At 44.2% G+C, this 57,671-nt stretch carries 38 protein-coding genes (1 of these 38 running past the window's edge); 9 read left to right on the top strand and 29 right to left on the bottom strand.

Features of this window, described 5'->3' with window-relative positions; translation table 11 throughout:
• From KTR06_RS07940 to KTR06_RS07970, 7 genes are all read right to left on the bottom strand, one after another.
• A partial coding sequence (locus tag KTR06_RS07940; RefSeq protein WP_217290175.1) for a DUF6443 domain-containing protein occupies positions 1–3,229 on the bottom strand: 3,229 nt, incomplete at its 3' end.
• Positions 3,226–6,231, bottom strand: a complete 3,006-nt coding sequence (locus KTR06_RS07945; RefSeq protein WP_120068332.1) for a hypothetical protein — start codon at positions 6,229–6,231, stop codon at positions 3,226–3,228. The genes KTR06_RS07945 and KTR06_RS07940, both read right to left, overlap by 4 nt.
• A 98-nt stretch (positions 6,232–6,329) precedes the next feature.
• Complete coding sequence (locus tag KTR06_RS07950; protein WP_005681936.1) at positions 6,330–6,425, bottom strand: smalltalk protein; 96 nt, start codon at positions 6,423–6,425, stop codon at positions 6,330–6,332.
• Between the two features lie 5 nt (positions 6,426–6,430).
• Positions 6,431–6,964 (bottom strand): N-acetylmuramoyl-L-alanine amidase, encoded by a 534-nt coding sequence (locus KTR06_RS07955; RefSeq protein ID WP_120068335.1) that lies wholly within the window; start codon positions 6,962–6,964, stop codon positions 6,431–6,433.
• Between the two features lie 101 nt (positions 6,965–7,065).
• Positions 7,066–7,584, bottom strand: coding sequence for an HU family DNA-binding protein (locus KTR06_RS07960; protein WP_004312452.1), 519 nt, complete (start codon positions 7,582–7,584; stop codon positions 7,066–7,068).
• 204 nt (positions 7,585–7,788) lie between these two features.
• Complete coding sequence (locus tag KTR06_RS07965; protein ID WP_049701490.1) at positions 7,789–8,658, bottom strand: DUF4373 domain-containing protein; 870 nt, start codon at positions 8,656–8,658, stop codon at positions 7,789–7,791.
• Between the two features lie 21 nt (positions 8,659–8,679).
• Positions 8,680–9,081, bottom strand: coding sequence for a hypothetical protein (locus KTR06_RS07970; RefSeq protein WP_008023700.1), 402 nt, complete (start codon positions 9,079–9,081; stop codon positions 8,680–8,682).
• A gap of 481 nt (positions 9,082–9,562) precedes the next feature.
• Here KTR06_RS07970 and KTR06_RS07975 point away from each other — a divergent pair, with 481 nt between their 5' ends.
• Complete coding sequence (locus tag KTR06_RS07975; protein ID WP_008023698.1) at positions 9,563–10,276, top strand: S24 family peptidase; 714 nt, start codon at positions 9,563–9,565, stop codon at positions 10,274–10,276.
• A 174-nt stretch (positions 10,277–10,450) separates the two neighbouring features.
• Here KTR06_RS07975 and miaB read toward each other — a convergent pair whose 3' ends face one another.
• Positions 10,451–11,824 carry a tRNA (N6-isopentenyl adenosine(37)-C2)-methylthiotransferase MiaB gene (gene miaB, locus KTR06_RS07980; protein ID WP_074707025.1) on the bottom strand — a complete coding sequence of 458 codons (1,374 nt, stop codon included), beginning with the start codon at positions 11,822–11,824 and terminating at the stop codon, positions 10,451–10,453.
• A gap of 336 nt (positions 11,825–12,160) precedes the next feature.
• On the opposite strand from miaB, the gene KTR06_RS07985 reads away from it, so the two are divergent.
• Together KTR06_RS07985 and KTR06_RS07990 are read left to right on the top strand one after the other, a co-directional pair.
• Complete coding sequence (locus tag KTR06_RS07985) at positions 12,161–12,622, top strand: hypothetical protein (RefSeq protein WP_009040695.1); 462 nt, start codon at positions 12,161–12,163, stop codon at positions 12,620–12,622.
• A gap of 177 nt (positions 12,623–12,799) precedes the next feature.
• The gene (locus KTR06_RS07990) at positions 12,800–14,299 is read left to right on the top strand and encodes an acetyl-CoA hydrolase/transferase family protein (RefSeq protein ID WP_008775390.1); all 1,500 of its coding nucleotides are present in this window, start codon (positions 12,800–12,802) and stop codon (positions 14,297–14,299) included.
• Positions 14,300–14,614: 315 nt separating this feature from the next.
• Here the strand turns inward: KTR06_RS07990 and dacB are convergent, their stop codons facing one another.
• The 3 genes from dacB to KTR06_RS08005 form a co-directional block, all read right to left on the bottom strand.
• A complete protein-coding gene (gene dacB, locus KTR06_RS07995; RefSeq protein WP_217290176.1) occupies positions 14,615–16,021 on the bottom strand; it encodes a D-alanyl-D-alanine carboxypeptidase/D-alanyl-D-alanine-endopeptidase in 1,407 nt (468 codons plus the stop codon).
• 156 nt (positions 16,022–16,177) lie between these two features.
• Positions 16,178–17,521 (bottom strand): dihydrolipoyl dehydrogenase, encoded by a 1,344-nt coding sequence (lpdA, locus tag KTR06_RS08000; RefSeq protein ID WP_217290177.1) that lies wholly within the window; start codon positions 17,519–17,521, stop codon positions 16,178–16,180.
• 41 nt (positions 17,522–17,562) lie between these two features.
• On the bottom strand, positions 17,563–18,015 hold the full coding sequence (locus KTR06_RS08005; protein ID WP_087318029.1) for a PH domain-containing protein: 453 nt from the start codon (positions 18,013–18,015) through the stop codon (positions 17,563–17,565).
• Positions 18,016–18,121: 106 nt separating this feature from the next.
• Between KTR06_RS08005 and nadB the strand changes: the two genes are divergently transcribed.
• Both nadB and KTR06_RS08015 read left to right on the top strand, forming a co-directional pair.
• Positions 18,122–19,693, top strand: coding sequence for an L-aspartate oxidase (nadB, locus tag KTR06_RS08010; protein WP_004298834.1), 1,572 nt, complete (start codon positions 18,122–18,124; stop codon positions 19,691–19,693).
• Positions 19,694–19,695: 2 nt separating this feature from the next.
• Positions 19,696–19,971, top strand: a complete 276-nt coding sequence (locus KTR06_RS08015; RefSeq protein WP_118196237.1) for a DUF4884 domain-containing protein — start codon at positions 19,696–19,698, stop codon at positions 19,969–19,971.
• A gap of 157 nt (positions 19,972–20,128) precedes the next feature.
• Here KTR06_RS08015 and rbr read toward each other — a convergent pair whose 3' ends face one another.
• Positions 20,129–20,707: a rubrerythrin gene (gene rbr, locus KTR06_RS08020; RefSeq protein WP_004298806.1), complete on the bottom strand. Its 579-nt coding sequence runs from the start codon at positions 20,705–20,707 to the stop codon at positions 20,129–20,131.
• Between the two features lie 249 nt (positions 20,708–20,956).
• Between rbr and KTR06_RS08025 the strand changes: the two genes are divergently transcribed.
• On the top strand, positions 20,957–22,636 hold the full coding sequence (locus KTR06_RS08025; RefSeq protein WP_151923249.1) for a SulP family inorganic anion transporter: 1,680 nt from the start codon (positions 20,957–20,959) through the stop codon (positions 22,634–22,636).
• A gap of 204 nt (positions 22,637–22,840) precedes the next feature.
• Here the strand turns inward: KTR06_RS08025 and KTR06_RS08030 are convergent, their stop codons facing one another.
• The 7 genes from KTR06_RS08030 to KTR06_RS08060 form a co-directional block, all read right to left on the bottom strand.
• Entirely contained in the window at positions 22,841–25,165 is a 2,325-nt protein-coding gene (locus KTR06_RS08030) for a family 20 glycosylhydrolase (protein ID WP_217290178.1), read from the bottom strand.
• A 98-nt stretch (positions 25,166–25,263) separates the two neighbouring features.
• The gene (locus KTR06_RS08035) at positions 25,264–27,087 is read right to left on the bottom strand and encodes a DUF5006 domain-containing protein (RefSeq protein ID WP_008023682.1); all 1,824 of its coding nucleotides are present in this window, start codon (positions 27,085–27,087) and stop codon (positions 25,264–25,266) included.
• A 43-nt stretch (positions 27,088–27,130) separates the two neighbouring features.
• Positions 27,131–28,945 (bottom strand): RagB/SusD family nutrient uptake outer membrane protein, encoded by a 1,815-nt coding sequence (locus KTR06_RS08040; RefSeq protein ID WP_008023680.1) that lies wholly within the window; start codon positions 28,943–28,945, stop codon positions 27,131–27,133.
• Between the two features lie 13 nt (positions 28,946–28,958).
• The gene (locus tag KTR06_RS08045) at positions 28,959–32,315 is read right to left on the bottom strand and encodes a TonB-dependent receptor (RefSeq protein ID WP_004312870.1); all 3,357 of its coding nucleotides are present in this window, start codon (positions 32,313–32,315) and stop codon (positions 28,959–28,961) included.
• A 29-nt stretch (positions 32,316–32,344) separates the two neighbouring features.
• Positions 32,345–33,997: a glycosyl hydrolase family 18 protein gene (locus KTR06_RS08050; RefSeq protein ID WP_217290179.1), complete on the bottom strand. Its 1,653-nt coding sequence runs from the start codon at positions 33,995–33,997 to the stop codon at positions 32,345–32,347.
• A 950-nt stretch (positions 33,998–34,947) separates the two neighbouring features.
• Positions 34,948–36,705: an AAA family ATPase gene (locus KTR06_RS08055; protein ID WP_087318020.1), complete on the bottom strand. Its 1,758-nt coding sequence runs from the start codon at positions 36,703–36,705 to the stop codon at positions 34,948–34,950.
• Positions 36,706–36,841: 136 nt separating this feature from the next.
• Positions 36,842–37,090: a hypothetical protein gene (locus tag KTR06_RS08060; RefSeq protein ID WP_254306406.1), complete on the bottom strand. Its 249-nt coding sequence runs from the start codon at positions 37,088–37,090 to the stop codon at positions 36,842–36,844.
• Between the two features lie 142 nt (positions 37,091–37,232).
• On the opposite strand from KTR06_RS08060, the gene KTR06_RS08065 reads away from it, so the two are divergent.
• On the top strand, positions 37,233–39,680 hold the full coding sequence (locus KTR06_RS08065) for a glycoside hydrolase N-terminal domain-containing protein (RefSeq protein ID WP_217290180.1): 2,448 nt from the start codon (positions 37,233–37,235) through the stop codon (positions 39,678–39,680).
• Between the two features lie 36 nt (positions 39,681–39,716).
• Entirely contained in the window at positions 39,717–43,661 is a 3,945-nt protein-coding gene (locus tag KTR06_RS08070) for a hybrid sensor histidine kinase/response regulator transcription factor (protein ID WP_217290181.1), read from the top strand.
• 157 nt (positions 43,662–43,818) lie between these two features.
• Here KTR06_RS08070 and KTR06_RS08075 read toward each other — a convergent pair whose 3' ends face one another.
• The 3 genes from KTR06_RS08075 to KTR06_RS08085 are packed head-to-tail and all read right to left on the bottom strand — an operon-like array spanning position 43,819 to position 49,496.
• Positions 43,819–45,183, bottom strand: a complete 1,365-nt coding sequence (locus tag KTR06_RS08075) for an efflux transporter outer membrane subunit (RefSeq protein ID WP_004308479.1) — start codon at positions 45,181–45,183, stop codon at positions 43,819–43,821.
• Positions 45,184–45,195: 12 nt separating this feature from the next.
• Entirely contained in the window at positions 45,196–48,375 is a 3,180-nt protein-coding gene (locus KTR06_RS08080; protein ID WP_217290182.1) for an efflux RND transporter permease subunit, read from the bottom strand.
• A 14-nt stretch (positions 48,376–48,389) separates the two neighbouring features.
• The gene (locus KTR06_RS08085; protein ID WP_008023669.1) at positions 48,390–49,496 is read right to left on the bottom strand and encodes an efflux RND transporter periplasmic adaptor subunit; all 1,107 of its coding nucleotides are present in this window, start codon (positions 49,494–49,496) and stop codon (positions 48,390–48,392) included.
• 222 nt (positions 49,497–49,718) lie between these two features.
• Between KTR06_RS08085 and KTR06_RS08090 the strand changes: the two genes are divergently transcribed.
• On the top strand, positions 49,719–50,630 hold the full coding sequence (locus KTR06_RS08090) for an AraC family transcriptional regulator (RefSeq protein ID WP_004313768.1): 912 nt from the start codon (positions 49,719–49,721) through the stop codon (positions 50,628–50,630).
• A gap of 87 nt (positions 50,631–50,717) precedes the next feature.
• Here the strand turns inward: KTR06_RS08090 and KTR06_RS08095 are convergent, their stop codons facing one another.
• The 7 genes from KTR06_RS08095 to KTR06_RS08125 all read right to left on the bottom strand — a co-directional run.
• A complete protein-coding gene (locus tag KTR06_RS08095) occupies positions 50,718–51,728 on the bottom strand; it encodes a type II toxin-antitoxin system HipA family toxin (protein WP_004308472.1) in 1,011 nt (336 codons plus the stop codon).
• Positions 51,729–51,730: 2 nt separating this feature from the next.
• Positions 51,731–52,054, bottom strand: coding sequence for a HipA N-terminal domain-containing protein (locus tag KTR06_RS08100; protein WP_004308471.1), 324 nt, complete (start codon positions 52,052–52,054; stop codon positions 51,731–51,733).
• 11 nt (positions 52,055–52,065) lie between these two features.
• On the bottom strand, positions 52,066–52,260 hold the full coding sequence (locus KTR06_RS08105; protein ID WP_004316118.1) for a helix-turn-helix domain-containing protein: 195 nt from the start codon (positions 52,258–52,260) through the stop codon (positions 52,066–52,068).
• Positions 52,261–53,068: 808 nt separating this feature from the next.
• Complete coding sequence (locus tag KTR06_RS08110) at positions 53,069–55,108, bottom strand: fimbrillin family protein (RefSeq protein WP_217290183.1); 2,040 nt, start codon at positions 55,106–55,108, stop codon at positions 53,069–53,071.
• A gap of 30 nt (positions 55,109–55,138) precedes the next feature.
• The gene (locus KTR06_RS08115; RefSeq protein WP_061447914.1) at positions 55,139–55,612 is read right to left on the bottom strand and encodes a hypothetical protein; all 474 of its coding nucleotides are present in this window, start codon (positions 55,610–55,612) and stop codon (positions 55,139–55,141) included.
• A 15-nt stretch (positions 55,613–55,627) separates the two neighbouring features.
• Entirely contained in the window at positions 55,628–56,806 is a 1,179-nt protein-coding gene (locus KTR06_RS08120; protein WP_217290184.1) for a glycoside hydrolase family 88 protein, read from the bottom strand.
• 15 nt (positions 56,807–56,821) lie between these two features.
• Positions 56,822–57,671 carry the 3' end of a heparinase II/III family protein gene (locus tag KTR06_RS08125; protein WP_118219851.1) on the bottom strand. 1,082 nt of this gene lie beyond the right edge of the window, so 850 of the gene's 1,932 nt are visible here — the last part of the coding sequence; its start codon lies beyond the right edge, outside the window; the stop codon is at positions 56,822–56,824.

The raw sequence follows: 57,671 nt of genomic DNA on the forward strand, positions 1-57,671 counted from the left end.
GCACACCATTTTCATAGATCGCATCGTCAAAGTAATCAGTAGTTGTGGTCTTTCCGGCTATTACGTGCGTTGTTCGGAACTTTGTTCCTTTGGCATCATAAAGATAGGAAATAACACCTCCATCCTCAAACTCTATACGGCTGGGTAAATTTAAACAATTATACTGAATTTCAGAAATCTTTTTGTTTAAATCTTGTATTAAATTTCCGTTTGAGTCATAATAGTATTCGACCGGCAGATCTGCTCCATCTTTAAATTCAAAATTATCAGCATGGGCAGAACCTGTTACACTATCAGATACAGCCTTCAATTGATTTCCATTATAACTCATGACAAGGTTATCTATTAAGCCATCTTCATCCTCTGATCTCTTTCCGCATCTTTTAATACCAAGGATATTCCCATTTTTATCATACCCGGTTATCTCTTCATTAAAACGATCCTGATTGACATTCAAGCCTTCACCTTCACCATATACAGCACGAAGCAGGCGGCTTCTGCCATCATACATAAATTTATAACCTCTTTTCACGCCATCAGCCTCCCATGTCATACTACTAATATTTCCATTATAACAGGGATCACCCAATCCGTCCACATAATGCAATTGTTCTACAAACCCTGCATTACTATCAATACCGGTCAGCCAGCTACGTATATTATAGGCATTTTCTGTAATTACTGAATCTTTTCCATGAATACGTTCCAGTCTTTTTAGCCTTCCTAACTTGTCATAACCATACAACAGATCGACAGTATCCTTACCTACGACACAATGTCTTTCGTGAATCAGCCTTCCTGCACGATCATAACTATACAATTTATTTAAAACTCCTCCTTCGTATTCCGAGCAGACACTCACAGGCTGCTTGAGAATATTAAAAAGCGATTTATTTACTTTCTTATTTCCACCCGATGTCGTCTTACGTTCCTGAATCAAATTATGATAATAATCATAATAATAACTGGCATATTGGTATTCTTCCGTTCCCAATATTCGAACGATACTTCCTGTTAGCTGTTCTTTGCAATGAGGTGAACTCTGGCTATTCTCATAGCGTTCCCCGTAATTATTATCAAATACATACCATAGTGAAGACAAAGAATCCGGCAATAAGTTCTGATATTCATAAGTATCATAAAAATAAACCTGTTGTATGTCCAAATAATGATTCTGCAATCCATAAATAGTATATCCATAGCAAGGCAAATCTATATTTGAAGTAAATTCAGCATAAATATCCTCTGAAGCACAATTCTGAAAATCAGGCGTACCGCGATAAACACCGTTCAACACAGAGCGCCCCGACAAATCTTCCAAATGAAAAGCCCATTCATTATTTGCCCGTTCTTTTCCATTTTGAGTAAAAATCAACCGGTCGCAACGATCATACACTAATTCCACCCACTCGCAACCAGGCTGTTTTTTCCCAACACAACGGTTACGGGTATCGTACTTATACAAGAAAGCATAATCGGATAAAACAGAAGCACTATCCGTAAGAGAACCTGAACAAAAATTGGCAGAACACATCGGAGGAAGAACAACTCGTAAATTTCCGAATATATCATATATATAGTATGTGTCATCCATTCCTTCATTACCATTTATACTGCGAATCAGCACGATCCTTCCTTCTTTATCCGTAAATTCATACCTTACATAATTGTCTTCATCAACCTCTTTTACGACATATAGTTCCCCGGAAGCATAGGTTCCTGCACAACTAACAAAAAGTCGTGTTCTATCAGTCGGCACGGTATAACGCAAGCACACCAATGAATCGCACAAGTCCAGCAAGGTAGTATCTTTAGATACATTTGTTAAATATCTGCTATTAATCCCTTTTCCCCGATTATGCCATTCCATACCCGGACCATATCGGCTCTCCACTCTCCCTATAGCCGAATTTTCATATAACGTTTTTGTATAAGGCATAACATCGTTTCCATTAGACAAGACGGAACTATTCTTCAACTCTTCCGCTTCGACAAATGCACCACAATTGCCGGGTTCCGATACCCCAGGCAGCCATTCTCTAAACAAGCGTCCCATTTTATCATACTCTGTAATTGACAACAGATCCGTATCATCAACACTATGCTTCACTTTGACATTCTCAATAGAACGCCCCAAACCGTCAAAATATTCAACATCATCCCTGAACCCCATTCCATCCGGAGTAGTATAAGTACGCGTATGTATGTAATTCTTTGACGAAAGATTCAATCTCTCACGCACCTTTATAGACACAATATTCGAAGTATATACATCAACCCCGTCATTAGCCATCATTCTGAAATAAGTGGTTTGATACAACGGACCCGGCTGATATACTGTTCTCAAATCCGGTACATCAAAGACATCCACCCAATGTATCTGGTCATGACTGTATTGCCACCATCTGAACAAATCATCCCTTGTCCCGTCATTCTCGACCCAAATGCCACGAGAAGTCTCACCTGAATCAATCGGTTCTTCATGCATAGAGGAAATAAACAAGAATACGTCATCAAAAAAGTTCCAGTTCTGTTCAACTTTTACGGTAACTTTATACTTCTGGTAATTATTCATGTCTACAGAAAAATTGCTATTACGTGAAAATCCACGATACAGAAGTTCAATCTGCCCGCTACGGTGATCTCCAAAATTTCTCATAACTTCTATTTTTACAGTAGCAGGATGATCAGTATTTTCCCATCCGGTATACAGGAAACTACACCAATCAGATGTATTTTCTCCAAGCCATAATTCTGTACAGATAAAATCACCAGGCAGCGAAGGACAATGCTTGATAAGATCAATATAAGCCTCCCCGCCTCTATTGGTAAAAGACAAAGGTTCTGTGAGCCTTTTCACTCTAATATCCGAAGAATATGCAACCAAGGTACCACTTACAACCTTTCTTCTGATATATACCCCTTCCGCTCTGTATGTATTGAAAAGTTGGGATGAAACCAAGCATCCCCCCTCATAGTCAGATTGAGCAAGCCGGGTAATCTCACTCCATTCATTTGAATCAGTATACCGGTATTCCCACGATATAGAATAAGTCCCGTTCCCCCCTGAAGGAGAAACTACGTCTTTAAGTAGAATATCATTCCCAAAATATTGATGATAGCCGATTTTTCCCGCAAATAAAGGAGTGACAGTATTATTTTGTGCCGTTAGACAAGTGCCTGTACCCAACAATATGAATAATATTATGATCCGAAGTTGTTTTATCATAGCTTATAATTGTATTTAAATTCCTGAATTAATTGTTTTCTTCCGTTTCTTTCCAAATAAGATTCTTTAAGGTACCCAAACTGATCATAGCCATATTTAGTAGTAAAGCCATCAGAAGTAGTTATTGAAGTAACCCCGACGTACGGTTTATACAGAAACGTTTTAATAAAGACCGGATGGTTATCTCTAAAAGCCATCCGTAGTTTATTTAGCTCACGCTCTAATTGATATTCTCCATACCCTTGCAGATAGGATAAATCATTATTTTCATGACCTAAAACGCTTTTTACAGAGTCGTATGTCGCCCCTTGTATTTCCGCTATAGGATATTTATAATTATATCCCCATATATAGCAGGTATGATTATTATTTTTATCAACATATTCTAATATATTTCCTTTTTTATCATACGAAACATAAGTCATTTCTCTTTTCAGCCCAAGGGGTCCATCGTGAGATACATCAACATAAGCAGGTAATAGCAGATTTTGATACAGTCCATATTTTATCTGTTCACGATAAACTTCCTCACCATTATATTCGGTTATAGTTTCAACCGGATAATCGAGCATATTCCTTTCTACCATAAGATTACTTATGGCATCTGTATAGTTATAGGGGTACTTTATATTCTTTATCCTACAATCACCACCACCATTTTGAGAGGTACGAATAACTTTTATCAACTGGTTCTTATCATCATAGACATAACCTTCCTCTGAAACAACTGTTCCCCCATCAAAATATTCACTAACGACTTTCTTACTCAACAAATCCCTTCCGGACATGACCGAGTAAGTCATATATTTGAAAAGAGATGGCCTGGAAAGCTCGATCGTATGAGCAAAATCATACGTATCCTGATAAACAGGAATAACAACTTGCTCCATTTTAATTCCTCCGTCCATAACCAAACCAGCGCTTCTACAATAGGTATAATCTTCCTTTTTAACTAAACATCCGTCCGAATTAAAGTACCGGCATGATGCTATGTTAGTCTTTATTCCATATTGATATCTGTGTATATAAGATTTCCATCCCCTGTTATTCAGTAAATCAGGGCTTCCTACATATTTCTCATTAGTATTTTCAGGCATCACATCTATGTAAAGAGGTTGAAGCAGGTTAAAAAGATACGAAATCTTATTTTCACCCTTTTCCTGTTTATTATATACATGTACTTGCGGATATTCTACGAAAAAATTACTACTAATGTTAGCATCTCCAAAAGCCACCGGAGAATAAATACGTGAGCAAAATGAGACATAATCATAAAGCCCTGGAGATGTTCTATATTGTATTCTGTTCTGTTTCACATCTGCAAAGGTTTCACAACTCAAATGAAAACTAGGAACACCAATTCCATCCTCATTTTCTCCATATTTATACCTTTGCTCATGTAAATTGCCATTATCATCATAAGTTTTAACATTACTCAATCTGATACCGGCCCCCTTCACACGAGCGGAATTCAATAAATACTCATTGGGTTCATATATGAATTCTTGTGACCCACCGGTAGGAAAATATATCTTCTTCAAAGAAAAAAGATGTGCTTTTGTGTTATCCGAATCATTTTTGAAGTTCACATTTGGAATAATCTGGGATAACTTCTTGATTACATCGCCATGTAAATTTGTTCCAGGGACGGGTTTAAAAAACACAAAACTATCATCAACAAATTCACGACTTATTATCGGTAAATAAACCTTATCCAGTTGTGCAGAAGAATACAAATAATACCCCCATAAATCAAATGTATAATGTGTATCATCATATTCACCCAATCCTAAATTAGAAGGCGTATAATACGACAAATAATATTTTTGGCCATCCATTTCCAGCCTGTCTAAAAAGAAATGCGGTCGTTTGTTCATCCCGGAATATAAGAGGCTGATTTGTTTAATAACATCACCAGACTGTTTATCGACCACGGTTATACTATCTACCGCGTTGGAATGAATGCCACCTGCTGACGCACGAAAGAAATTCACTTTTATTCCATTCGCCTCAATTCCTGACAATAAGAAAGTTGTATAGTTGGGCAAAGTTATATTAATATTCAGTGTAGTACTTAGATCATATTCTTGTTGTACCTGAACATCTCCTTCATCTTCTACGTACATACGATAGGCATAAGAATCACTTACAGACAACGTCTTATATTCCGACTCTGTAATAGAACGGTCTGTATATTCGACATAATCAAAACGAACCGTATCATTTTTTGCCGTTACAATACTTTTCAGAGCCCATCCTGTAGTTCCCGACGAAATATCCGTTCGATACGCGTCTTCATGAACATGTTCGCCGGCATTACCACCATAATTATAAGTAACACCATGTCCATCAACAATTTGAAATCCAGTCAACAATCTTCCTGTTAAGATAGGAGTAATTTGGCAATTTATCTTTTCCAGGATTTCAACCTTATCCAATGTAGACGGATCCGGAAAAACAAAATGTCCACTCTCGCTTAATGTACTAAATGTAAAAATATCACATCCCTGGTCCCGCGATGCGACAGAGAAATAGGAGACATTACCCATTATTCCAGACGAAAAAGCAGACAGATATTTGTCTACATCAATATGATTATTCAATTTATTTAAATCATCAAATAATGTAGGCACTCTTTTCATTGCTTCATCGGCATAACCAATAATTGTTCTGGACACCCTTGCAGCAGGGGATAACGTCCATCCCACTCCGACATCACCAGACGGCTGTTTATATTTGATTCCACAAGTGTTGTACGAGATATTAATGGGAACATTAAAATCTTTCATCTCAATATTATATAAATTGATATCAATAGTCTTTTCTCCACGGGATGAAATATTATTATTAAAATATTTCTCATAAAAATTTTCTATTAGCTGACTTTGGGGAGAAGACGGTATCACATCCGGTGACTTAAACTGCTGCGCCATAGCAATTGAGTAACTGAAAGTCATTACAATGAGTAAAAAAATCTTCTGCATATATATTGTTTTCTGCATTTTAATAAATATTTTTATATTTCTAATTATCTATCGTTCAATTAATTATCTAACCATCAAAATTGTGGGACGGCGCGCACGTCCCACAATTCAACTAATTACAGATTCATCGCGTTAGCGCCCAAAACGCCAGCCAAAGCTGAAGCCACTGCGATAACCACCTTCAGGATCATATCCCATACTGATTTCTTCATTGCCATCATTTACCTCCTTTCTGTTCTTTAATGTGTTGTGTTACTCTGTGTTCTTTCGTGTTCTTATTCTTAGTTCCGGTAGCAGACTCTCCGAACTCATTGAATTCCTTTGCCACCTCAAAGCACGGGCACTGTTTAATCCATTCTTCCGGCTCTATCTCACCGTTTCCATTGAGATCCGGCGAAAGATCCCGGTGTCCGCATACCCGGCAACCGGGAAATTTCTCCTGTAGTTGCCCAACGAGTTGCCGGAGCGTAGCCCGTTGTGCCGGAGTCCGGGTATCTGCCGGGCCTCCCCGGCAATCCAGACCACCTTCATAGCAGATACCTATCGAGTGAGCGTTGAAACCTTTGGCGTGTGCTCCGATGCGTTCCACGGGCCGGGTAAGGTGCACTGTTCCATCCTTCCGGATGTAGTAGTGATAGCCTGTTCCGTTAAATCCGCGACGCCGGTGCAACCGGTCCAAATCTTCCGGAGAAAGTGTACAATCCTCCCTCGTGGCGCTGCAATACACCACAATCAAGTTAATAATCCTCATGTTAGTGAATGATTTCTAGTTTAGTTAAAAGCCAAATGTTTAGTTAAGCCTACGAAGTTTGTCGTTTACATTTTGTGTACTCCTCACTGCCGTGACGTCATTTATGCAGCCGGATCGGGCGCTTCTCCGCCTCCTTCATTACCGCCTCCACCGGGCTTGTCGCTTCCACCGGAGTTACCGCCTCCTGCACTACTTGCATCGGAAACAAGTTTATCATAACGGGCACACTTCGCACCGGTCACCATCGAACGGGTAGCGGTAGTACGGTCATGATTCTTAGTCGTTGTCGGTTGGAAGCGGACGGTAAGTGTAGCCTGTGCAGCCGACACTTCGTCAGAGGTTTCCACACCTTTGCCACGAGCCACCATCACCATACGGAAGGTACCAAGACCGTCCACGCTTACGCTTTCCGAAGATTGCAAGTGTTGCCCCATCACCGTCACTAGGTTGTCGAGTGTGTTTTTTACGTCACCCGGAGAGAGGGAAGAGTAGGCTGCTATTTCTTTCGAAAGTTGTGCGGAATCTACGTTTCCCGAACGTACAACTCGGGGATAGAAGAGTTTTTTACCGCTTTTTTTGTCTTCCAGAGTTGACTGGAAGGGTTTGTACAATACTGGCATAATTGTAATAGTTTTTAGTCGTTAATAATTCTAGTTTGTCTGTGTCTTTAAGCTTATCGACAATGCAAATATAAGACCTTATTTCTGTCTGTGCAAGAGATTTTAAAAGTGTGCGTTAATAAATTCGTTAATATGAAAATTCGTTACTATACTACTAATTTACAATACATTATATAATATAATAGCATCATAATCCTCATTAATTCAGTTATTCAGGACACTCAACAAATAATGACCGGGCAGTTTGATCTTTCCGGCACTTGCCCGAATGACACCGAAACCCTTCCAAACCTTACCACCGATTTCTCCGTAATTACTTTTCAGCACGATTGCATACTGTTCGGAGGGAGGAATATGATAAAGACGAAGGTTATCCAACAGTCCGGAAAGGTTGCGCGGGTGTCCGTCAGCAGGAGCTTGCATCCGGTCAATATCCGACTGTGTCAGTTCACGTTTCTTCTTCGCCGGTTTTCTGTTAGAAAAATTTCCTCCCTCTTCTTCCTCATCCCCTCCTTTGGGCAAAGGAGGGTTAGGGAGGATGTTTTCTTTCCTTTCTTTTTCTTTTCTTTTTATGAGGGTGCTTTTTGTTGCAGTATCCGGGGATTCTGTTACAGTATCGAGGGTTTGCGTTACAATATCCGGGGTTTCTGCAACAGCATCCGAAAGGGTGGAGTGTACGGTTTCCTCATCCGGCAGCAGACAGTAGTCCGGAGAAATATGACGGCGGCTGCGACGTTTAGTGATAAAAAGGAACTGCCGCTGAATGTCGGCGGAAGTCAGGATGCCGTAACGTTCGTAGAGAGAGGAATCGAAGAAACCGTACTCCACAAACAGACGAAGCACCCGGCGGACACTATCGTTGTCCGTGCTGAAGAGCTGGTCGGAGAGTTCGTCATAGAAGTCATCGTCGACATGAATATAATAACCCTCGCCCGAATATAGATAAGACAGGGTATAGAGCAGGATCGTGAAGGCAGAATCGCCTTCACGCTTCATCACACGGCGTACGACACGGTCGTGCATAAAATCGGTATTCAAAGGGAAATAGTCAAGCCCTTGTTTTATTCGTCCCATGATATAAATTGTTTTTATAAATCAGTCTGCCAATTCTAATTTTGATCCTGATTTTGATTCTAATTCCAATTCAAAGACTGATCCGGATTGGGATTCAGAACCTGATTCGTATTCAAATTCCGATTCACGGACTTTCCGCCTTTTCCGTTCAATGCTGGCAGCTACGGTTTCAAGGGCATGCAGAATAAGTTCCCGCCGCAACGTGGGATCTTCCGTAGAGGTAATTACCGGATAACTGCTTTCCCTGTCGCATGCCAGGGAGCGTTTCTCGTTCTTCCGGTGGTTCCGGCTGACAGTTTTACGACATTCCTTACAGTAGTTGCCGGGAAGACCGGTTTTCTTATTGATATAAAAGGCACTTGCCGGAAGAGAGCGTTTGCAACATCCGCAAACGCACAGTGTTTGTACTTTTGAACTTTTCATTTTGTTATCCAATTATAAATTATAAATGCTAGTTTTTATCAGTCAGGTCTGTAATCATCCAAATACGGAGTATTCGTATACAATATGTTATCCTTTTGTTATCCTATTGCCAGGTATTAACATCTGGCATTTCAGGTATTAATGGTTAGAGAAATAGCTATTAACATTTGAGGAAATAGCTGTTAACAGGTATCAGCAAGCTTTCCGCAGGTGGCGGATGAGAAATTTTCAAGGTTTCGGTGTTTTTCTTGAAGTTTTGCATGGCATATCCGTTTTTAATTTATATTTTTGAAACGTTTTCTATTAATCAATGGGACAAAGATAGAATATTTTTTCATAAATAAAACATTAGTTTTCATTTTTAATCTTAATTATTTTACAAGTCATTGATTATAAACATATAGTAAACACGTTTTTTAGTCAGCCATTTTATAGCTGCCATTTATAAATCCGGGATTAGTCTTTTAAATAAAAAAACAGAATGGATACAAATTTGGATGTATTAGGTATCATCAAGCGTGCCAAACAGGCGTTAAACCTAAAAAGAGACAGCGAACTAGCTGAATATCTGGGAGTTTCGAGAGCCACAGTCACCAATTGGGGCGCACGAAACAGCATCGATTTCCGCTTGTTGCTCGACAAATTGGGGGACAAGGTAGACTACAACTGGCTATTATTGGGAAAAGGAAATCCGAAACATCAGCCGAGACATTGCGAAAGCGAACTGGTGCAGGGAGAAGTCGAGATTATACACAATCCGAAAACACCCGAACCAATAGACGACCGTAGCGTGACATTATACGACATTACGGCAGCAGCGAACCTGAAAACATTGTTCACCAATAAAAAGCAGTATGCACTGGGGAAGATATTGATTCCCAATATATCCGTCTGCGACGGGGCGGTCTACGTCAACGGAGACAGCATGTACCCTATATTGAAATCGGGAGACATTATCGGATATAAAGAAATCAGCAGTTTCGACAATGTCATTTACGGGGAGATATACCTGGTGTCGTTTATGATTGACGGAGACGAGTATCTGGCAGTAAAGTACGTAAACCGTTCGGAGAAAGAAGGTCATCTCAAACTGGTGAGTTACAACACACACCACGAACCGATGGATATTCCATTCGCGTCCATCAACGCAATGGCGATTGTGAAGTTCTCCATCAGGAGACACATGATGATGTAAGTTTCACCACAGAGGACACAGAGGACACAGAGGAACACTGATTTTTTATATTAATCCTCAAAGCCTCCACAGGATGTGTTGTATAAGCGCAGTTACCACATACCGTACAGGCAGTCACAACTACAAGACAGCCACGACTATGAGAATAAGACCTCTGCGTCCTCTGTGGTGAAATCAGATTTCTTCCCCTTTCAGCGTAGCCGAACTAGCCTCCGTGATACGCACATTGACGAAATCACCGACACGATGCGTACCTCTGTCGAACACCACCACACGGTTTTGTTCCGTACGGCCGAACAGTTGATCGCGCGAACGCTTGGAAACACCTTCCACAAGCACTTCATACGTCTTTCCGATGCAACGCTGGTTGGATTCGGCAGACAGACGGTTCTGTAAAGCGATAATCTCATTCAGGCGGCGGACTTTCACCTCTTCGGGCACATTATCTTCAAGATGTTTGGAAGCATACGTTCCCGGACGCTCGGAATATTTAAACATGAAAGCAGCATCGTACCCACACGCTTCCATCAGCGAAAGCGACATGGCATGATCTTCTTCCGTTTCAGAATGAAAACCGGAGAAAATATCGGTAGTCAGTCCGCAATCGGGGATGATGCGTTTGATAGCTGCCACCCGGTCCAGATACCATTCACGGGTATACTTACGGTTCATCAGTTTCAGGATGCGGGAACTACCGCTCTGCACAGGCAGATGAATATGTTTACATACATTCGGCACTTGTGCAATCACCTCCAACGTTTCGTCACTCATATCCTTCGGATGGGAAGTCGTGAAACGAATACGCACCCCCGGAGCGGCTTCGGCCACTGTTCGGAGCAACATCGGGAAGGTAACCACTTCTCCTGTCGGCCTCTCAAAACGGTATGAGTTGACATTTTGTCCCAACAGGGTGACTTCTTTATAACCTTTTGCCACCAAATCTGCCACTTCATTGAGGATGCTTTCCACGTCACGGCTACGCTCACGTCCGCGAGTATAGGGAACGATGCAATAAGTGCAGAAATTGTTACAACCACGCATGATGGACACAAAGCCGGAAATATGATTGCCACAGATACGCGACGGAATCACATCCCGATAAGTTTCGGTAGTAGAAAGCTCCACATTGATTGCTTTCTCGCCAGTCTCTACGGCAGCAATCAAATCGGGCAACGTCAGGTAAGCATCCGGACCGACTACCAGGTCGACATGATGATTCGTTATCAGATCATCCTTTACCCGTTCGGCCATACAACCCAGTACACCCACAATCAGGCGCTTTTTCTTTTTCTTCAGCGAGTGGAAAAACTCCAGGCGGTTCAGGATCTTCTGCTCCGCATTGTCGCGGATAGAACAAGTGTTCATAAACACAGCGTCAGCCTCTTCCAGCGTTTCAGCTACGGAATATCCCGCCATTTGCATCACCGATGCAATCACCTCACTGTCGGCTACGTTCATCTGGCAGCCGTATGTTTCGATAAACAACTTCTTGTTGTCATCAGTCATTTCAGTTGCGGATTTAAAGTCCGCTCCCGTTAATTCGTTCATACTCAAATCTTAGTTTAAAAATTCGGATGCAAAGATACGGCTTCACTTTCAATAAGTGGTTAATTGACACAGAAATAACGCAAAAATTGATGATTTGGCAATCAAATTTGTAATTTATGTTAAGAGGATAAACATTTTCCATCCATATACTTGGCAATTTTAAATTTATTTTTCACATTTGTGCAATGAAAGAAACATTAGATTTTTTCATAGTTAAGGTTTAGGTTAAAAAAATTAAGGGGAGCTGTGAAGCTGCCCTTTTTTCATGCCCAAATGTTAGTTCAAACCAGATAAAATGCCTACCTTTGGCGGATAACTATTTAGATGTGAAGCACAATGGAAGATTTTTTGAAATTTCTCTTGATAGCAGGCGTCATTCTTGTGGGAATATTCAAAGAGGTGAATAAAAACAGCAAGGCGAAAAAGGCTAAAGCCAAGCACCCCGTTCCCCCAATGCCATCTCCGGTTGAAGTAAACCCCGATGCCGTTCCCATACCCGAAGCATGGGGCAGCCCCAAATCCCTGGACGAACTGCTCCGGCCGATTCCTCGCGAACAACCGGCTTCCAAACAATTTTCCAAACAGCAAACTTCGAAACAAAAAAAGAAAAAAGAAGAAGTATCCGTGGCTGCATCTCTTGCAAACAGCGCTGCACAAGATGAACGGAACAGCCGGCAAGGTGCTCATTACAACACTCCCCACGACTCACCCGACAATAAAGAAGATTTTACGATTCATTCGGCAGAAGAAGCTCGCCGAGCCATTATCTGGGGAGAAATACTTCAACGGAAATATTGAGGGAAATTGAAATTATAAAGACATATCAAGCACGGATTACGATGTCGCTCTATGCAATCCAACTTTTCCGGAAGCCATGAAATCCGTGTAACCCGCGCCTGATATCTTATCCGAAAAGCGAATAGAATTATTAACTTATTAAATATCAACTGTATTTTAACACGAAATTTACTATTTATGTCACTCAATCGTATTTCGGCAGCGGAAGCTGCAAGCCTGATTAAACATGGCTACAACATCGGCCTAAGCGGATTTACTCCCGCCGGAACGGCCAAGGCTGTAACAGCCGAACTCGCAAAAATTGCTGAAGCAGAACATGCGAAAGGAAACCCGTTTCAAGTAGGAATTTTTACAGGAGCATCGACAGGAGAGTCCTGCGACGGCGTACTGTCACGTGCCAAAGCGATCCGCTACCGCGCCCCTTATACTACCAACGCTGATTTCCGCAAAGCTGTGAACAACGGAGAGATTGCCTACAACGACATACACCTCTCACAAATGGCACAGGAAGTGCGCTACGGATTCATGGGCAAAGTGAACGTGGCCATCATCGAAGCCTGTGAAGTGACTCCGGACGGAAAGATTTATCTGACTGCCGCTGGTGGTATCGCTCCGACCATCTGCCGTCTGGCCGACCAGATTATCGTGGAGTTGAACAGCGCACACAGCAAATCCGGCATGGGTATGCACGACGTATACGAACCGCTCGACCCGCCTTACCGCCGCGAGATTCCTATCTATAAACCGAGTGACCGTATCGGGCTCCCTTACGTTCAAGTAGACCCGAAAAAGATTATTGGCGTAGTAGAAACCAACTGGCCGGACGAAGCCCGTTCTTTTGCCGCTGCCGATCCGTTGACCGACAAAATCGGACAGAATGTTGCCGACTTCCTCGCTGCCGACATGAAACGCGGTATCATTCCGTCTACTTTCTTACCCTTGCAATCGGGTGTAGGAAACATCGCCAACGCCGTTCTCGGTGCATTGGGACGTGATAAAACGATTCCTCCATTCGAAATGTACACAGAGGTAATACAGAACTCCGTGATCGGACTGATTCGCGAAGGACGTATCAAATTTGGTAGTGCCTGCTCACTGACTGTAACAAACGACTGTCTGGAAGGCATTTACAACGATATGGATTTCTTCCGCGATAAATTGGTTCTCCGTCCGTCGGAAATCTCAAACAGCCCGGAAATAGTACGTCGTCTCGGTATCATTTCTATCAATACAGCCATCGAAGTCGACCTGTACGGCAACGTAAACTCTACCCATATCGGCGGAACAAAAATGATGAACGGTATCGGTGGTTCGGGAGACTTTACCCGCAACGCTTACATCTCTATCTTCACTTGTCCGTCTGTGGCTAAGGAAGGTAAGATCAGTGCAATCGTACCGATGGTATCCCACCACGACCACACGGAGCACGATGTCAACATCGTTATCACCGAGCAAGGTGTTGCCGATCTTCGTGGCAAGAGTCCGAAAGAACGTGCACAAGCCATCATCGAAAACTGTGCTCATCCTGACTACAAAGAGCTTCTTTGGGATTACCTCAAACTGGCCGGCAACCGCGCGCAGACTCCACACGCTATTCAGGCTGCACTTGGTATGCACGCAGAGTTGGCTAAAAGCGGCGATATGAAGAATACCAATTGGGCTGAATACGCCAAGTAAATAGAATATAGGATTTACAATATTCGATTCTAAACAAGTATAATTGTATTCTCTGGTAAACAAAATCCAACGATTTTTGCTTATTAGAGAATACAATTATCTTTTTATAGAAAAATCAATAAGTTATAGAAGAATCAATAAGCCCTCCATGGAGAGTAGATACTTAGCCTTTGACAACATAGAAATCGGATTCAACAACGAAATTCCACTTGGGTTGTTTTTGGGGGTGTCAAAACACTTTTCTTTAGGAAAGTGCTTCTGCTGCACAGAGCTTTAGCAGGGGTAAGTCTTTCAATTTGAGTATTATGACACCATCTATTTCCCAATAATCACCTCACACACCTTATCCTGAAATGCCCGTGCCTTAGCCGCCGAAAGCACATTCTGGTTCATAATGGCAAAGGCTACTTCATGTCCGTTTTTCATCTTCAGATAGCCCGCAAGCGCATTTATTGCCGTAAACGAGCCTGTTTTGGCATGAACATTCCGGAAGGCAGGAGTACCTTTCATCCTGAATTTCAATGTTCCGTCCACCCCGCCAACGGGAAGAGATTTATATAACATCTGAAACACCTCTGTTTGCGAGTACGCATATTTCAGAAAGTCCACCAGCAGGGCAGGAGAGAGGTAATTATAATTGGACAGTCCGCAACCGTCGGCAATCTTATAGTCTTTCGGGTCATGCCCCAGGCGACGGATCAATTTCATAATCTCGACAATACCATCTTCGGCAGCTACCTGCTTCTTTCCCGTAGCCTGCGCCCCTAAGCGACAGAGCAATGCTTCCGCATTGAGATTATCACTCTCTTTCATCAACTGGTTCAGCGCTTTCTGCACGGGAGTATTCCAGCAAGCCATCCGTTCTACAGTCACACTATCACGAGGCAATTCGGCAAAGCCATACGACTGGGGAGTCGTGATTCCTTTCCCACGAAGACGCTCCAGGAAAGTATGCATAAAGAAACGGGGAGAGTCGTAGATGTTTACATCGTCCTTCCTGATTGAAGTGACATTTCCCGAAACAAGGAGATTGTTTCCATTCGTCAACCAGTCTCTCGTGAAAGAGAATTTCCCGGCAGAAGAGGTACGCGTTTTCGTCTGATTCGTCACTGTATAATAGGAGGATACAGGTTGACAGGAAACACTCGCGGTATCTCCCTGCACCGTAGAGGGAACAACAGAAACCTGTACAGTCCCCTTGCAAAACATCAGTGGAGACAAATAGGGCTGATAGCCCGCAGGGGTATCGTCCCATGCCCATCCACTACCCCAATAAAGAGAGTCTTTCATCGAAACATCGCCGTACACCTGTCCGTTAATCACCGAAAAAGGGAAAGTGATTACCTCTTCTATCAATGAATCCATCGACTGGCTGTTAAATTCAGGATCGAATCCGCCTACCACATACAGGTTGCCTTGCAAAGTATCATGCTCTATCACGCCATCGTGCCATACTTCCGTGCGGAAAGGCTCGTTGGCTTCGAGGCGGGAAAGTGCGGTAATAGCCGTCAGCAGCTTCATAGTAGAGGCAGGACGGGAAAGTTTCTCCGCACGATAGTTATAAAGTGATTTCTTAGCCGTCAGATCGTAGACGGATATACCGACCTCGGATGCTTCGGGGAGCATCTTCTTGATAAGCGAATCTATCCGGGAGAAATTTTGTTGTCCCCAAAGTGGCAACAAACAAACTGAAAGGGCGACCAACAAAAGACTTTTTTTCATACAATACAGTTTATGACATCAACAAATGTACAATGACACATCACCATACAAACTATTGCCAATAAGGCCGGAGTGATTATATATTTTCTCATCATATATTTGATTTTATCAGTAAGATACCCGCATCAATGAACGATCGCAGATATCGGAATCCGTTTATAACACTTCCCGGAAAATCTCTCCTACCGTAGGATGCGGGAAAACAATCTTTTTCCATTGCGCTGCCGTCAATCCGAGCTCAATGGCAGTGCCCGCAAGAGTGATAATCTCCGAAGCCGGATTGCCCAATACATAGGCTCCAATCACCCGTTGCTGTTCATCCAACAATACTTTGCAGACTCCGTTCACGCCCTCATTCTCCGCCACAAAACGACCGGAGTAAGCCATCGGAAGTTTGATAACCTGATAATTGATTCCTTTCGTTGAGGCCGATTCCTCCGTTTCACCCACTCCGGCAATCTCCGGATTGGTATAGACTACGCCCGGAATAGCCCGATAACTCATGGCATCTTCCTTTCCCAAGATGGAATGTACGGCAACTTCCGCTTCACGAACAGCCGTATGAGCGAGCAAAGAGAATCCTGTCAGGTCACCACAAACATACACGCCCGGCACAGAAGTCTGCATCTTTTCATTAACTCTGATAGCGCCACGCTCTGTCTTCTCCAAATTCAAGTTTTCGAGCCCGAAACCTTTCGTCACCGGGCGACGGCCGACACTCATCAACAGCTTTTCTGCAATGACACTGCCGTTTCCCTCCGCGTTCTCATAAGAAACAACAACCCCTTCTTCCGTCTGCGACAAGCCGACCACTTTCGTACTAAGCAGGAATTTAATACCTCGTTTTGTATATTCTGCACGGAGCAAAGCGGAAAGCTCCTTATCCATTCCACCCAGGATTTCGTCCATCATCTCAACCACCGTCACTTGTACTCCCAAACTGTTGAAGAACGACGCAAACTCCATACCGATTACCCCGCCACCAACAATAGCCAAAGAAGCCGGCAATTCTTTACTGTCCAAAGCATCCCTGTGCGTCCAGTAGTTCACCGCGTCCACTCCCGGAATAGGGGGAATGAAAGTTTCCGAACCCGTACATAATATCAGATTCTCTCCTTCGTAAGTCTCTTCCCCGCAGCGAACCGTATTTTTATCAATGATCTGCGCTTCTCCTGATACAATTGTAACATTGTTGGCAGTCAGCTTCGCTTTCACTCCCAGCACCAGTTTACGCACTACCTTACTTTTACGCGCTATTATCTTAGGCAAATCGAAAGAGACTTCCGGGATATTGACTGCATACTTTGATGCATGTTTTGCACTGTCATAAGTCTTTGCCGAATACAACAATGTTTTCGTAGGAATACAGCCTTCGTTCAGACAGACGCCACCCAGACTATTCTTTTCGATAAGCAATACGCTCAAACCGCCTTTACCGGCAGTTTCGGCAGCCGTATATCCCGCAGGACCGCCACCGATAATAATTACTTGATATTTCATAGTATATAATCAGTTAATCTTTTCATTATTATCAAAACATGCTACGATTCATCCGCTTGAGAGTCTACAGGGTCTATTGCCTCCGTGGCCTTTATTTTCTTTGCGAACATTCTCTTTTCGAGTAGTTCTGCAAATTCCTGTTCCTTGACAGGCATCACCGAAACAAACTTCCCTTTTCCGTATTCTATCAAGATATAATCCGTTACCGAGAAACGGCCGAATTTCATGGAATGGTATTTCCTGACTGCGGTAATTTCGGAAAGCGGGATGATCTTCTTGCGAATAAAACGACCACGTGAGACTTCCAGATCACCGTTTGTTGTCAATGTATAAGTAGTGTGTATAATTTGTTCGATCACTACAATCAGCATCAACATAAACAGTACCGCCACTAAGATATACTTACACCACAATGCGCCGACGGCATTCACAGTAAGCACCACCAACAGGAAATATTGGTACCAGGCGATGCGGGCATGAAAAATTCGATTCATTTTGTCAGATTTTTGCCTGCAAGGTAGCAATTTTATGAATTAGTGACAACGAAAAGTACAACGAAGTAACTTATTTTGTAGCTTTGCGGTGAGAAATAACAAGATTATGGTAAGAAAATTCGATTTCCTCGTTATCGGTTCCGGAATTGCCGGTATGAGTTTTGCGCTGAAAGTGGCGCACAAAGGTAAAGTTGCTCTTATCTGTAAAAGTGGGCTGGAAGAAGCCAATACGTACTTCGCCCAGGGAGGTGTAGCCTCCGTCACCAACCTTCTGGTGGATAATTTCGACAAGCACATTGAAGACACAATGATTGCCGGCGACTGGATCAGTAACCGTGCCGCAGTAGAAAAAGTAGTGCGCGAAGCTCCCGCACAAATTGAAGAACTGATTAAGTGGGGAGTGGACTTTGACAAAAACGAGAAAGGCGAATTTGACTTGCACCGCGAAGGCGGACACTCGGAGTTCCGTATTCTTCACCATAAAGATAATACGGGAGCGGAAATTCAGGACAGCCTGATTAAAGCCGTACAACGCCATCCGAATATCACGGTCATCGAAAACCAGTTTGCCATTGAAATCCTGACACAGCATCACCTGGGAGTGACTGTAACCCGCCAGACACCGGACATCAAATGTTATGGTGCTTATATCCTCGATCCGAAAACGGGAAAAGTAGATACCTATCTTGCCAAAGTGACGCTGATGGCTACCGGTGGAGTAGGAGCCGTTTATAAAACAACCACTAACCCGCTAGTCGCTACCGGAGACGGCATCGCCATGGTTTACCGTGCCAAAGGTACGGTGAAGGATATGGAGTTTGTACAATTCCACCCTACCGCCCTATATCATCCGGGAGACCGCCCTTCTTTCCTGATAACGGAAGCAATGCGTGGTTACGGAGGTGTACTGCGTACAATGGACGGCAAAGAGTTCATGCAGAAATATGATCCCCGTCTTTCACTCGCTCCCCGTGACATCGTGGCACGCGCCATCGACAACGAGATGAAGAACCGTGGAGACGACCATGTATATCTGGACGTCACCCACAAAGATCCCGAAGAAACAAAGAAACACTTCCCCAATATCTACGAAAAATGTCTTAGCCTAGGCATCGACATCACGAAAGATTATATCCCGGTAGCCCCGGCCGCCCATTATCTCTGCGGAGGTATCCTTGTCGACCTGGACGGACAATCTTCCATCGAACGTCTTTATGCCGTGGGAGAATGTTCCTGCACAGGATTGCATGGAGGCAATCGTCTGGCTTCCAACTCACTGATAGAAGCAGTCGTATATGCCGACGCTGCCGCCAAGCACAGTCTACAAGTGGTCGATCAATATTCTTATAATGAAGATATTCCCGAATGGAACGATGAAGGAACCCGTTCGCCGGAAGAAATGGTGCTCATTACGCAAAGTATGAAGGAAGTGAACCAGATTATGAGTACGTATGTAGGTATTGTCCGCAGCGACCTCCGTCTGAAACGTGCCTGGGACAGACTCGATATTATCTACGAAGAGACTGAAAGCCTGTTCAAACGTAGCGTAGCGTCCAGAGAAATCTGCGAATTGCGTAATATGGTGAATGTGGGTTATCTGATTATGCGCCAAGCAATGGAGCGTAAGGAAAGCCGCGGATTACATTATACGATAGATTATCCTCACGTGAAGAAATGATTATGAAAACATTGATTCGGACCTTTATTCTTTTCTTCTGCATAACGGGACTAGTTTCCTGCTATGCAGGTATTCCACTGAAAAGCGGAAAATCGGAAAATAACCAGACTTATGAAGTCAGTTATCTGTTCGAGCACGACGGAGTGAAAGTGTACCGTTTTCTCGATTTGGGAAACTATGTGTATTTCACGACCCGGGGAGATGTAACCAGTATCAAGAATGATTCAACGGAAGAGAGGACGATTACTATTTATAAAGACAGTATACCAAACCGATAACGAAAAGAGGCTGTCTAATTAGTCTCTTTTTAACGATTTCACCCCTATCAGCAGTTCAAATAATGACTCTGACAGGGGTGATTTCTTTTTTTCGGGGCATGTTAGACAGCCTCTTCCTTTATTTAAATCATTCGAGATTTATCTATTCATCCGTAGATTAATAGTTTTCCTTCTTCACCTCGAAATAAGCCTGTGGATGCAGACATGCCGGGCAAACTTCAGGAGCTTCCTTACCGATTTCAATGTAACCGCAGTTACGGCATTGCCATACCACTTCGCCTTCTTTAGCGAATACAGTCATATTTTCGATGTTATTTACGAAGGCAAGATATCTTTCTTCGTGACCTTTTTCTGCGATGGAGATATTGCGGTACATAGCAGCAATCATCGGGAAACCTTCCTGTTCTGCCACGTCGGCAAAGTGAGGATAATCCAGTGACCATTCTTCATGTTCACCCGCTGCGGCAGCGCGAAGATTTTCAAGTGTATTACCAATTACACCGGCCGGATAGCTGGCAGTGATTTCTACCATACCGCCTTCGAGGAACTTAAACATACGTTTTGCATGTTCTTTTTCCTGATCGGCAGTTTCAGTGAAAATAGCCGCAATTTGTTCGTAGCCTTCTTTTTTAGCTGCACTTGCGAAATAAGTGTAACGCATTCTAGCCTGTGATTCTCCTGCGAATGAAGTCAACAGATTTTTCTCTGTTTGAGTTCCTTTAATACTCTTAGCCATAATTCTATATATATTTTAAATTGGTTGATTACCAAACGTAACTTGTCGTACTATTTATAACGCAAATATAAACGATTTGTTCACAATAAACCACCTTTTCTTAATGAATAAAAACTATCACCTCATTGATGAAATCTATCAACAGACAAATAGTATGTTCAAAAACATACTTATTTCGATTATTTTATCTAATTTTGCAACCTCTACTTTGCAAAAAAGAACAGAGTACACGTATAATAACATCTAAAAATGAAGCTATTTGAATTTAAACCCAAACTGGTTTCTTGTCTAAAGAATTATTCGAAAGAAACGTTTATGGCGGACCTGATGGCCGGCATCATCGTAGGTATCGTGGCGCTTCCACTGGCTATCGCTTTCGGTATCGCTTCGGGAGTTTCGCCCGAAAAAGGTATTATCACCGCTATCATTGCGGGATTCATCATTTCCCTGTTGGGAGGCAGCAAAGTCCAGATCGGCGGTCCTACGGGAGCATTTATCGTCATTATCTATGGCATCATACAACAATACGGCGAGGCCGGACTGATTGTAGCCACGCTAATGGCGGGCGTACTCCTTGTATTATTAGGAGTGTTCAAGCTGGGAGCTGTCATCAAATTCATTCCTTATCCTATCATCGTCGGATTTACCAGCGGTATCGCCGTCACTATTTTCACGACCCAGATTGCCGATATTTTCGGTTTATCTTTCGGAGACGAGAAAGTGCCGGGAGACTTCGTCGGGAAGTGGCTGATTTATTTCCGTCACTTCGACACGATCAACTGGTGGAATACCATCGTTAGTATTGTCAGCATTATTATTATCGCCATCACTCCGAAGTTCTCAAAGAAAATTCCCGGCTCGCTGATTGCCATCATCGTAGTGACGGCAGCTGTTTACCTGATGAAAACTTTTGGAGGGATCGACTGCATCCAGACAATCGGCGACCGTTTCACCATTAAATCGGAGTTGCCCGATGCCGTTGTGCCTGCGTTGGATTGGGAAGCTATCAGGGAATTGTTTCCGGTAGCTATCACCATTGCCGTATTGGGAGCTATCGAATCGCTGCTGTCTGCCACGGTAGCCGACGGTGTGATAGGCGACCGCCACGATTCCAATACAGAACTGATTGCACAGGGAGCTGCCAATATCATAGCTCCTCTGTTCGGAGGTATTCCTGCCACCGGAGCTATCGCCCGTACCATGACGAATATCAACAACGGAGGTAAGACACCGATAGCCGGAATCATTCATGCAGTAGTATTACTGTTGATTCTGCTCTTCCTGATGCCACTCGCACAATATATCCCGATGGCATGCCTTGCCGGAGTACTGGTCATCGTATCTTACAACATGAGCGGATGGCGTGTATTCAGAGCTTTACTGAAGAATCCGAAATCGGACGTTACCGTACTGCTTATCACGTTCTTCCTGACCGTTATCTTCGACCTGACTGTCGCTATCGAGGTGGGACTGGTGATTGCTTGCGTCCTCTTTATGAAACGTGTCATGGAGACTACCGAAATCTCAGTGATTACCGATGAGATTGACCCGAATAAAGAATCGGATATTACCGTACACGAAGAAAACCTGATGATTCCCAAAGGTATAGAAGTATACGAAATCAACGGCCCTTATTTCTTCGGCATCGCTACCAAGTTTGAAGAAACAATGACACAACTGGGAGACCGCCCGAAAGTACGTATCATCCGTATGCGCAAGGTTCCGTTCATCGACTCCACAGGTATTCATAACCTGACTGCTCTCTGCGAAATGTCGCAGAAGGAAAAGACTACCATTATTCTTTCGGGAGTCAACGAGAACGTGCATAATGTACTGGAAAAAGCCGGATTCTACGAGTTGCTGGGAAAAGAGAATATCTGCCCGAATATCAACGTAGCATTGGAAAGAGCGAAAAGTCTGGTAGAATAACGCTGTTTATCAGTCACTTGCAAGCTATATATAGCTTGCGTATTGGACATATAGATCCAATGTGTATGGCATATATGACCTGCGTGTTGGATCTATATGTCCAACACGCAAGCTATATATAGTCTATTTAATCAATCGCCACCTTACTAGACTTAAAAAATAATCCGCGCTTATGCGTCGCCCTCCACACCTGCCTGGCTTGTCTTACTCCAGCATCACTTCATCAAAAAAGATTCTCGATGTCTGTCCCGGTCTCACATGAGATGCAGGACAAACTCCCGGACCTTTGGCGGTCACACGTACATAACGGGCCTGTGTGCCTCCCAGTTTCAATGACAGGTTTTCTATAAAATTCCCTTCACGGAAAATCTCTTCAGACGTGAAGCTCTGCACGACGGCTTCGCGGAACTTGGAGTTATCATCCGAAACTTCCACCCTCACGGATGCCGGTTTATGGATAGCCATTCCATTGTTCGTGATGGATCCCAATGTCAACGTGTTCAGCATTTCCGGCTTCAGCAAGTCAATCGTAAAAGAGACAGAGTCATTGTCCGCCCATGAGCACCACTCGAAATCCGAATATTTCAGGCTTCCGCGTATTCCATTCGTCAGGAGCTTTTCAGTCGGATTGGTTCCCAGTACAGGTTTGGCGGTAGCCAGATTCCATCGGACAGGAAGTATCAATGTCTTTCCCATCTGTCTGCCGTGCGCAAAAATTGCACCTTTTAGGGTAAGCGCCTCTTTTACAGGCACTATTTTTTCGTAGAGCGGTGAAGTTGCCGTAGGTTCGCTGCCGTCCGTCGTATAATGTATCTCCATATCAGGACGGATACATTCCAGTTTCACCTCAAGCATTCCGTTGTTTGGAGTTACTGTATGCTGGATATTGTACATTGAATGGGCGTAAACGATGCCTTTAGCTGTCAGATGCTCATTATAGGCATCCAGTCCTTTCAAAAACGCAGTCCAGTCCTTGTGTTCAGGCTGTGTCCATGCCACTTCCGCCAGGGCGGCAAGACGGGGGAACACTAAATAATCGACATCTTCCGGCTTATTGCAGAACTCCGTCCACATAGATGCCTGTACGCCCTTTAACAAAGAAGCATATTCCGGTTTCCAGTCCGCTTGCACAGGTTCGTAATCGTAGATGTCTTTCAGCGTGTTATTTCCAAAATAAGTTTGGGGTTCGAACCATTGCGGGCCTTGATAACGAATCAGATACAAGATGCGGGCAGGGGTCATAATGAACTGATGTCCTTTTTCCGCGGCTTTCAAAGCAGCCGTACCAAGTCCGCGCCAGCCTTGGATGATAACACCTTCCGGCAGGAAACTGCTATTTGTCAGTTCATCCCAACCTATCACTTCGCGTCCTTTGCTGCGTACATAGTCGCTCATCCGTTTCATAAAGTAACCTTGCAGGTCTTCTTCGTTGGCAAGGTGCTCTTTCTTTATCCGCTGCTGGCAAAGCGGGCATTTTTTCCAGTACCCTTTCTGCGCCTCATCTCCTCCCAGATGAATATATCGTGAAGGGAAGATTGCCATCACTTCATCTAAAACATCTTGCAAGAATGTAAATGCACTATCGTTTCCGGCACAATAAATCACTCCCGAATTACTTCCGCCCAAACCCGGAATTACTCCGATGTAAGTGTCTACTACGGGGCAGGCCAGTTGCGGATAGGCAGCCAGTGCAGCGTTGCTGTGAGCCGGCATATCTATTTCGGGGATAATTTCTATCTGGCGGTCGGCAGCATAGGAGACCATTTCTTTAATATCTTCCTGTGTATAAAATCCACCGATAGGAGTGGGCTCACCCGGTTCGGCGTTACGGCGGAAATAGAAGGGAACGTCCATGCGGTTCACTCTCCATGCTCCCACTTCCGTCAGGCGGGGATATTTCTTGATTTCCAATCGCCAGCCGTTATCGTCCGTGAGATGGAAATGAAGCGTATTGATTTTGAGCATGCCCATACAGTCGATGATACGCAACACGTTTTCCTTGGGGATGAAGAAACGGGCGGCATCCAGCATCAATGCCCGATAGCCGAAGCGTGGCTCATCCTGAATGGTTACTGCGGGGATACTCCATCGGATATTCTTAGCCTGTTGATTGCCTTCAACAGCCGACGGCAACAATAGGCGGATGGTCTGTAATGCATAGAAAAAGCCTTTTATATCCGATGCCTTTACCTGAATCTGTTCCGGAGTAACTGCCAACTGATAGGCTTCGCTTTTTAAAGAAGAGTCGATTGTAAAGCAGACATGGCTCTTCTCACTGCCACCTATTGCCAACTGTGGGGTGATCCCCGAGCTTCTCTTCAATAAGTTTATAAAGTTGCGGACGATGACAGCCTGCTCATGGTTCTCTACCGAAAACAGCGTTTGAGAAGAGAAGGTAAAGTTGCCCTCTCCCGGCACGACCTGCGCCGGACGGGGAACTATTGAAATAGGGGGAGATGTCAAGTTGGCGGCATGCATACTAATCAAAGACGTCAATAGCACGAGAATAATTAAGATTTCTTTCTTCATGGTAATAAAACTTTTAAGAGTGAAAATGTCGAAAGAGATGCATAAACACCTGACTTCCGACATTTTATCAATTAATCTATTGAAAGCAGAACACTATATTAGTAGAATAATTGACCTGCATTTGCCCAGTATGTCACACCTTCGTCCGAATACGTGCTATTCGTATAAAAACGAATCCAATCAATTTCCATCATAGGTGTATTCGGATCGGTCTTAGGTTCGGAAATAGCCTTCAATACACTATCCCATCCGTCCGGACGATTGTCTGCCGGAGCAAAAAGGAAATCCAAAGCCAAGCCATCTGCAGGAGCAAAACCCCAAGAACTTGTCGAAGGGACATCTACATTCGTACTTCCATTGATTCCTACTTTTATTCCATCTGTAGTCAATTCTACCCAATAAATATTATAATCACCAATTTTGGGGAGTGGGCTTGTTTTAGTACCATCTTCCATTGTCGAGAAAACACCTTGTGTCACCAAGTTTCCTTTCGTATTTCTAAGAATATCGATTCTCTGTATTTGTTTATCAAATACGCCCCCAGGTGCATCTCTAAGCTCAATGACCGGAACAATACCCGTACGATCTCCCGTCACACGCACTCTCATTTCTATACGCATTCCCGGATTGATGTGTATAAAACGGGTAGAAGCACCTGAACCGCCTCTTCCAATATATACAGCAGCCGAACCGTAATCTCTACTCGCACCAAGTCCGTCTCCCGGTGTGGAACCAGCTTGTACCCACAATTGATAAGTACCGTCTTCTGTTACATTAGAACATTTATCGCGATTAGCAGCAAACACATCTTGTATTGATTTAGTTGGAATATAATTAAAAGACCAATGCCTATAGTTACCAAACGACGTATTCGGCTTCGTCGGCATACTCCACCCGAAAGAGCTTTGTATAAAATGGAACTCTACGCCACTCCAGAATTTCCATCCTTCCTCTGCTAATTTCTGGTTGGGATGCGAAGTTAACGAAGCATAATCAGTTCCAGGTTTAGCACCCGTTTTTCCGGTTATTTCTACAGACGAGCTTCTGTCACTCCCCCACCAAGCATCGAATTTGCTTTTATTGCCTTTAGATACAAATGGATATTCCGGATGTTCATACACCAAGGTCGGATCATACATATCCGGATTGGCAAGAGATTCGAGGTCAGTCATCATAATTACTAATTTATCAGACTTCATCGGATTAGCTTCAGAGTTTGAAGTGAAATTCAATGTCAACTCCTTGTCTCCTGTCTTCGCTCCATCCATAACTAAAGATATAGGGTCAGTTTTTGCGTTCAGCGCTCCTGCAGGAATAGTCAGTTCACTGGGCAAATTTTCAAAAGAGCTCTCATCCTCCGCTTTTGCGCTGATACTTACCACAATAGGTATTGCCCTCGGTTTATCCAGACTGGCTACCAACACAAATTTATCACCTTCCGTTACTATATTGTCCGCATTGCCTTGTATTGCCATATTTACCCGATAGTAATCGGACACTTTCATAGGAAAACTAGGGTTACCAATCTCGTATCCGCGGGAAAAAGCTACAAAATTAAAGTTTTTACTTCCTTCCAATCCAGTTTCTTTCAGAGGGAACTCAACACGAATACTCTTCTCACCTTTCGGAAAAGTAACGATGTTATGAAAATCTTTGAATACGCCGGACACATCCTCCGTACCAGTTTTAGCGGTAAAATAAATATCAAAATCTTCGTTAGCCAAAACCTCGCTTCCATCCTTATCCGGATTAATATCCAAATCGACAACTAACTTTTCGCCCATTACAAAAGTCGTATTATTGACAGTCATCGTAAAAGGAACAGCTTGTGGTAAAGGCAAATACTTAGTTTCATCTTCACATCCCATCAAGCATACACCCAATAGAGATATTGAAAATAGTTTGTAGAATATATTCTTCATGTTTTTTTCTTTATAATTATCAATGAACTTAAGTTGATGCTTCTCAATTTTTGCGCCACCCCGGATTCTGTGTCAGTTCTTTATTCAATGATATCTCGCTCGGTGGAATCGGAAGTAGATAATCACGTCCCGCATCAAACTGGAACCCACGTGGAAGAACATTTTTCAGTGGATCCAAGTAATCGTTATTGTCTACCAGAATTTGAGCCAATTCTTCATTCTTCGGATCAATTGATTTATATAAAACGCTGCCGGCTCCAAAGTAAGCGCCTCCGCCACGTTTCCCCTGGAATAACTTATGTGCTCTCCAACGCATCAAATCATCCAAACGCATTCCCTGCAATGGCAGTTCAGAGCGTCTTTCCCGACGGATTTCTTGCAGATTGGCAGAAATTGTATAACCAAAATCAGGGAAATTGGGATCAATAGCTGATGGAGCGAGATAAGTGACTCCGGCCCGTTCGCGTAATGGCTTTATAGTCTTCTCCAAAACAGCAGCGTCACATTTTCCCAATTCTTCCGCAGCTTCTGCATAAGCCAGCAAGGCTTCTGCATAACGAATCATTGGAGTGGCAGTTTCTCCCTGCCCACTTACGAATGTAGTATCAATTCCCATACGGATATGATAGCCGGTAGTATTACTCTGATTTCCGGTACTTACAATTTGAGGAGGATTGATTAAATCTTTATCTTCCTCTGAATAAGCCTTCACCAGCATTTTCTTAGCTCCTTTCACTGTCATCGATTTGTATTTACAGTCCGAATGCATTACAGTGGCCAGCAACCGACCATCCCTATCCTTAAAAGATTCATTGAAATCTTTAAATTTTGCGGCTGTGGGATCAATAAAGTTGCCATCCACACTTAAATAATTATCTACTAATGATTGAGAAAGTCCGGCTGGTCCTTCAGCATCACACATTCCACTGGATAAATTCGTATTTAAACTGTGAACCAAGTTGTCGGCAATTGAATATTTCTTCCAAAACAACACTTCCTGAGTAGCCGACAAATCTTTTGAATTGAACAGGTTTCCATACGCATCATCAATATTCTTCACTGATTTATCATTCTCTTTTGTGTTTAATGTAATACCCATTTGAAACAATTCATCCCCCAAAGTAAGTACTTGCTGCAAAAAATCATCTGATTTATACTCGGCAGCGGCAAAGTCAGTACCTTTATGATATTTCTCCCACGTACCTTCAAAGAGTGCCACTCTCATCGCCATAACCATAGCAGCTTCTTTACAAATACGCAATCCCTGATATTTGCTGCGGGAATATAGCAACTCTTTAGCTGCCTTCAAATCATCAAGAATGAATTGTGCCACTGCCGAACGATCACGTGCCGGAATCTGTAACCCGCCAACGGTAGCGTTTCCATCCCAAAACTTGTCCATCACAGGAATACTGCCGAATTTAGTCAACAAGTAATAGTGCCAATATGCACGAAAGAAATAGGCTTCTCCTTTCAGAGATAATACTTCCGCTGTTTCTTCAGCTGCCGGTACTTTATAATATTCTAAGAAGTAATTGACACTACGTAGATTCTGGTATCCTTTCTGCCATTCTGTTACGCCTCCGATAGATTCTTGCAACTCCCCGTTCATACGCCTGTCATACACCATGGCTACCATATTATCACTATTCTTTTCTTCTCCCATTATTCCCATGCCATAGGCACCTGCAGAAGGAAGAGCAATATACAAACCATTGACATAATTAGTCACGGCACTTTGATTCGTCAAGAATGTCTCGCTACTGGGCACCACCAAAGGCACTTTATCCAGAAAGTCAGAACAGGAAGTCAATAAAGTACCGGCTAAAGCTACTGCTAATAAATATATTTTTTTCATCATTATCCTCTATTTAAAAAGTAAAATCAAGTCCGAATACAAAATTCCGGTTTAGCGGATACACCATACCATTACCATTAGATACGACCGGTGAGGTTAGACCCGGAGCCTCTGTAGTAGTACCTCCAGCCATTCCGTTCACCTGATTAAGCGTTTCCGGGTCAAACTGTTTTGGCAATTTTGTTACAGTAAACAGGTTATCGCATGCTACATACAATTTCAGTCGACTAATACCGATATGTTTTAGCAACTTCTTATCGAAATTATATGATACAGTCAGGTTCTTCATACGCATATAAGCTGCATTCAGTAAATAGCGAGTTGAATTATACCCTGTATTTACATAAAAGTCCTGATTATTTTTCCAGCTAGTCAGACGAGGCAAAAAGCCATTCGGAGTCTCCGGGCTGAAATAATCCAGATGCTCCTTGAAGTTGTAGCTACCTGCACTAAACATATAGCTACTTCCCGAAATCGGGAAATCCCTTTTTGCCACTCCTTGCAATAAAGTAGATACTTCAAAACCCTTATATCCCACATTCAAATTGATACCGAACGAATATTTGGGAGTTGTATTACCAATAATCTTCAAGTCACCATGATTGTATATCGTACCGTCACCACCATCTATTTTCCCATCATTATTGGAATCTATATATTTCAAATCTCCACGACGCCACATGTCATCCGGCTTGAGCGCACTCATATCCACCTTTCGCAAGTAATCATCAATCTCACGGTTTGTCATGAAAAGGTCGTCAGCCTGATACCCCCAAATCTCACCAAGATCCATCCCTTCATAATATCCTTTATTAGGACCATACCCGGTGTGATTATTGTAAATGGTTCCATCTGGATTATTATATTTGGTAACGACAGCCTTATAGCTAAACACATTGAATCCTACGCCATAACTAAATCCACATTTCAGCTGATCATGCCAGTTCACCGAAAGCTCCCATCCGCGGTTACGCAATGTAGCATTATTTATTTTAGAGCGGTTTTCGGAAGCTATACCACTAATATCGGGAATAGCTTCGGCCGGACCAATCATATCCCTTGTCATGCGCTGGTATATATTTGCTTCTAAAGAAAGCCGATTGTCGAACAGCATCAAATCAAGTCCCAAGTTTGCATTATCCACTTTTTCCCATGTAATAAACGGACTTACCATTTTAGGGGTCTTTGCTATCGTTCCCTTGATAGCACTGGCAGAAGAGGCAGTAGGCAATAACCAACCATTAGATCCCAAAGCATCCAATGACATAGTAGCCAGATAATCGTATAATCCGGCTCCATTCTGATTACCCAGACGACCATAAGACACACGGACTTTCAATTGAGACACCGGAAGTTTCAGCCTCTGGAAGTAATCTGTTCTGGCAATATCATAACCAGCAGAGAATGAAGGGAAAAATCCCCAACGGTTTCCTTTTGCAAAACGTGAAGAGCCATCATAACGCCCGCTGAACTCAAAGAAATATATATTGTCATAATTCCAGTTCAACTTAAGGTAAGCCCCCATTGTAGCCCAATGTGTACGATCTTCTCCGGCTATGACGTTCCCGCTGGCATTTGCAAAAGAAAAGATATCATTACTCATCATTCCATCTTTATACATATACTCATTGGAATCTTCTTTCATTTCCATTTGGAATCCCGCCATTGCCTTGAAAGAATGTTTTCCCCATTGCTGAATATACATACTGGACACATTAGGCGACAAATAATAATTGAACAGACTTCCACGGGCATAAGAACCGAACTTCATTAACTTCCAATCGATATTCGGATAAGAGAATCCTTGCCTGCGTCCAGTAGCATCACCCGGTTTTAGCGTCCCTAAAGGAGTTTCATATTGCGGATTCTCATATAGAATCATATTGTTATTTTCTACATCAAAACGTATCTTCATTTCAGCCGTAACATCCCATCCTTTCATTAGAGTAGCCGTAGCGGATACTGACAAGGCATCTGAAAGCCGATTATTTTCATAATTCGAATTTTGCATGAAAAGCGTTTCGTTCCAGCTGGGAATATTATATTTTGAATCAATCGGCAAATGTGTAACTTGTGACGGACGATGCGAACCTATCTTATTATAAATAATAGACTGGTTGGGCATCGGACGTTTTATCATTTGCAAAGTTATATTATTATTTAGGTTGAATCTCAACCAGTCAGTAGGCTTCGCCTGTAGCTTTGTATTCAGATTATACTTGCTCAAATCATCCTTAACATGATCCAGAAAGCCCTCCTGATAGACATATCCCATACCGATATAGTAGTTTATCTTCTGCGATCCACCCTGTACACTCAAATTATGTGAATGACGAATGGACTTATCCTTGTAATAGTATTTAAACCAATCCGTATTGCCATACTGGGCATAATATGCACTAGCCCAGTCTTCTCCGTTACTAGATACATCTATTCCCGGAAATTCCTCTGAATATGGATTCTGCATGAATCCCTTAATCTTTTCTATAACCGAGTCTGAGATTCTATTAATCCCCGAAGCAGATGCACCGGCATCATACAAAGCATTATTATAATAAGCAAACTCCAAAGAATTCATCATCTGTGGAGTACGGATAGGAGAACTAAAACCAACTGTTCCCGAATAACTTACTTTAGCTTTTTCCGAATTTCCACTTTTAGTTGTAACCAATACCACACCATAGGCGGCACGGGCACCATAAATCGCGGCTGCCGAGGCGTCTTTCAACACACTGATACTAGCAACATCGGCGGGATTCACATTCTGCATACTTTGTTCGATTCCGTCTACCAATACATACGGTTCGCCACCATTGATAGAGCCAACACCACGGATATTGAATTTTATATCCGTACCCAACTCACCTCCTTTAGCTCCTCCCATTGCATCCGATGCGAAATTTAATCCTGCTACATTACCTTGCAAAGCGCTGGTGAGGTCCGTTATGGGACGATTGACGATATCATCTCCTTTCACTACAGATACCGCCGCCGTAATTGTATTTCTCTTTTGCGTATCCATACCGACAACAACAACCTCATCAAGCACTTCCGTGTTTTCCTTCAATACGAATCGATTGTTTTGTAATTTTGTAATTTTCACATCCAATGGAGTATAGCCAACATAACTTATAGAAAGCGTTTGCCCCGCTTTTCCCTGAACAGAAAAATTTCCGTCCAAATCCGTAATTGTTCCGGTTTTTGCACCTTTCACCATCACACTGGCGCCAATAACAGCTTCTCCCTGTTCGTCCACTACTTGCCCCGTAATCATCTTTTGTTGGGCAATGACCCCTATCGGCAATAAGAATAGGAAAATCAGAAGAAAAACAAGTCGTTCTTGTATCTTCATTAATTTTTCTTTTTTCATAATATTACATTTAATAATTAAGATTACATTTACTTGGGATTATTAATCTCATAAGCAACAAACTCCTCTTGTATCGCTTTCAACAATGATTTTTCATTATTTACCGACACATCGGACCCCCAACTCATTATTCCTCTATAGCCTTCCTCACAAGCATACTTCGCTTTTTTACGAATCGTATTCTGACCATTAAGAGTATACGTTTTGCCATTATACGTAAATTCATCCAAAGCAACATCCGAAAGTCCACCATTTATAAAATCAGAGTAAGAGACTTGTTCTCCATTTACACCGGTAGTCCCGATAAAAGGCACACCGAGAACCAGTTTATCTGCCGGAATCCCGTACTCAACAGCCATTTCTGCATCTTTTACAAATTGCTCGTAAGAATATCGCATCACTGCCGGTCCGTAGCATTGGTAAGACATAAAATCCAAAGCTTCAATCGCATTTTTCGAAATTTTATAAGCAACCGGATGAAGGGATACGGAGAAACATACGTCTTTGCCAAGTATCTGTCTGATTTTCACAATCGTCGCACTGTAGTTAGCATATTCTGTCTCCGTAGTAGGCCATTCAATATCAAGGTCTACTCCATCAAATTCATATTCCTTCAAAACACTCTTCAAATTATTAGCAAATGCGGTACGCGTATTATCAGCACTCATCATTTGCCTCCATTGCCCGCTGCCGAATCCTAATCGTAATTTTCGGCTGTCATTACCTGCCTGAGCTGCCAAGGTTTCGCGTATTTTTTTCCAACGGTCCAACCAAGTGTGAGAGTCCTTCCCCGGATTGGTAGAATCATCATATTGCCAATAAGCCAACACTTTTGCTACCATATTCCAATTATCGAATTTTATACCATTCTTCCCACCAATACCTGCTGCCATACTCCAAAAAGAAGTTTCATCCAAACGGCCTTTGAAGTTTTCACCTATATAAAAATCGGCACGGGCAGTAGGCAATACGATTTCTTTGTCAAGCGTAGAAGACCACGCATCTACAAAAATCCTGAATTGCTTTTTATTGCCATCATAATCTACCGCCAGATAATGCCAAGCTCCCGGAGCCAAACCCTTGGCATCCACATAGGTACCTGCTGTCACTGATGCATTTCCCAACGCCCAGCTCACAGTCTGCTCGTTAGCACCTAATTGTAAGGCAGCCAACACTTTATCTCCACTTGTTTTTTTAAAGATATATGCTCCGGGCACCCACTCATCTATAAATATATAGGTAGCAAAAGTGAAACTTTTATTAAATGTCTCTTCTGTAGAATGCAATAATCCATCTTTTCCATTCATTTTTCCGGTTCCGTCAAATTTTATCACACCGCTACGTCCCTCATAAGTAGCTTCATGCGAAACCCCGCCTGTAAAAGTTGCATCATTTATAGGCAAGTCAAAAGCTATATCTCCATTAGCATAAGGACGCGCAGCCAAATAAATAAGATCATTGCTGACAATCAGATTTTCTACCGGAATACGGTTTAATTCGAAAGGGTCACCACCAATGTATTGACAATTGATTAATGTTTTCTCAGCCGGATCATCCACTCCCGGCTGTCCGGTGATTGCTCCTTCAGGGGGCATTCCACCCGGAACTTCTACCCATTTAGTGTCTTTACAAGCTGTTAGCGATACTAACACGAAAAGACATAAAAAGAATTTGTTTCTCATAAATTTAAGTTATTAAGATTTTCTATTCGCTGACAATAAGAGTCTCCATTAATCAAACAATTGGTTTTTCTCCTAAAATCAACGTCACAAAAATAGGTACAACAACAAAAATCAATATTTAAAAAATAGCCATTAAATATTCACTTTTCACCAAATCAACCCGTTCCATCGGAGAAATGGTTCTTATCTCAAAAAGACAATGATTAAAACACCCAACTATCCGGTTCTGACCTTGCCAAAACCCTCTTATTGAATATTCATGTTATAATCCGGTTTCAGCCGTTTCAGTGTTGTCTGCAAACGCCTTGATAGGAGGAAATAGCGGCTGAAAGCGGAAAAAGACATCCCTCGCAGAAAGATACTGCAAACAAGGTAAAGTGCTTTCAGCGCATTCAGTTTTTTCAAATTAGCTGATGGATCTATATATCCAGCGTAGTAGGTATATATACTCACCACGCTGAATATATATGTCCAACAAGCGGGGTATATAGATTCATCACATGGGCAAAAGTCGGTGTTTGAACAAGTTCATAATCAAATCAAATTTCTACTCTCTAATTCCACCATCAGAGAAAGATTAGTAAAGCTATTTCGTAATTAGTTTCAACCATATTTGAAACTAAAAGTTTCACGCCTGGAAACAAAGTGTTTCACCGTATGAAACGAAGTGTTTCACACCGAGAAACGGATTGTTTCAAGCCTTGAAACAATTTTTGAAACTAATCGCCACAGGTGAAGAGATGGTGAAGTTATTGCACTTCACCCACAAACTCCTTATTCATCGAAGAGATAGAGAAAAGGTGAAAGGGGAGATGGAAAGATGAAAAATAAATATCCAGTGGGGAAATTTATTCGATGCTGTAATGATTCAGTACTATACCGAAATGAATATTACTTTATAAGCTCTCTACTTCTTTTCCTGATAATTAACAGCTATCGAATGCTGTATCTCAAGAATTTACCTCCTCGCAAACTCTCATTTCCATACCTTTATACACTACCACAATCTTGTGTAGTTGCGTAGTGCCAATAGCGTTCTTCACCCTGTCGGTGTCAGCATAGCGGTTGGCCTGGGCAATAGCTTCCGCCCGCAATTCCTCCACCCGGCTTTCGGGGTCTTTGTATCTGGCATACTTCAGCTCGATGATGTAGCTATGGCTCATGTCAGGGTAAATCTCCAGCATGGGAGACAGGAAAATGTCAACATATCCGGATTGCGTGTCTGCTTCGGAGATGGGACGGTAGAAACGGTTTTGCGCTGTCATGGCAAGAGTGAAGCCATGTACGAAGGATTCTCCTTTCTGCTTGTCGCGCTGAGAGGCGTAGCGTTTCAGGCAATCGGCGATGTAGTCGAAGTAAGATTGCCATGCACCACGATATGCCAAGGCGGAAGATAGCTCATCTTTTTCATGGTTACTGAAACTGAGGTCGGCTTCATTGTATGTATTCAGCAGATAAGTATAGAGTTGTTCGCGCACTACCTGGTTGGGTATGATGAGTTTGGTCTTGCCTTCAAATGTTCCGCTCACGGTGAGCATGCCGAAGTAATAGAGCAGGCTCACGAAATTATCGGAATCTACAATGTTGGCAGCTGGGAAACCGTCTTTCAACTCGCCGGTGATGTATCCCTGGCTCACTAAAGTCTGGATAATGGAGGCATCGTGCGCAAACTCTTTATCCTTGCGGATAAGCATACGCAGTTTCTCGTAATCGATACGAATGTTACTTTCTATCATATTTCGCGGTGCCTTTCCGTTATTATCAATATAGTTCTTAACGAAATAGAGCACCATATTGGAGTTGTACAAGGTTGGCTGATCATAACACTCCTGCGCAAAGCAATAGTTGTCATACCACGGTTTCATAAGTTCTATCAACTCATCTACAGTGTGATGGAATGGAGCTTTAGTAGAATAATAAGTCAGCATTTCGCGGACTTCGTCCTCGGTGAAACCCATCATTGCGTTGAATTTCGGTGTGAGGGAATAGTTGGTGCCAATATTAAATCCACTGGTGAGGTCATCCATCGTGACGGGACTCACTCCGGTGATGAAGCAACGCTTGATGCTGGAATAGGTTCCGGCTTTCACCCTATTGAAGAAGGCGCGCAGGTAGCCTTCCTTGTGGGTCTCTTCCGTATATCGGTGAATGCTTTCGGCATCCGAGAGGATGGCATTGGTGAAGTGGTCATATTCGTCAATGAAAAGATATATTTGCTGCCCGGCAAGTTCACACTGATGATATAGATAATCCAACTGCTCAACAGCTCCTGCTTTTTCATTCAAGACTTCCTTAATGCCTTTCGGCAGGTATTCTGCATAAATATCACAGAAATAATCGAAGCTGGTATTGCAATGTGCATCCAACCCTTGACGGTAGTTGTGCAACTCTCCACTAATTCCTGAGAAATTGAGATACAGCACCAGATAACTGTTACGGTCTCGTGTGGGATGCTTTCCGATATAGAGGTCGCCAAACAGGGCATCGAACTTGTCACGTGTACGCACATCATAATAGTGTTGCAACATGTTCAGCGTAAGGCTCTTGCCGAACCGGCGCGGGCGGATGAAAAAGAAGAATCTGTCCGATTGTTCTATTACAGGGATGAACGAGGTTTTATCCACGTAATAATAATTATCAAGACGAATATCCGCAAAGTTCATCATGCCGTATGGCAGCAACTTTCTTTCTGATGATACATATTCCATAATCCGGTGTATTTATGAGTTCACTTTTTATCAGTGCAAACAAAGATACGCTCTTTCCACTACTTTCACAAACAAATGATTTTAAAAATGTTCTCTGCCCTGATACTCTTCCATGAGTACTGCAAGAAACAATAGATCAAAATGGACTCATCATCGTTGCTTTCTTACACACCTTATCTATAAACATGTTCATTTTGGTCGATATTGCAATGAGGTCCTTATATGCTTCGGCATATAATTCTTCCCGGCTCATACCTGTCAGATACATACTTGTTTTTATATAGGAAACAAAGGTAGTATTTATCTCCAGACCGGACATCATCCGTCGGAGTGTTTTTCTTAGAAAGTTGGATATACTGAATGTAAACCAGACCCGGTTCTTCATTAGAAACATCTTACCAAACCCACAAAGAAGCACTTTTAGCGATTTTTAAAAGCCTATTGGTAAAAATTGAAACCAACCCGCTAGACAGAATCTTAAAAAACAAGTACCTTTGTATCTCACATTCCTTTAAACAACACATATTATGAAAAAACTCTGCCCTCTTATTCTTTGCACACTTTTTTCTCTTTCCGCAGCGTCCATAGAGACGGTGGATTATACTCAAGGGCTTTCCGTATGGTTCGACACTCCCAACAATCTCAATGGACAAGCTATCTGGCTACGTGCCAACGGCACAGGGGCGAATCCGGACAAAGCATGGGAAAACCGTTCGCTACCTATCGGGAATGGCAGCCTGGGAGCGAATATCATGGGCTCCATATCCGCAGAACGAATCACACTGAATGAAAAAACTCTCTGGAAAGGGGGACCGAATACCGCCAAAGGCGCCGAGTATTATTGGAACGTAAACAAACAGTCGTCAGGTGTACTGAAAGAAATCCGGCAGGCTTTCCTGGACGGGGATTCTAAAAAGGCGGGGTATCTCACGCAGGAAAACTTCAACGGGCTGGGAGCTTATGAAGAAAAAGACGAGACTCCGTTCCGCTTCGGTGCTTTTACCACGATGGGAGAGCTTTATGTGGAAACCGGACTCAGCGAAATCAATATGAGCAATTACCGCCGCATCCTGTCGTTGGATTCGGCGATGGCTGTGGTGCAATTTTACAAAGACGGGATACGGTATCAACGTAAATACTTCATATCCTATCCAGACAGCGTTATGGTCATGAAGTTTACTGCCGACAAAGGCGGAAAACAGAATCTTGTACTTAGCTATTGTCCCAACAACGTAGCAAAAAGCCATCTGGAAGCAGATGGAAACGACGGATTAGTATATACCGGCGTTCTCAATAACAACGGAATGAAATTCGCTTTCCGAATCAAAGCTATCCACAAAGGGGGAACACTGAAAGCAGAAAACGACCGGATTATTGTGAAGGATGCTGACGAAGTGGTATTCCTGCTTACGGCAGATACCGATTATAAGATGAACTTTGCCCCAGACTTCAAAGACCCGAAAGCCTACGTCGGCAACGACCCGTCACAAACGACTCTGGCTATGATGGACAATGCCCTGAAAAAAGGTTATGACGAGCTTTATCGTAATCACGAAGCCGATTATACCGCGCTGTTCAATCGGGTACGTTTTGAAATCAATCCGGAAATCGGCACTCCCAACCTGCCGACCTACAAACGACTGGCTAGCTATAAGAAAGGCGTGCCGGACTATCAGCTCGAACAATTGTACTATCAGTTCGGACGCTATCTGCTCATAGCCAGTTCGCGCCCCGGCAACATGCCAGCCAACCTGCAAGGATTGTGGCACAACAATACCGACGGCCCGTGGCGGGTAGATTACCACAATAACATCAACATTCAAATGAATTACTGGCCTGCGTGCCCCACCAATCTCTCTGAATGTACATGGCCTTTGATTGACTTTATACGCAGCTTGGTAAAACCCGGCGAGAAGACAGCACAAGCCTATTTCAACGCCCGCGGATGGACAGCATCCATCTCTGCCAATATCTTCGGATTCACAGCTCCCTTATCCAGCAAATCTATGGCATGGAACCTGAATCCTACCGCCGGTCCGTGGCTGGCAACGCATATATGGGAGTATTATGATTATACCCGTGACACGAAATTCTTAAAGGAAATCGGCTACGACCTTATCAAAAGCAGCGCACAGTTTGCGGTAGACCACTTGTGGCACAAGCCCGACGGGACTTACACCGCCGCTCCTTCCACTTCTCCCGAACACGGCCCGGTGGACGAGGGAGTCACTTTCGCGCATGCCGTAGTACGTGAAATATTACTGGACGCCATCCAGGCAAGCAAGGTGCTCGGAACGGACGCCAAAGAACGCAAACAATGGGAAAACGTACTGACCAAACTGGTTCCGTACCGTATAGGACGCTACGGTCAGTTGTTGGAATGGTCTACCGACATAGACGACCCGAAAGATGAACACCGCCACGTCAACCACCTGTTCGGATTGCATCCGGGGCATACCATCTCTCCCGTGACTACCCCCGAACTTGCACAGGCAGCCAGAGTGGTACTGGAACATCGCGGAGACGGCGCTACCGGTTGGAGCATGGGTTGGAAGCTCAACCAATGGGCACGACTGCAAGACGGAAACCATGCGTATAAACTATACGGCAACTTATTGAAAAACGGTACACTGGACAACCTCTGGGATACCCATGCGCCTTTCCAGATAGACGGAAACTTCGGCGGTACGGCAGGAATAACCGAGATGTTATTGCAAAGCCACATGGGATTCATCCAACTTCTTCCCGCTTTGCCGGATGCATGGGCAAACGGCTCAATAAGCGGAATCTGCGCCAAAGGAAATTTTGAGGTTTCCATCTCCTGGAAAGAGGGACAACTGGAGAAAGCTATCATCCATTCCAAATCCGGAATCCCCTGTAACGTAAGATACGGAGACAAGACGCTCAAGTTCAAGACCGTAAAAGGGAAAAAATACGAAATCACCTTAAAAGGGGACAAGTTAGCCGTATTATAAAGAAGGCATCTGTCCTCATAAACAAACCTGCTTTACATGAAAACCAAATACGCTGTTCTGTCAAGCCTTTTCTTTATCATACAGTTAGTCGGTGTTCTCCCTCTCCGGGCAGAACACTATTACTTTAAACAAATCTCTCTGAAAGAAGGGCTGCCTTCCAACGTGCGCTGTATTCTCCGGGATGAGCAGGGTTTCGTATGGATAGGTACCAAATCGGGACTGGGAAAGTTCGACGGGCACGAACTGAAAAGATACAAACACCAGGCAAACGACCCGAACTCGCTTCTCCACAACCTGATTTATCAGATTGCCGAAGACAAGCAACACAACATCTGGGTACTGACTGAAAAAGGTATTGCCCGCTACCAACAGCAGAGCAACGACTTCACGTTCCCCACGGACGAGGACGGGAAGAATATCACCGCCTATTCCTTCTGCCTTGTCCCGGACGGAATCCTCTTTGGCGGCAAGGACAGGATTTACAAATATAGTTATAACGATTCTTCTCTCCGGCTTCTGCAATATTTCAACGCCAACTCTTTTAAAATCAACGCTCTCAGTATGTGGGATTCAAAGACGTTGCTTTGTTGCAGCCGTTGGACAGGCATATACCTCGTAGACCTGCATACCGGAGAGCACAGACGGCCCCCTTTCGACTGCGGGCCGGAAATTACCACCATGATGACCGACAGCCGGAAAAGAATATGGATTGCCCCTTACAGCGGCGGACTTCGTTGCTACTCATACGACGGCAAACTACTGGCTTCGTACTCCACCCGCAACTCCGCCCTTAGCAACGACATCGTCCTAAGCCTCGCCGAAAGGGAAGGGCAACTGTGGATAGGAACAGATGGCGGCGGAATCAATATCCTCACCTCCGAAACCGGGGAAATCTCCCAACTGGAATATATCCCGGGACGTGAAAACTACTCTCTCCCCGCCAACTCCATTCTCTGCCTGCACAACGACCACAATAACAATATATGGGCAGGAAGCACCTGCAACGGATTAATCAGCATCCGGGAAGTGTTCATGAAAACCTACACCGACGTAGTCCCCGGCAACGACCGCGGACTAAGCAACAGCACCGTGCGAAGCCTTTACCGCCAATCGACCGACAGTATCTGGATTGGTACGGACGGCGGCGGTATCAACCTCTTTAACCCGCGTACCGAGAAATTCACCCATTATCTTTCTACCTGGAACGATAAAATAGCGTTTATCAGCGGATTCACTCCCGGAAAACTACTGATTTCCCTTTTCTCCAAAGGAGTATTCATATTCAACCCCGCAACCGGGGAGAAACAGCCTTTTACCATTGTCGACAAAGAAACTACGACACAACTTTGCAACCGGGGTAAATCGGTCAACTTATATCAGAACACCCCCAACACCGTGTTATTACTGGGCGACCATGTCTACCAGTATCACCTGAAAGAAAAGAAATTCGACAAGGTCACCGGAGAAGAAGGGAAAAGTATTGTCGGCACGCTCGTCCCCTTCAAGCACGAGAACAACCGGACTTACATCAACGATTTCAAACATATCTACGAACTGCACGATGGGGATTCCTTGCTGCAAACAACCTTCGAATGTTATCAGGATACCGTAATCAGTTCGGCGTCACACGACGAGCACGGCGATTTCTGGATAGGAAGCAATTTCGGCCTTATCCACTACAACCCCGTTTCCCAAAAGCAGACGCACATCCCTACCAACCTGTTTACCGAAGTCAACATGGTGCAATGCGACCAGAGGGGCAAAGTATGGATAGGTGCGGATAATCTACTTTTCGCCTGGCTTATACAGGAACAGAAGTTCGTTCTCTTCGGAGAGTCGAACGGAGCTATCCAAAACGAATATCTGCCCAACGCCCGGTTGGTAAACAATGAGGGGGATGTCTATATCGGCGGTGTAAAGGGTATGCTGCGCATTGACGGCCAGCTGCTGCTGAATACATCGGAAATGCCGGAACTGCAACTGTTGGATATTATCATCAATGGTGAGCCTGCACAGAACAAACTATATAGTCATCCGGCAGCAATCTCTGTCCCATGGGACAGCAATATCACCATCCGAATCATGTCGAAAGAAGAGGATATCTTCCGTAAGAAAGTCTACCGCTATCGGATAGAGGGGCTGAACGACCAGTATATCGAATCGTACCAGCCGGAATTGGTAATCCGGTCGTTACCACCGGGCAATTACAAAATTATGGCTTCATGCACAGCGAAAGACGGCAGCTGGATTCCCAACCAGAAAATACTAGAACTAACCGTACTCCCGCCATGGTATCGCACGTGGTGGTTCATTCTCGGTTGCACCATTCTCATTGCCACCATAATCATCGAAACTTTCCGCAGAACATTGAAACGTAATCAGGAAAAACTGAAATGGGCGATGAAAGAGCATGAGAAACAGATGTACGAGGAAAAGGTACGTTTTCTTATCAATATCAGCCACGAACTACGGACTCCGCTGACGCTTATTCATGCGCCACTCAATCAGATTTTGAAGTCGCTCTCTTCCGGAGACAGCCAATATCTGCCGTTAAAAGCCATCTACCGGCAGGCACAACGAATGAAGAACTTGATTAATATGGTGCTCGACGTGCGGAAAATGGAAGTAGGGGAGAGTAAACTGCAAATTCAGCCTCATCCGCTCAATCAATGGATTGAACACGTTTCGCAGGATTTTATCAGTGAGGGGGAAGCAAAGAATGTGCATATCCGCTATCAGCTCGACCCACGGATAGAGAAAGTCAGTTTCGATAAGGACAAATGCGAGATTATCCTAAGTAACCTGCTTATCAATGCCTTGAAACACAGTCCGCAGGACACGGAAATAACGATTGCTTCGGAACTGCTGCCTGAAGAAAACCGGGTGCGTATCTCCATCATCGACCAGGGATGCGGACTGAAACAAGTGGATACGCACAAGCTCTTTACCCGCTTCTACCAGGGAACGGGAGAACAGAGCGGAACAGGAATCGGCTTGTCTTACTCCAAGATTCTGGTGGAACTGCACGGCGGCTCTATCGGCGCACAGGATAATGAAGAAACCGGAGCCAGCTTTTTCTTTGAGTTGCCGTTGAGGCAGGAACCGGAAGAAATCATCTGCGAGCCAAAAGCTTATCTGAACGAGTTGATGATGGATGATAACAGCGGGCAGCCGTCCGCGAAAGAGGTATTCGACACCACTCCATACACTATTCTCGTAGTGGATGACAATCCGGATATGACAGACTTTCTGAAAAGAACGTTCGAAGGATACTTCAAACGGATAATTATCGCCGGAGACGGGGTGGAAGCCCTTCAACTGGTCAGAAGCCATGTCCCTGATATTATAGTCAGTGACGTGATGATGCCTCGGATGAACGGGTATAAACTTTGTAAAACGATTAAAGAGGATATCAATATCAGTCACATCCCAGTCATTCTGCTAACTGCCAGAGATGACAGGCAAAGCCAAATAAGCGGTTACAAGAATGGAGCGGACGGCTATTTAAGCAAACCTTTCGAAGTGGAAATGCTAATGGAACTTATCCGCAACCGGTTGAAAAACCGGGAATATACCAAGAAAAGGTATCTGAATGCAGGATTAATCCCCACACCGGAAGAAAGCACCATCAGCCTGACAGACGAAACATTCCTGATTAAACTGAATAGTATCATCCAGGAAAATATAGAAAATTCCAATCTGGGCATTCAGTTTATCTGCCAGGAAGTAGGATTGGGCCGTTCTTCGCTTTATAACAAACTGAAAGCACTTACAGGCATGGGAGCGAACGAGTATATCAGTAAGCTCCGTATAGAAAAAGCTATTACATTGATATCCGGCACGGATATGCCCTTCTCTGAAATTGCAGAGAAAACCGGGTTTACCACTCCGAGTTATTTCAGTACGGCTTTCAAGCAATATACCGGGGAAACACCCAGTCAATATAAAGAAAGAAAAAAGAAAGGTCTGGCTGGTAAATAATACCATCATTATTCTTTATGCTGGCTGAAGTTTCCGGCTGCAAGCCAATTCGCCGCATATTGACCGATATTGACCGATTAACAAACGGGCTGCCACAGAATCACTTCTCCGGCAGCCCTTCTTTCATTAAATTAAAAAACAGAGAGTATGATACAGTTTATTCCTGACCTCCTCCTAAAGCACGGTATAGGTTAATTAAACTTTGTATTTCAGTAAAATGATTGGCCGTCTGCGAGAGTTGCGCACTAAGCAACGACTGCCGGGAGGTAAGCACTTCCAGATAGGTTGTATTACCATGCTCCATCAACAGAGTAGTGCTTCGCAAAGCCGTTTGCAGGGAAGTGATCTGTTTATCCAACAAGATTCTTTTTCCCTGACTGGTTTGATAGGCAATCAACGCATCATTCACCTCACTACCGGCATTGAGCAACGTTTGCTGAAAACCGAGCGCCGCTTCTTCCTGTTGCGCACGGGCAATGCGGTATTGTGCCACCACCTGTCCTCTGTTAAAGAGCGGCTGCGTAAGCGAACCTACCGCCGACGCGAGAAACTTACCCGGATTGATAATCATCGCCCCGGCGGAGTTTGTCCATCCGGCACTCCCGCTCAAAGTGATGGAAGGATAGAAAGCCGAACGTGCCGCATTGGTGCCATAGAACGCCGCTTCCAACGTCCGCTCTGCCGAACGGACATCCGGACGGGAAGAAAGCATCCGTACAGGAATTCCTATCGAGAAGTCGGCAGGAAACTGTTGCTTTGCCAATACACCACGCTCATAGTTGCGTGGCGTCTCCGCCAATAATAAGGCAAGACTGTTCTCCACCTGATTGATCTGCTGCTGCAAATCGAGGACCGAACCCTGCACCTGATAATAGGCCGCCTCCATCTGCGACACAGCCGATTCGTTTGCCAATCCGGCATTCATTAATGCACGGGTGGACGCAACGGTTTCTTTCCATGCCTCTTCCGTCTGACGGGAGATGTCGAGTTGTTCGTCCAGCATCAACAGGGTGTAATAGGTATTGGCGATACCTGCTATCAACTGCGTACGGACTGCCTGACGGTAATCCTCGCTTTGAGCATAAAGCGCTTTCGCCTGTTTCTTGGAGTTGCGCATACGCCCGAAAACGTCCAACTCCCAACTGGCAGTAACGGGCAACGAATAAGTCTGCGTAGCCTTCTGCGTATCGAAACTGCTCACTGTTCCCTGCGGAGCAAGCGCAAAAGCGGGCAGAAAAGCAAGTTTGGCGGACATCAGTACGGCCTGTGCTTCTTCCACACGGAGCTGGGCAGACTGATAGTCGGTATTGGTCTGCAATCCCACTTCAATGAGAGACTGCAAATAAGGGTCGGTGAAGAGTTCCCGCCAGTCCATATTACCCAGACCGGCAGTGTCTTCGGTCACCACTTCCCCGCCGTAAAGATCGTCGGGAACGACAGTGGCGGGTTCGTATTTGGTATAGATGCCACAACCGCTCAACGACAGACTGATGGCAACTAATGTGATGATATTCTTCTTCATTCTTTCTTTCATTTATTTACGTTCGCGTTCAACTTCACTCTTTTCTTTCTCTAAAAGCACCTGCACATCTGGTTCCTCTTCCATCGGTTTGCGGATTTTCTCCTGCAAAAACTCAAAGATGATGTAGAAAACCGGAACGACAAAGAGCAATGCCAGTGTCCCGACAGCCATACCGCCCACAACACCCGTACCCAACGAACTGTTGCCATTGGCACCTGCACCGGAGGAAAACATCAGCGGAAGCATACCGAAGATCATTGTCAACACCGTCATCAGGATAGGACGCAAGCGGACTTGTGCGGCAGAGTAGGCAGACTCCACGATACCCATTCCCTTGCGGCGACGTTCTATGGCGTACTCCGTAATCAGAATGGCCGTCTTAGCCAGCAAACCGATCAACATAATCACACCCGTCTGCAGATAGATATTATTCTCCAACCCGAGTATTTTGGCGAAAAGGAACGACCCCATCAGTCCGAACGGCACGGAGAAGATAACGGCAAACGGTATGAGGAAACTTTCGTAAAGACAGGCCAGAATCAGATAGATAAGGAAGATACAGATGGCGTAAATGAAAACCGTCTGCGCACCACCGCTACTTGCTTCTTCGCGTGCCATACCACCATATTCATATCCGTAGCCTGCCGGCAAAGACTGTGCAGCCACTTCTTCAATCACTTTCTGCACCTCGCCGGAGGAGTAACCGTCGGCAGGATTCACATTGGCGGTGATGGTGCTGTAAAGATTGAAACGGTTGGCCGTTTCCGGTCCCAGCACTTGCTTCAGCGTCACGAACTGGCTCACCGGAGCCATCTGCGTACCATTGCGTACAAACATATTATTCAGTGCCTGCTCGTCGAGGCGGTATTCAGGCGAAGCCTGCATCATCACACGATATACTTTACCATACTGATTATAGTTGGAGATATACGCGCCACCGCAATAACTGCCCACTGCATCGAGCACTGCACTCGGCGAAATTCCTGCACGCTTACATTTGGCAGCGTCCACTTCCACCGATATCTGCGGGAAGTTGATAGCATACGATGTATAAGCCATCGCTACCTCCGGACGCTCGTTCAGAGCACCGAGGAACTGTATAGCCGCTTCATAGAACGTAGCCAATTCTCCACCCGTCATGTCCTGAAGGTTCAGTTCGAGGGAGTTACCCATACCGTAACCCGGAATCATGGCAGGCTGGAAGCTGAATACCTGCGCTTCCTTTATCGCCTGGAATTGTCCGTTGAGGCGTGACACCACAGCATCCGAGCTATGCTCCTTGCCCTTTCGTTCGCTCCAGTCTTTCAGACGGATAATAATCGTACCGTACGAAGTTCCCTGACCGGATATCAGTCCGTACCCTGCTACGCGGGCGTAGTGTTCTATTTCGGGCGTATCTTTCAGGATATTTTCCAGGCGGTCCATCACTTTCGTGGTTTCTTCGAGCGTGCTTCCCGGTGAAATGCTGACATTCACCATAATGACACCCTGGTCTTCCTGCGGCACAAGTCCCGTTTTAGTGGTACTCATCAGGTAAACCAGCAAGGCAACGGCAACAGCCAGTGAAGTCCACACCATCCAGTGATGGCGGATGAAGAACATCACACCTCTTTTATATTTACCCAATACGGCATTGAACGAAGCATTGTAAGCTGCACGTACCCGTCCGTTGATACTCTTGGCACTCTTGGTTCCGTCCGACGGACGCATCATGATGGCGCACAAAGCGGGACAGAGCGTCAAAGCCGAAATCATCGAAATACCTACGGCAGTTGCCATCGTGATACCGAATTGCGTATAGAACACGCCCGAAGTACCTCCCATGAAGGTTACAGGAATAAACACAGCCATAAATACACAGGTACAGGAGACAATAGCCATCGTCACGTCGCCCATTGCATCTTTCGTGGCAAGATAGGCAGACTTATATCCGGCATCGAACTTGGATTGCACGGCCTCTACCACCACAATGGCATCATCCACCACCGTACCGATGGCAAGCACCAGCGCAAACAGTGTCAGGATGTTCAGACTGAAACCCGCAGCCACCAGACAGGCAAACGTACCCACCAACGACACAATGATAGAGATGGAGGGAATCAGCGTACTCTTCAGATCCTGCAAGAAGAAATAGACCACGAGGATGACCAGAATGATGGCAATAATCAGCGTCTCCACCACATTGTGTATGGAAGCGAAAAGGAAGTCGTTCGAACTCATCATCGTGACGAACTCCGTTCCTTCCGGCAGATTCTTCTCCATCCGCTCTATCTGCGTAGTGATTTCTTTGTTGACAGCGGTAGCATTGGAACCGGCTGTCTGGAATATCATATAAAGAACGGCAGGCTGACTGTCCATCTCACTGCGGAAACTATACGTCATCGTACCCAGCTCCACCTCTGCCACATCTTGCAGACGAAGTATGGAACCGTCTTCCCGCGAACGGACAACCGTATTCCGGAATTCTTCCACGCTTTTGAGGCGTCCGCGATATTTCATCGTAAACTGGAAAACATTCTTCGAGCTCTCGCCCAATGAACCGGTAGGAGCTTCAATGTTCTGCTCACCCAACACGGCGGTAATGTCCGACGGAACCAGTCCGTATTGTGCCATCCGTTCCGGTTTCAGCCAGATACGCATACTGTATGTATCGCCCAGCTCCATCACGTCTCCCACTCCTTCGATACGTTTAATCTGGGGAATGACATTGATGTCCAGGTAATTGGCAAGGAACGTCTGATCGTATCGACCGTCCGTGCAGACCAAAGCACCAATCTGCAAGAAGCTGGTCTGCCGCTTCATCGTGCTCACGCCGACTTTCGTTACTTCAGCCGGAAGCAATCCCTGCGCTTTCGCCACACGATTCTGCACGTTGACTGCCGCCATATCGGGGTCCGTGCCCTGCTTGAAATAAACCTGTATAATAGCCAAACCTGCATTGGAAGCACTGGAACTGATGTACATCATGTCTTCCACACCGTTGATACTCTCCTCCAGTGGCATGATGACACTGTTCATCACTGCCTCGGCATCGGCACCCGTATAACTGGCAGTTACGTATACCGTTGGAGGCGCAATGTCAGGATATTGCTCCACCGGCAGCGTGAAGAGCGAAATAAGCCCTATGGCCAGAATCAGTACGGAGATGGAGATAGCCATCACCGGCCGTTTTATAAATATATTTCCTTTCATAATCAGTCTCCTTCTTATTTAACTTGCATGCCTTCGCGCACCAGTCCGGCGCCTTCCGATACAATTTCATCACCTGCTTTCAGTCCGTCCAGCACCACATATTCGCGTCCGTCATTATTTGCGGCCACTGTTATCAGGGTAGATACAGCCTTTCCGTCCACTACCTTATATACAATCGTCTTATCCTGCATCCGCACGGTGGCCGTCTGCGGAATAGCAATACAGTCTTTATAAATGCTCGGCACTACCACCGTGCCCGATGCTCCGCTATGAAGCAACCGCGATTCGTTGGGAAACACCACGCGCGCCACCACAGTACCCGTTTGCCGGTCGATGACGCCGCTGATGGATTCGATGACACCTTTCTTATTATAAACCGAATTATCATTCAGGCGTAATTCCACTTCCGGCATGTTCTTCAAGGCTTCGTCCATGTCGCCATACTGGCGGGTGAGGGCAAGCAACTGATTCTCGGTCATGGAGAAATAGACATACATATCCGAGTTGTCGCTGACCGTAGTAAGCGGATAGGGCATATTGGCACTTACCAATGCGCCTGCACGATAAGGCAATGCGCCTACGACTCCGTCACTGGGACTTTTCACCTCGGTATAAGAGAGATTGTTGCGGGCACTGATCTCTTGTGCTTCGGCCTGCGACAGTTGAGCTTTGGCGGTGAGATAAGAATTCTCGGCCGTTTTCAGGCTGAATTCCGAAACTACTTTCTGCGCATACAGTTCTTTGTTGCTCTTGTAGGTCAGTTCGGCAGTACCCAGCGCGGCACGTGCTGCTTCCACATTGGCAATGGCGGTTTTGAGCGCGGCCTTGTAAGGCACTTGGTCGATAATGAAAAGCGATTGCCCGCGGCGTACTTTTTGCCCTTCGGTCACACAGAGTTTCTCAATCGTTCCCGACACCTGCGGATAAATATCAATATCCTGCCGCCCACGTATGCTCGCCGAATAGGAAGAAGAAAATTCCTTATCCACCGCTTCTATCTGCATTACTGCATAAGAAGAAGATTTCACTCCCGCATCCGATGCTTGCTTGCAAGATGCCATCCACACTGTACAACCGACAATCCCTATCAGCCGTATCCATTTTTTGCTTACTGTAATCATACTTTCTCTTTTGATCTTTTGTTAAATCCTGGACAAAAGTAGGAGAAAAGAACAAGGCAAGAGTGACCAATTTCCCTCCATAAATGTCCTATTTTCGCCATTTACGTTTATTATAGCTAACTATTTGGCAATAAACGACATATCAAACAAATCTGAAGAAGTATGGGACATTCTGTTTTCCCGATTATTCACCAACTTTGCAAAAAGAAAAAAGGAAAGAACATGGAAAAAGAGAACATTATAACGGTGGATATAGAAGATTTTAAGGACAGTCAGCACGTCCTTGATTATATTGATGATGACTTTGCGATAGTCAACAGTCTGGAGGGGACTCCTTATAGTAATGATACAATCAAACTGAATTGTTTTCTCATCGCGGTTTGTATAGAAGGGTGCATCCAGTTGGACGTCAACTACCGGACCTACAAGTTGCAGGCGGGCGAGCTGCTGCTCGGTCTGCCCAACACGATTATCAGCCATACGATGCTTAGTCCTAAATATAAAGTCAGGCTTGCCGGATTCTCTACCCGTTTCCTGCAACGTATTATTAAAATGGAAAAGGAAACGTGGAATACTGCCATTCATATCCACAACAATCCGGTGAAGTCGGTTGACAACGGGGAGGATCAAACAGTCTTCGGATTCTACCGGGATTTAATTATAGCCAAGATAAACGATGAGCCTCATTGTTACCACAAAGAAGTGATACAACATCTCTTCTCCGCTATCTTTTGCGAAATGATGGGGCAGCTTCATAAGGAAATCGAAGCTTCCGGCAACATGGAAGGTTCGAAAGAAGGCATCAAACAGGTGAATTATATTTTGCGGAAGTTCATGGAACTGTTATCGAAGGACAAGGGTATGCACCGTTCGGTGAGTTATTTTGCCAACGAGCTTTGCTACACTCCGAAGCATTTCTCGAAAGTCATCAAGCAGGCATGTGGCAGGACTCCGTTGGATTTGATTAACGAAACTACCGTGGAGCATATCAAATACCGATTAAAACGTTCGGAAAAGTCTATCAAGGAAATTGCCGAAGAGTTCAACTTCCCCAATCAGTCCTTTTTCGGGAAATACGTAAAAGCGCATTTGGGAACATCACCGGCCAATTATCGGAACAGAAAAGAAGAATGACAAAAAGAACAGATTCTTATGTTAGACAAATCTTTTTGGGGATCTTGTTCATCTTAATATAAAAAAAGAGTAATAATGTGCACATTATTACTCAATAACACTAAGATAGCTCCCGACTCTTGACTTATACATAAGTCTATATTGCTTTTTCAATTCTTTAGAGAGAAAAGAATGTTCAATCAGTTGATCAGTCAATTCATATATCTTACTATATTTTTCGAGACAAGAGTTTACCAAACGCTCGGGTAGACCTATTTTTAAGCCAAAGTGATAAAAAGTCTTCCCAGTAACCGCCGATGCACCACCGAAATAATCCGGTTCAGGATTAACAAACAAACCTTTGCTCATGGCAAAGATACCATCGTTTATATGGAGATGAGTATTCAATAAATCGTAAGCAGGAGATAGGCGGAATCTTCCTTTCTTCTCTTCCAATAAAGAAAAGTTCTTTAAATGGGCATCGCCGTTAGAATAGACAAAGTTGAACAAGATAAGTTCAAAAAAACGCAATTTATCCACTTGGGGGACAGAGCTGTATTTATCTATAATTCCTGCAAACTCTTCATAGGCCAGATTGTCATATTTATAATCGGAACCTCCATTTTTCCTGGTAAGCCCGGCTAAAGAAGCAAAATCCTCCTTTTGTAACTTTCCTTTCTCCGACAAATCAAAACGTCGTACAAAATAAGCAGGGGTTCCGTCCTGAAAAAAGCATAATCCATTAGGAGCTGTCGGAATCCCATATACTTGCGCAGCTATCTGCATTGTCAAATGTTCGTTGGCAGGACAAAACTCCTTGTTACGGAGATTATTGGGAACAGGCTTTAATATGAATTCGCCCTGTTCTCCCTCTTTGGTCAATCGCAATATCCCGTCATCGGCAACTAAAGAATACTTAATCTGGACTCCAGAAACGGATATGCGTTTGCTATTGTTATTGAAGAGATCAATACCGACATTATCGTCAAAATGCCTGTAAGGTAATTCACAAGATATATTTTTCCCATCAGAAAGCTGCTTCAAGGCTTTGGGTGAATATCCGCTTTCTCCACCAGTCTCCCGTAAAAGTGAGGGACAAATATGAATATCAGTTTCCATTATCACATTTTTTTAATTGTTATTGCTCCGATTGTATCTGTATGGGCAGTAGCCAGAAGAATACCAAAATCATCCTCTTCATCAATATGCAAGTTTCTAGCTTGAATAATCCGATTATCCCCTTCAGATGTCATATTAAAAAAAACAGGGAAAAGATAGGAAGAGGTATATTCCTGCTGTGTCTTGGGCATGGTCAGTGAGACAGCTGGGAGTTGTGGATTATTATAATAGTCCGTATCATAACAGAATGAATAGTGTTCACGATCTATTTCTGTTAACAGACCGGCATAAATACCTTTTATATAGACTTTGGCAGATCGACTCATATGTGTGTCTATTATTGAATATGAATACTAAGTCCTAAAGTTTTCAGGACATTAAAAAGAACATCGAAGCGGGGATTACCACTTCCACGTTCCAAGCGGACCAAAGCGTTAATCCCTATTCCTGCAAGAGTGGCCAACGTAGACTGATCCAACCCCAACTCCTTACGCCTTTCGCGAATATGTTTTCCTATCTCTATTAAATCCATAATTCACCATATATAGAAACTTTCTCACAAAGATAGAATCTTTTTAGTATAAAAACAAGTAAATTCACCATATACAGTGAATTTGCACATAAATAGCATAGTATTAAAGCATACTATCATGCTTTTCACCATATATGGTGATTTAAAAGAGATACATGCTTATAAAGGAAAGACATTGATTGCTGAAAGAAGTGCCAACATGAAGAATTGTATATTTTACCTATCCTGCTCTTTATATTTCGAGCCCTTCCTTGCACTTCATGAAAAACGCCCTCCATTTAGAGTTACAGATTTCGCAAATAACACAAAATAGGCATTATTAGCAAACAAGTTACAATAAAAGCAGTTAATCAAAAGCATAAATAGCTATCATATCACAAAGGATATATCAGATTGCTATTTATAAATAGGCAGTAGAAAAAGACAAACCAGCTCAATATATCCTCTTCAAAAACCAAGTTTAGCTTCCTTTAAAAGAAACCGATGGTTTGATTATAGCAAACGGACGGTTTGTTTAAACCAAACGGAGGGTTTGATTACGGCAAACGGATGGTTTAGTTACACCATATCGTGCATATTTCAAGGAAATAAATACAAGATAAAGAGAGATAATGCATATTCTTGCAATTGTTCATGCAGTTTATTTTCTATTTGGCCCTTTTCTTTCTTTCCTTTTTTCGTGAAGTTCTTAAAAACAGAACAGATTCCCCGTTATATGAAAGTACCTTGTATCCGGAGACAGGCAGAAACTTTCATATAACGGGGAATTCTATTTCATATTCTCAATGAAGAGAATCCATGAAGAGAATCAACGATTCTCGGTATCTTTCATACAACGCACGGAGAATGCATGGGAACGACCGGAGGAATGTGTCCAGGTCTTATCGGAGACTTTATAATACAGAGAAGTAGCTCCCTGATCCTTGTCATTTCCATAACTGCTAGCCGATGAGTTAGACCAATAGCAAGCGGCTCCCTTAGCGGTATCCAATCCTGTATTATTACCATTATTACCACCGTTGGAACCCCACTTACAACCTGCCAACGGCCAATATGCGTAATTCGTACCGTCATAGCAATATTTAAATACCGCAGTTGCGCTCTGTTTCACAAATTCTCCTTTCTGCTCTATCTCATCCAATACTCGGGGAGATACAACCCGGTAGCCTTTCGGACAAGGATCATAAATAGATTTATGACCGTCAGAAGGATTGAGATAAGTGCTCGATTCATTCGGGTTACCCCAGAAGTCATCTTTACGATCGGTACGTGCACCAGTCCATGCACCCAGATACCAGTCGGATTTTGTATTCTCCACATTATTGGTATAAAGCAACGCACGGGGATTTTCTATAGAGAAGCGGACGTTGGTGGCTTCGGTAGGTATATTAGTACCCACGGATCCCGACCAGCCGACCGGCGTAGGACGTCCCCATTGGAAGTAAACACCGTTTTGCTTCCAGTTGTCTCCTTCACACGTCATATAAGTACCCAGATTACGATCCAACACTACATATCCCGTATTACCATAAGGGTGTTCTGCCGGAGTAGGGGTCATCCAGATAATAAAACTCCAGATGACGGTAGTCTGATCCGCTCCATAGATAGCCACCTGACCGCAACCGCCGTCATAGCCTCCGCTTACTTTATAGGCATTGATCGTAATATTGTAATCACTGCCAATAGGGGAGATGTCCGTAGTAGAGCCATTTACGGCAATCATCTTATGATCCTTATTCAAATCGCAACCTAGAATAGTCTTGGCATACTTGGGTTCTTCCACTTCCATGAAGTTACCACGTGCCTTCACACTAATCGTATTGCTCACGCCACTGGTAGAAATATTCGTCAACAGACAGTTGGACTCGCCATAAGCCCATCTTCCTGCCAATAAACGTGTCTCTACCGGCTCATACCATTCGCAGGAGTTATCCGAAAGTTTCAGGTTGTTGACAGCAATCGTATTGACAGCATTGGCTTTCAGTTGCTTTCCTTCTTTGAGAATAGGAATGGTAACAGTCTGCTGGTCATTCTCCAGAGTGATGACAATGTACACTTCTTTGCCACTTAAATCGGCAGGATATGTAGTCAGGTATATATCCTGTGCGGAAGCGAGCAGTTCGGGAGTAGTCAGTGAAACAGTGGCATACGGTTTCACATCCGGACCGTAAGTCAGTTCGTCCGTATCCAAATCTGCTGTGAATACACCGGAAAGAGGAGTTTTTGTCTCCTTGTCATATAAAGAAACGCTCTTGAGCTTGTACGTAGAAAGCTCCTGGGATGAGATGCTGAACTTCACATACGCCATCGCATGGTTCAACGTAAATTTAGCAAGCATATCCGGACCGCTGACCGTAGCCTTGGCAAACGCAAAACCATACTTTCCAATATGATGGCTATCGCCGGGACGGCTTTGTTCCTGCTCAACAGACAGGGTAGAAGTTATCTTGTTGCCATTTTCGGCCAGTTCCGTACTTGCCCGGTAAGGATAGTAAATAAGAAGCTCCGTAGCTCCTTCTTCCGCCATCTTCACGTCGTCCGAAGTAAAGACGCCGGAGTTCTGCCCGATCGACTCATCACTTAATAAAGACTGCACATTATTGATGTCGGTCCCTGCCGTACGGGAGAAAACACCCAAGGCATCCCCTTCGCTCCAAATCACCGGATAAACGTCACCTGTTTTGTCACCGATAGAAATACGTGTCTGCGGAGACGAGAGTCCAACCAATGTCAGACATGAACCTGCCGTTGCCGGTTCTTTGCCGTTATCGGACGAAATAAGTTCGTCCTGCGTGCAACTTGTCATCATGAGAATCATTGCACCTATTGCAAATAATCTATTTTTCATACCATTCATTCTTTTGAGTTACACCATTCTTTACCATTCATTCTCTTCCAAATCACCGGCAGAACCGCCGTCACTCCATGCTCCTTCCGTTCCTGAAGCTTTCCAGGTCTGGAAAGCGGAACACACGGCACGCCCTTCGGCATTATAGGCGATAATCGCACTGATGTAATTCACTCCCGGACGTAATCCTTCGGTGATTTTACGCGTATAGGGCAGAGATACGGGTTCTCCGTTCTCTTCTACAAATTTCACCAGTTTCACTTCAATGTTATAGTCAAAACCGATGTCGGCCACGGGATAGAATTCAATGACTTTCGCTCCGAACGTAGTTCCTGTTTGCTGCTCGGAAGTAATCAGAGCCGTATTGTCCGCAATCTCCGAAACTGTCAGGTTCATGGTGGGAATGACACGCGGAGCCGAATCATCCTTGTCCGAGCAGGAGGCAGTTATCAGCAGTAGTACGAAGATAAATGCCATATTTATATATAAGTTCTTCATAATCATATTGTATTAGTTTTATTATTGTAGATTCTTATACCGCAGCAATGCTTCTAAAAAGTAATAATCGGCATACGTCAGAGGGACATCCACTTCGCTTTTATCAGGAAGTGCACCCACGCTGTGCTTCAGGATGAAACATTCGTTCGTACCCGGTTCTGCCAGATACTCTTTCGAGGCAAGCGTACGGAGTTGCTTTTCTGCCATGGCAAGATAAGATTCCTTGGCGTCCGTGCCGGGGATATAACGGCTTAGCTCAATAAAGGCGGAGGCCATGATAGCCGCAGCGGAAGCATCCCGATAGGTCTGTGCTTCTACCGGAGCGTCGAAATCCCAGTAAGGAATACCGTCGTCAGGCAAACGGCGGAGCAGCATATCGGCGATATGCCCGGCTTGCAACAGATAACTTTGATACCCCGTCAAGCGGAACATCATCGTATAGCTATACAAGGCCCATGCTTGTCCGCGACTCCAGGAGGAATCGTCCGAGAAGCCCTGCACCGTTTGCTTGCCGCGCACTGCACCCGTTTCAGGGTCATAATCCACCAGATGATACGTGGAATAATCATCCCGGAAGTGATGCTGGATAGTGGTATTGGCATGCGTACAGGCAATGTTCTGTAAAGAGTCGTCGGCATAGGCTTTCGACATGGACAACAGCAGTTCAAGGTTCATCATATTGTCAATAATCACCGGGTACTTCCAGTCGCAACCTTTGCGCACAAAGTCCCAGCTACGAATCACACCGGCAGTAGGATTGAAACGAGTTGACAAGGATTTGGCGCCCTGATAGAGCACTTGTTTATAAGCCTCATTACCTGTCAACCGGAAAGCATTCCCGTAACTGCAATTCAACTGGAAACCGACATCATGATCCCTGGTCACGTATTGTATAGAGTCGAGTTTCAGCGTGTTCTTCTCGGCCAGTGTTTTCACTGCTTCATTGCCTGTATATTCGTAGATATACCAGAGGGAACCGGGATAGAAGCCGCTGCACCACCAATAGATATTTGAGGGAACAAACTCACCATCGGCAGAGAGCGTGCGGGGAAGTGTCTTTTCTGTCAAGCGGGTGTCCATAGTCGTGTATTGTTGCTCTGCAACGGTAAATACACGGTCAATCAATGCCTCCATCGGCTCCTGCTTCGTGCAGGAGGCCAACATCAAAAGTCCGAGTATAGATATTAATAGGATTCTCATACGTTCCATTCTTTTTTATTTAGGGGACAGGGTTGTGGTAAATGTGACGGTCTGATTGGCGGTGACCGTTGCTTCAAAGCCGACCATATAGGTGCCCGGATTAGCCTGGTCATAAGAGTTCTCACTGGTGGTACTCCATTGCTTGTAGGTAGGCTTCACGCTTCCGCTGGCTGTGAGATACATCACTTTGCTTCCGTTCGTTAGTACAATGCGGTTACTTTCCACCGTCGGAACGGCAGGCGTCACCATACACCAGCGCACTTTGGCGGATTTATCTGTTCTCGCCTTGATCTCATCCATAACCACTAAATCTTTATCGTTCACGATTTTCACGGTACGGGTAGCGGACGCCGCCTGATCGGACACTACTTCAGTCAGATCGAAAGTGGCTCCCAATTCCGTAGCGGTATTGATAGTAGTAGTCAGTGTAGCCACCCCATTTACCCGGTGACGGGCGTCGTTGATTGAAATCGTGCTATGATTCAAGTTATTCAGGCGGAATACATCCCAACGCATCGAGTTCTGTCCCATATCCCAAAGATTACCACCCAAAGCTGACAATTTCGACTCGAGCGTTGTATAACTTTGCAGACCGAAATCCATCGACCAGCGCACTCCATACGCGTCGTACACAAACGAACCAGCATCCATGTGTCCGTGGCTCGAACCTGCCTTTCCACCTTTGATTCCGAGGTATTTATCCGTATCGGTGTACGTCCAGTCGGTATGTACCATCACTACGGGCGTTTCCCCTTTTCCACTCCATAGTTTATTGGAAGGAGCGGAGATTGCGTCCAGATTCAGATTATTGGCAAACGCCATAATCATCGGCAACAGGCGGTTTTCGGCACAAGAAGCGTATTCA

Source organism: Bacteroides sp. MSK.20.12 (assembly GCF_019052435.1).
Taxonomy (GTDB): Bacteria; Bacteroidota; Bacteroidia; order Bacteroidales; family Bacteroidaceae; genus Bacteroides; species Bacteroides xylanisolvens.

Excerpts from the sequence above, each read along its gene's own strand:
- KTR06_RS07945 (WP_120068332.1), bottom strand. The coding sequence starts at position 6,231 with ATGCAGAAAACAATATATATGCAGAAGATTTTTTTACTCATTGTAATG.
- KTR06_RS07950 (WP_005681936.1), bottom strand. The coding sequence starts at position 6,425 with ATGAAGAAATCAGTATGGGATATGATCCTGAAGGTGGTTATCGCAGTG.
- KTR06_RS07955 (WP_120068335.1), bottom strand. The coding sequence starts at position 6,964 with ATGAGGATTATTAACTTGATTGTGGTGTATTGCAGCGCCACGAGGGAG.
- KTR06_RS07960 (WP_004312452.1), bottom strand. The coding sequence starts at position 7,584 with ATGCCAGTATTGTACAAACCCTTCCAGTCAACTCTGGAAGACAAAAAA.
- KTR06_RS07965 (WP_049701490.1), bottom strand. The coding sequence starts at position 8,658 with ATGGGACGAATAAAACAAGGGCTTGACTATTTCCCTTTGAATACCGAT.
- KTR06_RS07970 (WP_008023700.1), bottom strand. The coding sequence starts at position 9,081 with ATGAAAAGTTCAAAAGTACAAACACTGTGCGTTTGCGGATGTTGCAAA.
- KTR06_RS07975 (WP_008023698.1), top strand. The coding sequence starts at position 9,563 with ATGGATACAAATTTGGATGTATTAGGTATCATCAAGCGTGCCAAACAG.
- miaB (WP_074707025.1), bottom strand. The coding sequence starts at position 11,824 with ATGAACGAATTAACGGGAGCGGACTTTAAATCCGCAACTGAAATGACT.
- KTR06_RS07985 (WP_009040695.1), top strand. The coding sequence starts at position 12,161 with ATGGAAGATTTTTTGAAATTTCTCTTGATAGCAGGCGTCATTCTTGTG.
- KTR06_RS07990 (WP_008775390.1), top strand. The coding sequence starts at position 12,800 with ATGTCACTCAATCGTATTTCGGCAGCGGAAGCTGCAAGCCTGATTAAA.
- dacB (WP_217290176.1), bottom strand. The coding sequence starts at position 16,021 with ATGAAAAAAAGTCTTTTGTTGGTCGCCCTTTCAGTTTGTTTGTTGCCA.
- lpdA (WP_217290177.1), bottom strand. The coding sequence starts at position 17,521 with ATGAAATATCAAGTAATTATTATCGGTGGCGGTCCTGCGGGATATACG.
- KTR06_RS08005 (WP_087318029.1), bottom strand. The coding sequence starts at position 18,015 with ATGAATCGAATTTTTCATGCCCGCATCGCCTGGTACCAATATTTCCTG.
- nadB (WP_004298834.1), top strand. The coding sequence starts at position 18,122 with ATGGTAAGAAAATTCGATTTCCTCGTTATCGGTTCCGGAATTGCCGGT.
- KTR06_RS08015 (WP_118196237.1), top strand. The coding sequence starts at position 19,696 with ATGAAAACATTGATTCGGACCTTTATTCTTTTCTTCTGCATAACGGGA.
- rbr (WP_004298806.1), bottom strand. The coding sequence starts at position 20,707 with ATGGCTAAGAGTATTAAAGGAACTCAAACAGAGAAAAATCTGTTGACT.
- KTR06_RS08025 (WP_151923249.1), top strand. The coding sequence starts at position 20,957 with ATGAAGCTATTTGAATTTAAACCCAAACTGGTTTCTTGTCTAAAGAAT.
- KTR06_RS08030 (WP_217290178.1), bottom strand. The coding sequence starts at position 25,165 with ATGAAGAAAGAAATCTTAATTATTCTCGTGCTATTGACGTCTTTGATT.
- KTR06_RS08035 (WP_008023682.1), bottom strand. The coding sequence starts at position 27,087 with ATGAAGAATATATTCTACAAACTATTTTCAATATCTCTATTGGGTGTA.
- KTR06_RS08040 (WP_008023680.1), bottom strand. The coding sequence starts at position 28,945 with ATGAAAAAAATATATTTATTAGCAGTAGCTTTAGCCGGTACTTTATTG.
- KTR06_RS08045 (WP_004312870.1), bottom strand. The coding sequence starts at position 32,315 with ATGAAAAAAGAAAAATTAATGAAGATACAAGAACGACTTGTTTTTCTT.
- KTR06_RS08050 (WP_217290179.1), bottom strand. The coding sequence starts at position 33,997 with ATGAGAAACAAATTCTTTTTATGTCTTTTCGTGTTAGTATCGCTAACA.
- KTR06_RS08055 (WP_087318020.1), bottom strand. The coding sequence starts at position 36,705 with ATGGAATATGTATCATCAGAAAGAAAGTTGCTGCCATACGGCATGATG.
- KTR06_RS08060 (WP_254306406.1), bottom strand. The coding sequence starts at position 37,090 with ATGAAGAACCGGGTCTGGTTTACATTCAGTATATCCAACTTTCTAAGA.
- KTR06_RS08065 (WP_217290180.1), top strand. The coding sequence starts at position 37,233 with ATGAAAAAACTCTGCCCTCTTATTCTTTGCACACTTTTTTCTCTTTCC.
- KTR06_RS08070 (WP_217290181.1), top strand. The coding sequence starts at position 39,717 with ATGAAAACCAAATACGCTGTTCTGTCAAGCCTTTTCTTTATCATACAG.
- KTR06_RS08075 (WP_004308479.1), bottom strand. The coding sequence starts at position 45,183 with ATGAAGAAGAATATCATCACATTAGTTGCCATCAGTCTGTCGTTGAGC.
- KTR06_RS08080 (WP_217290182.1), bottom strand. The coding sequence starts at position 48,375 with ATGAAAGGAAATATATTTATAAAACGGCCGGTGATGGCTATCTCCATC.
- KTR06_RS08085 (WP_008023669.1), bottom strand. The coding sequence starts at position 49,496 with ATGATTACAGTAAGCAAAAAATGGATACGGCTGATAGGGATTGTCGGT.
- KTR06_RS08090 (WP_004313768.1), top strand. The coding sequence starts at position 49,719 with ATGGAAAAAGAGAACATTATAACGGTGGATATAGAAGATTTTAAGGAC.
- KTR06_RS08095 (WP_004308472.1), bottom strand. The coding sequence starts at position 51,728 with ATGGAAACTGATATTCATATTTGTCCCTCACTTTTACGGGAGACTGGT.
- KTR06_RS08100 (WP_004308471.1), bottom strand. The coding sequence starts at position 52,054 with ATGAGTCGATCTGCCAAAGTCTATATAAAAGGTATTTATGCCGGTCTG.
- KTR06_RS08105 (WP_004316118.1), bottom strand. The coding sequence starts at position 52,260 with ATGGATTTAATAGAGATAGGAAAACATATTCGCGAAAGGCGTAAGGAG.
- KTR06_RS08110 (WP_217290183.1), bottom strand. The coding sequence starts at position 55,108 with ATGAAAAATAGATTATTTGCAATAGGTGCAATGATTCTCATGATGACA.
- KTR06_RS08115 (WP_061447914.1), bottom strand. The coding sequence starts at position 55,612 with ATGATTATGAAGAACTTATATATAAATATGGCATTTATCTTCGTACTA.
- KTR06_RS08120 (WP_217290184.1), bottom strand. The coding sequence starts at position 56,806 with ATGAGAATCCTATTAATATCTATACTCGGACTTTTGATGTTGGCCTCC.